The sequence below is a fragment of the Mycolicibacterium llatzerense genome (genome assembly GCF_000878195.1).
GTDB lineage: Bacteria > Actinomycetota > Actinomycetes > Mycobacteriales > Mycobacteriaceae > Mycobacterium > Mycobacterium llatzerense.
This window is the reverse complement of the sequence record NZ_JXST01000009.1, coordinates 1-57,075: the sequence shown is the minus strand read 5'-3', so window position 1 is coordinate 57,075 and position 57,075 is coordinate 1. Positions and strand designations below refer to the sequence as shown.

Below are 57,075 nucleotides of genomic sequence, written 5' to 3'. Positions count from 1 at the left end.
CGCCTGAAAGACATGGATTTGATCGGGCCACATCTGCAATTCGCACGTGGCGCCGGCACGGCGGAACCGGTCCGCCAATTCAACCGCGTCACCGCCGAGCAGTTCGGTAGTACTGGCTTGAATCAGCGTCGGCGGCAACGACATTCCGGGCGCCGGCCGCAGGTCGTGCGCACCGGCGGCGCCGTCAAGGTAGTGCGCGACCGCGGCCCGCGCGACGGACATGGACAGGATGCCCTCGTCGACGGCCCCGTCATGGACTTCGGCGATCGACAGGCTGAGATCGGCCATCGGCGAGAACAGCATCAGCGCCGCCGGCTCAGGAAGTCCTGCGCGGGCGTTGGCGATGACGAGGTCGGCCGCCAGGTAGCCGCCCGCCGAGTCGCCCGCGATCACGATCTGGTCAGACCGGTAACCACAGCGCAGCAACCAACGATAGGCGGCGTCGAGGTCGTGCGGTGCGGCCGGAAAGGGATGCTCGGGTGCCAGCCGATACGCGAGCCCGAACACCGGTGCGCGCAGCGCGGTCGAAAGCCGTGACGTCACACCGCGATACGCACGTGGCGACCCGGCGACGAAGCCGCCGCCGTGCACATACAGCACGACGATGTCGTCTCGGCTCGTTTTCGGGCCCCGGACCCATTCGCCGCGAACGTCGCCGTTATCCACCAGTTCGATCCGGGTACCGCCCAGAGTGGGAGCGGTGGCCCGCAGGCCGCGCTCCAAGAGCTGCCGCACAACCGGAACCGTGCCTGCATTCACCGGCGTTGCGGCGCCCACCCGCCGGATCGTCAGCGCCGACAACTCTCGCAGCGCTCGGGCACGAACCGAACCACGCCGAGGCTCCGGCATGCGATGTTGTGGCCTACACATGGTCAGAGCCCAAGTGTTTTGGCAATGATGTCGCGCTGAATCTCGCTGGTGCCGCCCACGATCGTGCCCACGACGGTGGCGCGCAACATCTCCTCCATGCCGTATTCGGAGGCGTAGCCGTAGCCGCCCATCATCTGAACACCCTCCAGTGCAGCATGCTTGGCCAGCTCGGTGGTCTTCAACTTGACCATGGACGCTTCACGCGGCAGCAGCCTGTCGGGATGTTCGTCAACACGTTGCGCTACGTCATAGACGAATAGCCGTGCCGCTTCCAATTCCATTGCCAAATCAGCCAATCGGTGCGACAACGCCTGAAACGACCCGACCGGTTTACCGAACTGGGTGCGTTGTTTGACGTAGGCCAGGGTGTCATCGAAGGCGCGCTGGGCCAGACCCAGGAACATCGCGCCGATGATGATCCGCTCGATGTTGAGTCCGGCGACCAACTGGCCCCAACCCTGACCCTCAACACCGACCAGCCGGTCTTCGGGCACGAAGCAGTCGGTGAGGTAGATGTCGTTGACCTCCCGGCCACCCATCGTCTCGATCTGCCGGATCTCCATGCCCGGGCTGCCCGTCGGCACCGAGAACATCGAGATGCCTTCGTGTTTGGCGCCACTGTGCGAGGTGCGCGCAACCACAACTACGTAATCGGCGAGGTGCACGTTGGAGCACCACGTCTTCTGTCCATTGAGCACGTAGCCACCGTCGACCTTGTCGGCGCGGCAGGTCAGCGACGCCACGTCCGAGCCCGATCCCGGTTCACTCATCGCGATCGAGGTGACCGCCCCAGCCGTCACCCCACCGAGCACCTCTCGCTTGAGGGATTCGCTCGCGAATTTCAGGTACGTGTGCGACACAATCAGCGTCACCGGATAACTCGACAACGGCGCCCGGCCCCGCGACATTGCCTCCACGAACAGACACGCGTCGAAAAGGCTGCCGCCGGAACCGCCGTACTCCTCGGGGATCGAGAGTCCCAGCCAGCCCAGCGCAGCCATGTCGCTGGCGATCTTATTGCTGTGCAGCTCTTTTCCGCCCTCGGTGAGCGCCAGCCGCTGCTCGCGGGTGTCGCAGTGCTTCTGGCAAAAATCCCGCACAGTCCGCACCAGGTCGTGCTGCTCTTCGGTGAGTTGCAGGCTCATTTCATCTCTTTCTTTCCAGGTCGTCGACCAACTCGCGCGCCGTGGCATCCGGGGTGAGCAGGTGGTCGATCACGGCGGACACTTCATCGGCTGCCCAATCCGCATGAGCCACGGTCGAATTACTCGGCTCCACGCACTTGGCCGTCCATCGGCGCGCAACCGCCTTCTATAGGAAGCGTATGTTTCCTATAGAATTGACTGATGTCAAGCCAGGCGACCAGACCGTCGTTCACGTCCCGTCATGGTGACTGCGAAAATCGGCCGGTGAGCTCACCGACCGAGGACTTGTGGCGCGGCCAGTCATCTGCCGCCCGCGCCGCCGAACGACGTGAACGGCTACTCGCGGCGGGGACGGAGTTGCTGGGCACCCTCGGTGCACCGGAGACGACGGTGCGGGGCGTATGTCGTGATGCCGGCGTGGGGCTGCGCTACTTCTACGAGAGCTTCCGTGACGTGGACGCGTTGCTGGTCGAGGCGTACGACCGCGTTGCGGATGCCCTGACCGCGAGGGTTCTCGAAGAGGTGATGACAGCCCCCGCCGATCCACAAGCTCGGGCACGGGTGGCCTTCGGAGCGGCACTCGCCTTCATCACCGAAGACCCTCGGCGCGGGCGCATCCTGTTCCGCGAAACCGTGGCCAATGACGCACTGCGTGAGCACGGTGCCCAGACCGTGCCGCGGTTCGTCTCCCTCGTCGCCACCGCACTGACCGATGAATCCGAGCGCGGAACGGCGGTTGACGACAACCGCCGCGCGCTGCAGATCAGTGCGCTCTCGGGTGCATTGGTGAAGCTGTTTCTCGACTGGCTGTCGGGCCAGCTGAGTATCTCGCAGGACCAGCTCGTCAACTACTGCACTGAAGTGATGTGGTCGATCATCGGCAACTGATGATGTTCTTGCCGACCGCGACACGGGCGTCAGGGGTTGATGATCGGCATCAGGTAGGTGCGCGCAAATGCGCTGAGTTCTTCGTCGGTTTCCAGCGGGATCAGGCCGGTGCGGGTCAAGATCGACGAATGGACGATCCGGCAGACGATCTCGGCGCGTGCCTGGATGTCCGGTGTCTCGGGTAGCAGTCCGTCGCGGATCGCTTGCGCGAACACCGCTTCGGTCACCGCGATCGCCATGGCGAAAGTCGGCGCACCGTCCGTGGTCAGTCGCGGCAGGACTCGCTCGGGCTCCAGCGTCAGCATTCGCGTGGCGAGGGGGTGGTTGCGCCACCGCGTGATGACCGTGACGAAGATGTCGGCCACCAGGTCGGCCAGGTTGTCGTGACGCGCGGGGATTACGGCCAGCTCGGCGAGGACGCGCGCGACCTCCCGGTCATACACCGCCGCGACCACGTCGTCGCGTGAACCGACGCGGCGGTACACGGTGACGCGGTCGACCCCGGCCTGCCGGGCAATGTCCTCGATGGTCGTCTTCTTGACACCGACCTTCTCGAACTGCACGAGCGCGGCATCGAGGATGCGGGCCCGTACAGAGTCGTCGGTCTCCGGCGCATCTGTCGAGGTGACGAGTGCCGAGGTCATGCCGCAACGGTAGCAAGAACCAGACCGGTGCAACATATCGAAGAAATTTGTAGCTGCAACATTGCAATCAATCTTGTTGCATCGTACAGTTCGATCATGGCTGAATCGGCCGGCGCGACGAGGCGCCGCTACCGCACGGAAGAGCACGCGATCAACGCGCGCGACGTCCACTTCGACTTCGGCTCGGTGCCGATGCACTACATCCCCAATGAGGTTTTTGCCACCCACATCGTCAACGTCATGCACTTGGTGCTCCCCGAGGGCGAGCGCGCGATGGCCAAGTGTTTGGCCGAGGCGATGCCCTACATCGACGACGAGCGGCTGCGTGAAGAAGTAGCCGGTTTCGTCGGACAGGAGTCGATGCACGCCAGCAGCCATGCCGGCGCTCGCGAGCATCTGCAGTCGATAGGCCTTGACGTCGACTCGATGGTGCGGACTTTCTCGTGGTTCGTCGATCGGATCCTCGGCGATCACGGGCTGTCCGGGCGCGCCAAGGAGGAATGGCTCAAGGAGCGGCTCGGCTTGTTCGCCGGGATGGAGCACTACACCGCCGTCATCGGCGAGTGGATGCTGGAGAACGACAAGTTGGCAGAGCTCGGCATGGACCCGACGATGCTGGATCTGGTCAAGTGGCACGGCGCCGAAGAGGTCGAGCATCGCAGCGTGGTCTACGACGCCTACATGTATGTCGATGGCAGTTACGCACGTAAAGCACGGACTGCCGTTGTCGCGAGCGCCACCCTGCTGACCACGTTCTTGCTGTCGTCGGTGTACCTGTACGCGAAGGACCCTGAGCCGGACAAGGGCCGCATGTGGCCGGTGCAGTTCGTGAGCGCGACGGTGCGCGGGATCGTGCCCAACTTCGCAACCTTCTTCACCGAGCTCCCGCGCTACCTGCGGCCGGGTTTTCACCCGTCGCAACTCGGCCCGATGGACTCGGCACTGCGCTACCTCGCGCATTCGCCGGCCGCGCGTGCGACCGGTCACTGATGGAAAGCCCCACGGTGACCGAGGAATTCACGCCGCCCGCGCCCTTGCGCATGTTCGGTGCCGTGATGGATGTGTACAAGCAGGTGTTCGTCGGCCCGACCGCTCCCCTGTTCTCTCGCCCGAACCCCTTACAGCGCAATGGATTCGAGCTCGACGTCCGAATCGAGGCGGTGCAGGTCGAGGCACAGGACGTGGTGAGCCTGACACTGCGATCGGCCGACGACGCGCAACTGCCGGCGTGGACGCCTGGCGCACATCTGGACGTGTTCCTGCCTTCGGGCAAGCAGCGGCAGTACTCGCTGTGCGGCAACCCGAACGATCGCTCCCGGTACCGGATCGCCGTGCGCCGCCTTCCCGATGGCGGCGGCGGATCACTCGAGGTGCACGGCGCGCTTTCGGTGGGCGACGTGATTCGGGTGCGCGGCCCCCGCAACGCGTTCACCTTTGTCGAGGCCCCGTCCTACTTCTTCGTCGCAGGCGGCATCGGCATCACGCCCATCCTGCCGATGGTCAAGGCGGCCGACGCTGCGGGCGTGCCGTGGAAGATGGTCTATCTCGGCCGATCACGGACGACGATGCCGTTTCTGGACGAGCTGCAGGCCCTGACCGGCGGTGAACTCGATATCAGGCCAGACGACGAGTTCGGCGCTCCCGATATCAGCGTGCTGATCGGCAGAGCCGAAGCCGGTTCCGCGATGTACGTGTGCGGCCCGCCGCCGGTGCTCGATGCCGCGCAGCGCACCGCATTCACCGCCAACCCGACCGGATCCCTACACACCGAGCGGTTCTCGGCGCGGCCGGTCATCGACGGTAGGGAGTTCGACATCACGCTGGCCCGCACCGGCGCGACCGTCCGAGTCGGCGCCGAGGAGACGGCACTGGCCGCCATCCGGCGCGAGCTACCCGGTGCCGCCTACTCCTGCCAGCAAGGGTTCTGCGGCACGTGCAAGGTGAAAGTCCTTGCGGGTCAAGTGGACCACCGCGACCGGACGTTGCCCGACACCGAACGGGATGCCTACATGCTGAGCTGCGTCTCGCGCGCGTCCGGCGACTCCCTCGTACTCGACCTCTGACCTAAGGACCAACAGTGGCCACGCTGACGAATGCCCGCACCAGACAAAAGGTTTCGATGTTCGACGTCCGCAATCCGGCGACCGGAACGACGGTGGGCACGTATCCGGTGCACACCATCGCAGACGTGGACGCTGCCGTACGCCGTGCGCACCGGGCCGCCGACTGGTGGGGCGCACTGGGATTCGCGGAACGGGCCAAGTACCTCGACGCATGGCGCGCCGAGATCACCCGGGGCCGGGCCGACCTGGCCCAGGTCATGCACGACGAAATGGGCAAGCCGATCTCGGACGCCAAGCTCGAGATCGCAATGGCGCTCGAACACCTCAAGTGGGCGGCCCGCAACGCGGAGAAAGTGCTCGGCCGCAGGCCGGTGCCCTCCAGCCTGCTGACGATCAACCAGGCGGCATGGGTGGAGCACCGCCCGTTCGGCGTTGTCGGCGTCATCGGTCCGTGGAACTACCCGGTGTTCACCCCGCTCAGTTCGGTCGCGTTCGCGCTCGCCGCCGGCAACACTGCGGTGTTCAAGCCGAGCGAATACTCTCCAGGGGTCGGACTGTGGCTGGCCGCCGCATTCGCGAGAGTGTCGCCCCAACAATCGGTACTGCAGGTGGTGACAGGGCTCGGCGAGACGGGCGCAGCGCTCTGTCGCAGCAACGTCGGCAAGATCGGCTTCACCGGTTCCACCGACACCGGCAAACGGGTCATGGCGGCATGCGCGGAACGGCTGACCCCGGTGCTGATGGAATGCGGCGGCAAGGACGCCCTGATCGTCGACGCCGACGCTGACCTCGACGCCGCAGCGGATGCCGCGGTGTGGGGCGGGATGTCCAACGCGGGTCAAACGTGCCTCGGCGTCGAGCGCGTCTACGTCCACGAAGCCGTCTATGCGGAGTTCGTGGACAAACTCGTCCGGCTGGCCGGGGGGCTTCGGGCCGGCGGCGACGCCAAGATCGGCCCGATCACCATGCCCAAGCAGATCGACGTGATCCGGCGCCACATCGAGGATGCGATAGCGCGTGGCGCGACGGCACTGCTCGGCGGAATCGACGCGATCGACGGTCAGTTCATACAGCCCACCATCCTGGTCGACGTGCCCGAGGACGCCCTCGCTGTCACTGAGGAAACCTTCGGGCCCACGCTGACCGTCGCCAAGGTCGCCAACATGGACGAGGCGATCAAACACGTCAACTCCGGGCCCTACGGGCTGGGCGGCACCGTGTTCTCCCGCCGCAACGGGCACCAGATCGCGGACCGGATCCGCGCTGGCGGAACCTCGATCAACGCGTTCGTCGCCCACGCCACGATCCCGACCCTGCCGCTCGGCGGCGTCGGCGGATCCGGCTTCGGCCGCGTGCACGGCCCCGACGGCCTCAAAGAATTCACCTACGCCAAAGCGACGACGCAGCAGCGCTTCCCCTCGCCTCTGGCACTGACCACATTCGCTCGCAGCACCACGATCGACGCCGTTGTCGACCGACTGGTTTCCGTGCTGCACGGAAGGAGCCGATAGCCATGGCAGCACAAGCCGAACACAGACACATCGCCATCGTCGGCGCAGGCTTCGGCGGCATCGGGCTCGCGATCAAGCTGCGCGAAGCGGGATTCGACGATCTGGTCATCCTGGAACGCGCGACTGATCTCGGTGGCACCTGGCAGGCGAACACCTACCCCGGCTGCGCCTGCGACGTGCCCTCACACCTCTACAGCTATTCGTTCGCACCCAACCCGAACTGGTCACGCACGTACGGCCAGCAGAAAGAGATCCTCGAGTACATCCGATCCGTCGCGACGAAACACGATGTGGTGCGCCATATTCGCTTCGGCGCGGAATTGCTCGGCGCGCGTTGGGACGACGCGGACTCGCTGTGGCACATCGACACCGGTGCCGGCGCGCTCACCGCGGATTTCCTGGTCTCCGCCACGGGCGCGTTCGCCGAGGCCAAATACCCGTCGCTGCCGGGACTGGATACGTTCGCGGGCAAGGCCTTTCATTCACTGCACTGGGACCACGAGCACGACCTGACCGGCGAGCGGGTTGCCGTGATCGGCACCGGCGCCTCGGCCGTACAGTTCGTACCGGAGATCCAGCCGAACGTCGCCGCACTCACCGTGTTCCAGCGCTCGGCTCCCTGGATCGTCCCGCGCATGGACCGAACCACAGCAGGCTTGGAACGCGCCCTGCTGCGCAATCTCCCGTTGACGGGCAAGGTGATTCGCGGAGCCTGGTACTCGGTGATCGAGGCGCTCGGGCTCGTCGGGTTTGTCGACACCAGGTTCCGCTACCCCTACGAGGCGCTCGGCCGATTCCAGTTGTTGCGGCAGGTCTCCGACCCGGAGCTGCGCAAGAAGCTGACACCGGACTACATGCTGGGCTGTAAGCGCGCGATCTTCGCCGATGCGTACCTGCCCGCCCTGGCCAAGGACAACGTCGAGGTCGTCACCGACGGCATCGCCGAGGTTCGACCGCACTCGATCGTGACCCGCGCCGGCGTCGAGATCCCGGTGGACACCATCATCTACGGCACCGGTTTCGAACCGATCCCCGCGGCATATGACCGCATCATCGGCCCCGGGGGCGTCTCGATCGGCGACCTGCAACGCAAACAGCGCCAGACCTATCTGGGCGCCACCGTTGCCGGTTTCCCGAACTTCTTCTGCACCCTCGGCCCGTTCGGTGCGGCGGGTAACCAGTCGGCGATCTTCATGATCGAGTCACAGATCACCTACATCGTGGATGCGCTGACGACGATGCGCAGGGCGGGCGCACACCGCGTCGAAGTACGTCAGGAGGCACAGGACGCCTTCCTCGACGAGATGGAACGCCGCAGCACCTCGACGGTGTGGCTGACCGGCGGCTGCCAGAGCTACTACACCACCCCAGATGGCCACAACTCGGGGCTCTACCCCAACTGGAGCTTCGAATACCGCAGCCGGACAAGCAAATTCGACGTGGACGCGTACGAGGTGACAGCGTAATGGATATCGGTCAGATCAACCCGCTCAGCTGGGTATCGGGGACGACCTACGACGTCAGAGGCAAGACCGTGTTGATCACCGGCGCGGGTCAGGGCATCGGCTGGGAACTCGCGAAGCTGTTGTACCGCCGCGGTGCGGGGGTTGCCATCGTCGATGTCGACGAGAGCAGCGCGGAGGCCGCCGCCCGCCAGCTCGGGCCCTCTGCACTGGGGCTCGGGGCCGATGTCCGCGACCGCGAGCTCATGGAAAAGGTCGCCACGCGAGTCGTCGAACACTTCGGCCGCCTCGACGTCGTCGTCGCCAACGCCGGCGTGACGCCCGAGCCGGCGACATTGCGCACCATGGACGCTCATGATTTCGACCGCGTCATGGACATCAACCTCACCGGAGTGTTCAACACGCTGCGCCCGGCACTCGACCACGTGATCGCGGCCAAAGGACACGTCGTCGTCGTCTCCTCGTGCGCGGCATTCGCACCGGGCATGGGCGGCGCGACATACATGATGAGCAAAGCCGCAGTCGAACAGCTCGGACGCGCCCTGCGGGTCGAACTCGCCGCGGTCGGTGCGAGCGCCGGCATCGCCTACTTCGGGGTCGTCGAGACCGCGATGACGCACGACATGCTCGACAAAGACGATCTGGGTGTCGAACTCGGCAGCCTGTTGCCATGGCCCCTGAACGTGCGCATCACCGCAGCACAGGCCGCGAAGGTGATCGCCGACGGGATCGGGCGCCGGGCTGCCCGCACCATCGCGCCCAGCGGCTGGGAGCCGTATGCGTTGCTGCGCGGCGCGATCAACGTGGGGCTCGACAGCTGGCTCGCGGGAAATGCGAAGGTGCAGGCGCTGATCCGTGCGGTCGAGGAGCGGGCCGGCCAAATCTGACGACCATCCGACAACCGAACCGAGGAGCGTTGCGCATGTTCAATGAAGAACTGTTTCAGGAAGCTCTCGCCAAACCACGGCTGCGGCAGCCGCTGCCCGAGTTCCTGGCCGGCAACCGATCAGGCGGCAAAGTACCCGTCCTGGGCGAGGACGAACTGACGGCCATGACCCAGCGGTGGTTCGACGACTTCGAGCGAAAGGTCGCGCACTACAAGAACTTCGGGATCGACGTCGCCTGGCTGATCGAATGGGCCAAGAAGTACTGGTGGAGCTGGCTGATGCGGGACATGTCGCTCAACGACGAGCTGTACACCCAGGACCTCCGCTACAAGGACCCCACCACCTTCGGCCGGACGCTCGTGGGGCTGGACGAGTTCGTGAAGTACAACTTCGCATTCTTCGATGCCATACCCGATTGGCGCTACGACCCGCTGCCGGGCCAGGTCTACATCGATATCACGCCCGAAGGCGAGACCCGAATCGTCATCCGGTACATCGGAAGTGGGCACTTCGACGGGTCGCTGCGGTTCTATCCGTACGACGACACCGCGCCGACGGTCCACGGCATCGGAACCTTTGTTCAGTGCACCGCCGTCGACCGCTATCACTTCAACTCCGATGGGCTGATGTACGAGGGCGAGACGCTGTTCGATCTCCTCGACGCGCTGCAGTCAGCCGGCGTGGTACCCGCCGACGACAGTTGGCAGTTCAAGACACTCATGCAGGCATCACGGGTGCCGGCCATCGTCCAGAAGCTACGCCGCAGCGTTCCGATACTCGGTCGCTAAGCTCCGGCGACGGATGTTCTGCTGAACCAGTGCAGGAAGCGGGCCCGCCGCGTCTGGTGCTCATCTCCGGTCACCTCGGTCCAACACCCCGCGTCATAGCTCGTGGTCTTCGGAGCGCCGAGTCGAACGATCTCCAGCGATCCATCGTCGTGTTTGATGTAGCGGTCGGCGAAGCGGGAAAACTCGTCAATTGCCCCGCCGTCGCATGTTACGCGTACGGTCATGGTTGAAATCCAATCTATAAAAGATGTAGTTCTCGCAGATCATGCCGACTGCGAGTGAATTAGCTTGCGGCTGATCAGGTTTGGCGCCCCGGAACGTCGGATTATCGTCTGCCATAACCGCATCGGACGTGATGCGGTACCGATTTGGTGCGCCCGACATCACTGCGGGAGGGTGGTGGCGTCATTGCGACGCTCCGATCTTGACCGCGAATCGGCCAGATTCTTCAACTCGGCGACGAAACGGCTTCGAACAGCCGTATGCGAAATACCGCCGATCTCCTCACCCTACGCCCGGGTGGATCGACTTTAATTCACGGAAGGCTGCCGACACCTGCAATCGACGCAGACTCGGTGGCGTCAGCAATCGCGGTATGAGCATTGACCTTGGCGTACGGAACCAATACCAGCACGTAGATGGCGATCGCCGCCGGCGGCGCCAGCAGAGGTAACCACGGGATATCGATGTTCACTTCTAGGGCCGCCAACCCAGCCAGCGTGAAGCCGATCATTGAGACCACCGTCGGCAGGGTCATGGTGACCACATTGGTTCCGGCGGCATGCCGCATCAGCAGGTAGGTGGCCGCCGAAAGTCCCGACAGCGCCGCGACCACCGGAGCTGCGTCGGACAGGGCCAACGCCACCACGGTGAGCAGCACGGCGGCCGTGGCAGCCACCCGAAACAGCAGTCCGGCTCCCACGGCCGCCAGCGCCGCCATCGAAACTACCGCCGCCGGGCCGTGTGTCCCGACAGCTGCCGCAGCGACCATCAGGACGCCGAACCCGGTCGAAACGATCCGGGCACCCGGCTGGCTCCACCCGGCCTGCGCGGTAGTCGTCATCGCATCACCGTCTCGTTGTCCGTCGACGAACCGGCATCAGCCGCAGCGCCTGATCCAGCGTGACAACCGACGGCCACGGCACCACGTCCACTCCGACGATCCCCATGTCGCGATACATCGCGTGCCGCTGCAAGGCCCACATGCGGGCCAGGGTCGAGTCCTGCTCGGCGTCGAAGGGCGGCCCTTCGAGAACGTCGACGGCCACCACGGTGTGCCTGCGTCCACGCAACTCCGTCAGCGCCAGCGTGAACGGGGTATCCAGCAAGGTCGAGAAGGCGAACACGATCGCGCCTGACGGCACGGCCGCGCGCGGCGCCAATGTGCCTGTCGTGGTTTCATATTCACGTCCCACGGACAACGCGGCGTCGAGCACCCGATAGAACTGGCGCTGGCCGATGTCGGCGGCGATCCAGCGCGGGCGCGGGCTGCCGAGCGCGACAATGCCGGCGCGGTCACCGTTTCGCAGGGCGCTCTGCACCACCTGGGCGGCGCCGAGCACGACCCGCTCCATCGCGGCACTCGCCGGGCCGGGGGGCTGCATGCTGGTGTCGATGAGAACGACCACATCGGCGGCACGGTGGGTCAGCCGTTCGGTGACATGCAGCCGGCCCCGGCGAGCACTGACCGGCCAGTTGATGGTGCGCAGCTGGTCGCCGGGAAGGTAGGCGCGGACGTCGGCGTACTCGACGCCCGGACCGACGTGCCGCGTGAGATGGGTGCCGAGCCGGTCAGGCAATTCGATACGCGGTATCGGCGTCGATTGCGGCGGGGCAATGGGAAAGGCAAAGACCTCGCCGACATCCACGGTGCCTGTCCCTGCCAACAGCCCACCGCCGGCTACGACGTCGACCGTGGCCCGGATCGGGTACCGGCCCCATCGTGCGGCCGACACCGCAACCTTCTTCAGCTGCGCGGAACTGCCCTCGAGAACCTCGATATCCATTCCGGATTCGACCGACACCGTGACCTCGGACGCGACGCTCGGCGCTGCCGTCGTCACCGACACCGACAGCTGCGTCTCGTCGTCCTCGAAGCATCGCGTCAGGGCCGGCTGCCCCTGGACAAGCACCTTGGCGGCCGGACGCTGCCAACTGATCGAGCACAGCACGCCCAGCAGCGGCGCCGCGAAGGCGATCAGCTGCCAGCGGGGGCCGAGTACCGCCGCGGCGAGGGCCACACCCGCGCATGTCGCGATGGCCAATGTCAGCGGTGAGGCACGCCAACGCAATTCGACCTCGCGCGGCTCGGTCGCGTTCGTCACGCCGGCCCGCCACGAGTCCGCGGCACGGGCAGGCGCTGCAACAACTGCTCCACGATGTCGCTGCCGTGGACACTGCGCACCCACATCTCGGGTTTCAAGCTGATCCGGTGCGAAATCACCGGAATGGCGAGAGATTTGACGTCTTCGGGAATCACGTAGTCCCGGCCGAACAGCAGGGCACGTGCACGCGCGAGTTGAACGAGGTCGAGTTCGGCCCGCGGGCTGGCGCCCACGACCACCTGAGGGTGATTGCGGCTGGCGGCCGCCAGCGACACCACGTAGTGCAGGACGTCGTCATGCACCGTCACCTGCTCGACCGACTCACGCATGGCGAGCAGGTCGTGCGCGTCGACGATCTGTTTCACTATCGGTTGGGCCGACCCGCGTTCCAGACGCCGGCGCAGCATCACCGTTTCGTCCGCACCCGACAGGTATTTCAGTTCGATCCTGACCGCGAACCGGTCGAGCTGCGCCTCCGGTAGCGGGTACGTGCCCTCGTATTCGATGGGATTGTCCGTGGCGAGAACGATGAAGGGTGTTGGCAGAAGGTGGGTTTCGCCGTCGATGCTCACCTGGCTTTCCGCCATCGCCTCCAGCAGCGCAGCCTGAGTCTTCGGCGGCGTGCGGTTGATCTCGTCGCCCAGCAGCAGGTTGGTGAAGATCGGCCCGCGACGGAACTCGAACCGGCCGGACTGCATGTCGTAGATGGTAGAGCCGAGCAGATCGGCGGGCAGCAGGTCCGGGGTGAATTGCACGCGAGTGAAGCTCAGTCCCAGCGCCCGGGCAAAAGACTTCGCGATCAACGTCTTTCCGAGTCCGGGGAGATCCTCGATGAGCACGTGGCCACCCGCCAGCACTGAGGTCAAGATGAGGGTGAGCGCCGCGCGCTTCCCCACCACCACTCGTTCGATCTCGTCGAGCACCGCCTCGGCATGGGCCGTCGTCAACTCGGCCGGCATCGTCATAGCCGCTCCAATCGGTGCAGGATTTCGTCGAGCGTGGCCCGGCCAGGGCCCGGCTCCCCACGAGAAGAACGGAGGACGTTCTGCGGATCCACCCACGGCCACAAATGATCCCCGAAGACCATCCGGCCGGTGGCTTGCATCGCGGCCGGGTCCTTGGCCTGCTGTGCGCCGGTGGCCATGAAGAATTCGCGGGCCAGGGTGGGCCGCAAGTGGTGGTCCCAGTCCCCGCGCGTGGATTCCGACCACTGGATCAGCGTGTGGGTGCGAACCATCCAGTCCCGCAACGATTCCTCCGCGTCGTTCGCGACGGGTTCAGCCGGCGCCGCTCCACGGTCGGCCAGGCGGCGGCGGACGGCCAGCAATACGAGCGCCGCGGCAATGGCTGAAACCCACCCCACGACTCGGCGATCGCCGAGCAGCAGCGTGATCAGCTCCGCTCCCACCGCCAGTGAAATCCCTACGATCGCAAGCCGCTTCATGTCAGGCTCCGCAACTCGGCCAGCACCCGACGAAGCGCCTCCGCAGCGATGTCGCGATGCCGTTCGGACATGACATGCGGGCTGAAACGTGCCTCGGCGAACAATGCCACGAGTTCGGTTGCGCTGCCGGCATGCAATGCGTGGTGTTCGACAGCACGGGCCAGCACTTCGGAGGGCGTATCGGAATCCTGTGGTTCGGCGCCGGGGGCGTCCGCGAGGGCGCGCTCCATCGCCGCATAGCAGGCGATGATCGACTCACGCGGCCCTCGGCTGCGATCGCCGATCTCGGCAAGGCCGAATTCCGCCGCGCGCGTGAGCGATTCCGGTGTGGATGCGACGAAAGGCGGTTCGTAGGCGTGATCGATCAGCAGCTCAGGTTCGTTGGTTTGCCGTCTTCTGCGGACGATGACGGCCGCACCCCAGAGCAGCAGCATCACCACCGTGGTGGCGAGCAGGTAGCCGAAGACACTGTGCTCGGGTTGCGGAGGCGGCACCGGCATCGGAGCCGGTGGCGGCACTGCGGTGGGCGGTGCGCCGCCCGGCGCCTTGCTCGGCGGGCCTTCCGAGATCGGGAGGTCCGGCAGCTGCAGCAGCTGCAGGTGGGACAGCAGGACGACGAGCGCCAGCCACACCAGGAGGGCGCCGAGCCCGATCAGCAGTACCCGGCGCACCGGCTTCCACCCGAGCTTGCCTTCGAACGAGCCTGGCAGCGCGAAGGGGGCCGACGCCCTGGCCAGCCGTGGGCGCCGTAGCGACGAGATGACGCCGATCCCGACAATGACGACCGAGACGATGAGCAGCGTGTCCACGCCAACCACACTCGCGGCGCTGTGCGTCGGCTCGTCTGGGTGTGGGTGCCCAACACCCGGCAGATATCCGCGCAGCGCGATGGCGACAACGAACAGCAGTACGAGGACCGCGACCACGCGCCCCAACGCTTTGTCGATACCGCTCATCGGTACACCGCTCGGTTGTTGGCCTTGCCTCCATGGTGACACGCAACGGCGGATCCCGGGGCCAATACGTCGGAGGCAGGCGCCACCGTAGCCAGCGCGCCGGCAGAATTGAAGAAGGCCCCCGGAGAGTTCTCCGGGGGCCTTCTCGCTAGTAGCGGGGACAGGATTCGAACCTGCGACCTCTGGGTTATGAGCCCAGCGAGCTACCGAGCTGCTCCACCCCGCGTTGGTGAATACAACGTTACCCAACGCTGCCGAATGAACCAAATCGTATGGTCAGACAGGGTTTTTGGGACCGCATGCCGGATGACCGGTAGATCCAAAACTGCCCAACTCCCGAAGGAATTGGGCAGTTTTGTGACTTTCGCGCGGTGACTCGACTACTTCGCCTCGCGGTACTTCGCCATGGCGTCGTCCAGCTTCTGCAGCGCCGCGCCGAACTGGGCGAAATTGCCGCTCTGCTGGGCCGCACGCATGCCGTCGAGCGCCGCATTGACATCTTGCAGGGCAGCGGCTTTCGCGGGCGACAGCGTCACCGAAACACCCGGCGGCAGCACCGCTGCCGGCGCCGGCGGCTGCGGTCCCATAGCGGGCGGCTGGACGGCACCAGGCACGGCCACAGCAGGCGGCGTACCGGCCGGCACGTCAGTCGGGGCGGGACCGGTGGCCGTCGCACCCGCACCGGGCCCGAAGATGCCGTTGAGGGCGTCCCGCACCGTCGGGCCGTAACCGATCTTGTCGTTGTACAGCATCGCCACCCGGATCAACCGTGGGTACGACGACGCCGCATCACTGGCCCCCGGCGAGGCGTAAACCGGTGCGACATAAAGCAACCCACCCTGCCCCACGGGCAGCGTCAGGAGGTTGCCCCAGCGGATCCGGTTCTGGTTGTCCCGACCGATGACACCAAGATCCTGACTGACCGCGGTGTCCGTGCTGATCGCGTTGAACGCCAGCTTGGGGCCGTTCACCTGGCCCGGAATGGTCAGCACGGTGATCTTGCCGTACGTGGCCGGGTCGGAGCTGGCGCTGATGTACGCAGCCAAGAAGTCCCGCCGGAACCGGTTCATCGCCGTGGTCAGCTGGAATGACGATGAATCACCGCCGGTCGCAAGGTCTTTCGCGACGATGTAGTACGGCGGCTGGAAACTGCTGGCCGTCGGGTTCGGGTCAAGCGGCACGTCCCAGAAGTCCGACGTCGAGAAGAAGGTCACCGGATCGTTGACGTGGTACTTGGCCAGCAGCATGCGCTGGACCTTGAACAGGTCCTCGGGGTAGCGCAGATGTTCGGCCAGCTCGTGGGAGATCGCCGACTTCGGCTTCACCGTGTCCGGGAAGACCTTCATCCACGCCTGCAGCACCGGGTCGTGCTCGTCCTGCTCGTACAGCGTGACGGTGCCGTCGTAGGCGTCGACGGTGGCCTTCACCGAGTTGCGGATGTAGGACACCTGCTTGTCGGGCAACATCCGGTTGACCGCAACCTCATTGGAGTCGGCCGTCGCACTCGACAGCGACGTCAGCTCCGAGTACGGGTAGTTGTCCAGAGTGGTGTAGCCGTCGACGATCCAGACCATGCGCTTGTTGACGATCGCCGGGTACACCGTCGAATCGGTGGTCAGCCACGGCGCCACCGCCTCGACCCGGTGGGCCGGGTCGCGGTTGAACAGAATCTTGCTGTTCGGTCCGATCACGTTGGAGAACAAGAAGTTTCGCTCGGCGAACTTCGCGGCGAAGACCGACCGCGTCAGCCAGTTGCCGATATCGACACCGCCGGACCCGCCGTAGGTGTAGTTCTTGGTCTCGGTGTTGGTCTCGTAGTCGTACTCTCGGTCAGCGCCGTTCTTGCCGACGATCGCGTAATCCGACGCGGCACTTGCGATCACCGGACCGAAGTACACCCGGGGCTGATCCAGCGGCGCCGGACCGGGCGACACCGCGGCGCCATTGGCACCGACCACGCTGGCCAGGAACTCGGGGTAACCGCCGTTCTGGTTGGGGTCGTTGGCAATTCCGCGCACCGTGTTGGCCGGCGACGCGATGAACCCGTTGCCGTGGGTGTAGACGGAGTGCTTGTTGATCCAGTCGCGCTGGTTGTCGATCAGCCGGTCCGGGTTCAATTCCCGTGCCGCCACGACGAAGTCACGCAGCTTGCCGTCGGGCCCGTTGTAACGGTCGATGGACAGCTGGTCCGGGAAGCTGTAGAAGTTCTTGCCCTGCTGGAACTGGGTGAAGGCCGGTCCGACGATGGTCGGGTCGAGCAGCCGGATGTTCGACGTCGTGGCCCGGTCAGCGGCGACCTGCTCGGCAGTGGCGGGCGCGTTACCGCTGTAGTCGCGATACGTCACCGAATCACCGGTCAACCCGTACGCATCCCGGGTCGCCGTGATGCTGCGACTGATGTAGTCGCGTTCCTTTGCCGCCGCGTTGGGCTTGACGCTGAACTGCTCGACCAGCATGGGCCAGCCGGCGCCGATGATCACCGAGCTCAGGAGCAGCAGCACCAGACCGATCGCCGGAATCCGCAAGTCCCGCAACACGAGCGCCGAGAACACCGCCACGGCGCAGATCACCGCGATCGCCAGCAGGATGAGCTTCGCCGGTAGCACCGCGTTGATGTCCGTGTAGCCGGCACCGGTGAACGGCTTGCCGGCGCGGGTGTGGCTGAGCAGCTCGTACCGGTCGAACCAGTAGGCAACGGCCTTGAGCAGCACCAGGATTCCCACCAGCGCCACCAACTGCATCCGCGCCGCGCGGCTGAGCGCACCCTGGCGACCCGACAACCGGATACCGCCGAACACGTAGTGGCCCAACAGGTTCCCGACCAGCATCAGGAAGACCCCGACGAACAGATAGCCGAGCACCAGTCGGTAGAACGGCAGATCGAACGCGTAGAAGCCCAAATCCTTGCCGAATTCGGGATCGTTGATGCCGAACGTGCCACCGTGCAGGAACAGCTGCACCCGCACCCAGTAGGTCTGCGCCACGAATCCGGCCAGCAATCCGATGAAGGCGGGAACACCGATGGCGAACAACCGCAGCCTCGACAGGACCGTCGCGCGGTAACGGGCGACCGGATCATTGGGCCCGGACGCGGGCACGAACACCGGCCGCGACCGGTACGCCAGTGCCATTCCACCGAACGTCACGGCGCCGATGAACACGCCGGCCACCAGGAAGACCACCAGCCGCGTCACCAGCACAGTGCTGAACACCGAACGGAAACCGATCTCGCCGAACCACAGCCAGTCCACGTAGGCGTCGACCAGCCGCGGGCCGACCATCAACAAACCGACGATCAGCAGCGCGATCCCGACCAGAATCCGGCTTCGTCGCGTCAGCTTCGGCATCCTCGCCGCAGGCCGCATCCCCACTCGTCAGCTCCAGTCTGTTGAAAGTCCGTTTGAAAATCGGTAAGGCCAGCTTGTGCCACGACTCTACGCATTCTGGGGTGGCCGCACGCTCAACAGCGGGGAGGTTCGCCACCAGCGGACACGGCATGCAGTGCGTCGACCGCTCCGGTCAAGTTCTCGACCTTGATCAACCCCAGCCCGTCGAGATGGGCCGAGACCGCTTCGGCGCAGTTCTCGGCGGGCACCATGAACACCGTCGCACCGGCCTCCCGCGCGGCCAGCATCTTGTGTGTGATGCCGCCGATCGGGCCCACCTTGCCGTCGTCGCCGATGGTGCCGGTGCCCGCAACGAACCTGCCACCGTTGAGATTTCCGTCGGTCAGCTTGTCCACGACGGCCAGGCTGAACATCAGGCCGGCCGACGGGCCACCGATGTTGGCCAGGTTGAAGTCGATGGCGAACGGCGCCCACGGCGCGTTGAGCACCGTGGTGCCGAGGTAGCCGTAGTCGCGGTCCTTGTTGGACCCCAGGGTGATGGTCGTGACGCCGATCCCGGCGTTCTTGCGCCGGTAGTCGAGCACGACGTGGTCGCCCGGCTTGGTTTTCTTCAGCAGTGACGTGAACTCTTCGACGTTGGCCACCGGAACGCCGTTGACCATGTCGATGGCATCGCCCGGGCGCAGCTGGCCGGCCGACGGCCCCGGATCGGCGACGGCCTGGACCGTCACCGCCTTCGGGTACTTCAGGTAGCTCAGCGCCGCGAACTCGGCGTCTTCCTCGGAGTTCTTGAAGTCGGCGTTGTTGGCCTTGTCCACCTGGTCCTTGGACTTGTCCGGCGGATACACCAGATCGCGCGGCACCAACTGCTCGCGGCCCGACATCCACAGCGCCAGCGCCTGCCCCAGCGTCAGCCCGTCGCTCTGCGACACCGTCGTCATGTTGAGATGCCCCGACGTCGGGTGCACCTTGACGTCGCCCTTGATGTCGACGACCTTCTTGCCGTCGACCTCACCGAGCGTATCGAACGTCGGGCCGGGACCCAGCGACACGAACGGCACGGTCACCACCGACACCAGCACGACGAACACGATGATCGGCACCAGAGCGACCACGAGCGTAGAAATCCGCCTGTTCACGCCGCCAACAGTAAAGCTCGCGGCTCGGTTCGCTGACAGCATGACCCGCGAAGCCACCGGCCGGCCGTGCTGGCAGTACGGTTGACGGTATGGCTGACCTGCCTTTCGGCTTCTCCAGCGGCGAAGACCCCGACCGCGACAAATCGAACAAAGAGCCTGGACCAGGCTCCTCCGGAAGCTCTTCCGGAGGTTCGTCCGGTGGTTCGTCGGACCCGTTCGGGTTCGGCGGTGCGTTCGGCGGTCCCGGCGGCGCCGGCATGCCCGACCTGGGCCAGATCTTCACGCAGCTCGGCGCGATGTTCAGCGGCGCGGGCGCGTCGATGAACAACCCGCAGGCGGGTCCGGTCAACTACGACCTGGCCCGCAAGCTGGCGTCCAACTCGATCGGGTTCGTCAAGCCGGTGCCCGAGCAGACCGCGACAGCCATCTCGGATGCGGTGCATCTGGCGGAGACGTGGCTCGACGGCGTCACTCCCCTGCCGGCCGGCACCACCCGCGCGATGGCCTGGACCCCGAGCGACTGGCTCGACAACACCCTGAACACCTGGAAGCGGCTGTGCGACCCGGTCGCCGAACAGTTGTCGAGCGTCTGGGTGTCGGCGCTCCCCGAAGAGGCCAAGGCCATGGCCGGCCCGCTGATGGCGATGATGTCGCAGATGGGCGGCATGGCATTCGGCTCGCAGCTGGGCCAGGCCCTGGGCACGCTGTCCAAAGAGGTGCTGACCTCCACGGACATCGGCCTGCCGTTGGGTCCGTCCGGCGTTGCGGCGCTGATGCCCGAGGCCGTCGAGGCGTTCGGCGATGGTCTCGAGCAGCCGCGAAGCGAGGTGCTGACTTTCCTCGCGGCCCGCGAAGCGGCACATCACCGGTTGTTCAGTCACGTGCCGTGGCTGGCCACGCAGCTGCTCAGCGCCGTCGAAGCCTTCGCCAAGGGCATGAAGATCGACATGAGCGGGTTCGAAGAGATGGCGTCCGGCCTGGACCCGGCGTCGCTGATGGGTGACCCAGGCGCCATGGAGAAGCTGCTGAGCCAGGGCATGTTCGAGCCGAAGGCCACCCCCGAGCAGGCCGCGGCCCTCGAACGCCTCGAGACGCTGCTGGCGCTCATCGAGGGCTGGGTGCAGACCGTCGTCACCGCGGCGCTCGGCGACCGCCTGCCGGGCACATCGGCGCTGAGCGAGACGCTGCGTCGTCGTCGCGCCACCGGCGGACCGGCTGAGCAGACGTTCGCGACCCTCGTCGGTCTGGAGCTGCGGCCGCGCAAGATGCGCGAGGCCGCCACCCTGTGGGAGAAGCTGACCGAGGCCGTCGGCGCCGACCAGCGCGACGCCGTCTGGCAGCACCCCGACCTGCTGCCCGGCGCAGCCGATCTCGATGAGCCCGCGGCCTTCATCGACCGCGCGCTCGGCGGCGACACCACGGGGCTCGACCAGGCGCTGGCAGACCTCGAAAAGGACCTGAAGCGGGACACGGACGAGGAGTAGCCGACCCGTAGCAGCGGCTTCGACGAGCCTGTGGATAACTAATTCGCCGAATCGGTGTGCCATTGGCACAGTTGGGCCATGATCGCGGCCCGTCAGACCTTGAACCCGGCCATGCCGGTGTTGCAACGTCCCGACGGCACGGTGCAGCTGGGGTGGGACCCACGGCGCGCCATCGGTATTCGGCCACCGGCCGGGCTGTCGGGCGGAGCTCTGGCCGACCTACTGCGCGGCATGCAGAGCGGCGTCGACGTCGAGAGCAGCCAGTCGCTCGCGATGGCGGCCGGGCTGACCGACGTCGACGGCTGGGCCGGGCTGCTCGGCGCACTGAGCACGGCAGGCTTGTTGCGGCCGGAGCCGGACTCTGACCGCCGACCGGTATCGGTGCGCGTACACGGCAGCGGTCCGCTGTCGGACCTGCTGGCCGGCGCCTTGACCTGTTCCGGCGCCCGGGTACGGACCAGTCGCTTCGGGCATGTGGCTCGTGAGGGCGCTGATCTGGTGGTGCTGTCGGATTTCCTGGTGGCCGACCGACGCCTGGTGCGCGACCTGCACCGCGCCGGAGTGCCGCATCTGCCGGTGCGGATCCGGGACGGCACCGGGTTGATCGGCCCGCTCGTGCTGCCAGGCGCGACCAGCTGCCTCAATTGCGCTGACCTCCACCGCAGTGACCGCGACGCGTCGTGGCCGGTGCTGGCCGCCCAACTCGAGGGCACCGTCGGCAGCGCGGACCGGGCCACCGTGCTCGCCACCGCGGCGGTGGCGCTCAATCAGGTAGACCAGGTGATCGACGCGATTCGCGGCGGCGGACGCCGCGCAGAACCGCCGCCCACGCTGGATGCCACCCTCGAATTCGACATCGGCTCGCGGACCACCGTGGTGCGCCGATGGTCCCGTCATCCCCTGTGTGACTGGTGCGACCGGAAGCCGTGACAACACGCGTTGCCATGTCGCCACCGCGCACTCAGCAACGTCGTGGATGATGTTGAACGTGGCTGATATCAAACGGGGCAGTGTGGCACGCAACGCGAAACTCGCCGGCCTGGCCGGCGGCATGGCGGGACGGGCCGCGCTCGGCTTCGGCAAGCGGCTGGCGGGCAAGCCCAAGGACGAGGTCACCGCCGAACTGATGGACAAGGCCGCACACCAGCTCTTCACCGTGCTCGGTGAGCTCAAGGGCGGTGCCATGAAGGTCGGGCAGGCCCTTTCGGTGATGGAAGCCGCCATTCCCGAGCAGTACGGCAAGCCGTACCGCGAGGCCCTCACCAAACTGCAGAAGGACGCCCCGCCGCTACCGGCGGCCAAGGTGCACCGGATGCTCGACGGCCAGCTGGGCACCAAGTGGCGCGACCGGTTCCAGTCCTTCGACGACACCCCCGTGGCCTCGGCCAGCATCGGGCAGGTCCACAAGGCCGTCTGGTCCGACGGCCGCGAGGTCGCGGTCAAGATCCAGTACCCCGGCGCCGACGAGGCGCTGCGCGCGGACCTGAAGACCATCCAGCGTCTGGTCAGTGTGTTCAAGCAGCTGGCACCCGGTGCCGATGTCCAGGGCGTCGTCGACGAGTTGATCGACCGCACCGAGATGGAGCTGGACTACCGACTGGAAGCCGACAACCAGCGGGCGTTCGCCAAGGCCTACCAGGGCCACCCGCACTTCAAGGTGCCGGGGATCGTCGCCAGCGCCCCGAAGGTCGTCATCGCGGAGTGGATGGACGGCATCCCGATGTCGGTCATCATCCGGGAAGGCACCGTCGAGCAGCGGGACCTGATGGGCACCCGACTGTCCGAGCTGACGTTCGACGCGCCGGCCCGCCTGCAGATCATGCACGGCGACACCCACCCCGGAAACTTCATGCTGCTGCCCGACGGCCGGATGGGCGTCATCGACTTCGGCGCGGTGGCGCCGCTGCCGGGTGGGCTGCCGACCGCGATCGGCGAAATGATCAGCCTGGCGCGGGACAAGAACTACGACAAGCTGTTTCCGGTCATGGAAGACGCGGGGTTCATCCAGAAGGGCGAGCAGGTCCCGATCGACGAGGTCGACGACATGCTGCGCCAGTACGTCGAACCGATCCAGACCGACGTCTTCCACTACACGCGGCGGTGGATCATGAGAATGGCCGCGGGCCAGCTCGACAACGGTGTGGCCCAGATCAAGATGGCCCGGCAGCTCGATCTGCCGCCGAACCTGGTCATCCCGCTGCGCGTGATCGCGTCAACCGTGGCGATCTGCTGTCAGCTGGACGCCCACGTCCCCGTGAAAGCCATTGCCACGGAACTGGTTCCGGGCTTCACGCCGTAGGTTTCTCTCGCGAGCAGACGTAAAACTGTCCTGAATCACCGGTTTTCGGACAGTTTTACGTCTGCTCGCGGCTGAACCTAAGCCGCGACGACGTCCTTGCGCGGACGGCCGCGCGGACGCTTGCGTGCGACGACGGCACCCCGCTCGAGGATCTCCCCACCCCAAACACCCCACGGCTCTTCACGTTCCAGTGCCTCGCTGAGGCACTGGCGCCGGATCGGGCAGTCGGCGCACAGCGCCTTGGCCTGTTCCAGCTGAGTGGGGCTGTCCGCGAACCACATATCGGGGTCGCCGACATGACATGGCACCGCCAGCCTTTGTCGGCAAGTCTGGCTAGTCATGTCCTCATCACCTACTTCCTGGTCTTCTTGCGTCTCATCTGTCTGATGGATCGGTGACCAGGTGGTGGTTTTGAGGTTGTGCCCCAAAAACAATGGCCACGGATCCGGTGGTTTCGGGTCCGTGGCCAGATGGCTTGTGTGGGCTCTACCTAAGTAGTGCCCCGCTTCACGGACGCGAAGGTCTTGCCGTTGCGCTTGCGCTGCGGGATGTCGGCGACATGCCCAGCCGTCGCGAGACGTGCCGCCGACATAGCGGCGGCTGCGGCGGCAGCGGGAACGGCGGGGACGTCAACGATCTGATGCCAGCTGACGCCGACGCGCGATACCGCCTCATAGGCAGCATCGGTCAACGGCGCACGGAGGCCAGCGACAGCGAGGACAGCGCCTCGGGACGCATCAAAATTGATCATCTGGGCCACCTCCTCAGCGGTCGATTGCGGATTCACAGGTCATGAATTCGCGGGATTTCGTTGCGGCTTCGAGGCTAGACGTTACCACCGAAATATGACAAGCGATTTTTTGACCAGCGGTTTTGGCACAATTTGCGTCATGTTTGGCGCAATTTAGGTGGGCTAACGGGACGCGTTCACCAATGCCAGGACATCCGGGCCGTATTGCTCAAGCTTGCGCGCCCCGATCCCGGGAATGGCCACCAGCGCAGCATTGTCGGCCGGCAGGGCCTCGGCGATCGCGATCAAGGTGTTGTCGGTGAACACCACATAGGCCGGCACCTTCATCTCCTGCGAGGTGCGCAAGCGCCACTCCTTGAGCCGGCCCAGCAGCTCCTCGTCGAGGTTCGACGGGCACGACTCGCAGCGCCGCAGCAAGATCGCGGTCGACGTCGTCAACGCCGAATTGCAGACCCGGCAGCGCGGCGCCGGCCCCCGTTTGCGTTGCGGCTGTTGGGGTTCGCGCCGGCTCTGCGGCGTCAGCCCGTTGAGGAACCGCGACGGCTTGCGGCTCTGCCTTCCGCCGGCAGCCCGGGCCAGTGCCCATGAAATGGTCAAATGCACTCTGGCCCTGGTGATTCCGACGTAGAAGAGACGCCGCTCCTCTTCGACGGGTTCGCTGTCCGCGCCGTGGGACAACGCGTGCGAGATGGGCAACGTGCCGTCGACCAGACCGACCAGGAACACCGCATCCCACTCGAGACCCTTGGCCGCGTGCAGCGATGCCAGCGTCACACCCTGCACCACCGGTGGGTGCCGGGAATCGGCGCGCTGACGCAGCTCGACGAGCAGCCCCTGCAGGTCCAGGTTGGCGCGTACCGCGACTTCCTGTTCGACCAATTCGACCAAGGCCAACAACGCATCCCAGCGTTCCCGGGCCTTGGTACCCGCCGGCGGCTCGGCCGTCAGGCCCAGCGGTTCCAGCAGATCCCGGACCAGCTGCGGCAGCTCGACACCGGCGACATCCCCCTGGTGTCCCGCGGCGCGCTGCAGCGCCAGCAGCGCCTGCCGGATCTCCTGGCGGCTGAAGAAGCCTTCACCACCGCGCACCTGGAACGCCACACCGGCCGCGGTGAGCGCCTCCTCATACACCTCGGACTGCGCGTTGATGCGGTACAGCACCGCGATTTCCGAAGGGGCAGTGCCGGATTGGATGAGCTTCTTGATGGCGGCGGCGACCGCGTTGGCCTCGGCGACCTCATCGGGGTGTTCCCGGAACACCGGTTTGGGACCGGGATCGCGCTGACCGATGAGTTGCAACCGGCTGGCCGCCATGCGGCCGGAAGCCGCTGAGATCACCTGATTGGCCAGCGACACCACCTGCGGCGTGCTGCGGTAGTCGCGCTCCAGCCGGATCAGCGCCGCATCGGGGAACCTTCTCGAAAAGTCGAGGAGGTACTGCGGAGTGGCGCCGGTGAACGAGTAGATGGTCTGGTTGGCGTCGCCGACCACGGTCAGGTCGTCCCGCTCCCCCACCCAGGCGTTGAGCACCCGCTGCTGCAGCGGGGTGACGTCCTGGTATTCGTCGACGACGAAGCAGCGGTAGCGGTCACGGAACTCGCCGGCGACGGCGGCGTCGTTCTCGATGGCGGCTGCGGTGTGCAGCAGCAGATCGTCGAAGTCCAGCAGCGCCGAGCCGTCGCGGCGGGCCTTGAGTCCCTCGTACCCCGCGTACACCGCGGCGACCTTGGCGGCGTCGAGCGGGATGTCCCGCTCGATCGCGGCGACCTGCTGCGGGTACTGCTCGGGACTGATCAAGGACGACTTGGCCCATTCGATCTCGCCGGCCAGGTCGCGCACGTCGTCGGTGCTGGCCTGGATACCCGCCCGGTTCGCCGCCTGCGCCACGACCGCGAACTTGCTGTCGAGCAATTCCCAGCCGGTATCGCCGACCACTCGCGGCCAGAAATACCGCAGTTGCCGCAGCGCCGCGGCGTGGAATGTCATGGCCTGCACGGCCCCGGAGCCGGCGGCGCCGTCGATCTCCTGCTCCAGGCTGCGCAAGCGGCTGCGCATCTCACCCGCAGCGCGCTGGGTGAACGTCACGGCCAGCACCTGACTCGGCGCGACGTGGCCGGAGGCCACCAGATACGCGATGCGGCGGGTGATGGTCCGCGTCTTGCCGGTGCCGGCACCGGCCAGCACACAGACCGGGCCGCGGGGTGCGAGGACAGCCTCGCGCTGTTCGTCGTCGAGGTCCTCGAGGAGCGTGGACGGCGGGGCCTCGGCTGGCATGGCCTACATCATGGCAGCTGGGGGTGACACGTCGGCGAGCCGACCGTGTGACGCAGTCGGCACCGCTGAGCGGCATGGCGCGGCGATCGGATACGTTGAGTCGCGTTATGAGTGCACTGATCATGTACAGCACGACCTGGTGCGGCTACTGCAAGCGGCTCAAGACCGCGCTGAAGGCCGAAGGCATCCCGTACACCGAGATCGACATCGAGCAGGACATGGACGCAGCCAAGTTCGTGATGTCGGTCAACGGCGGCAACCAGACGGTGCCGACGGTGAAGTTCCCGGACGGCAGCGCGCTGACCAACCCCAGCATCAAGGACGTCAAAGCCAAGCTGAACTAGCGATTTGTGCACGATTTTCCGCGCCAGCCGCGGATTTTCGTGCACAAATCACAGGGCTGCCCAGGATTCGATGATCTCCCGGGCGATCGAGATCGAGCCGGGCAGCAGCAGCCGGGTATCCGATGCGCTGTTCCAGTCGCCGTGCTCGAGCGCCTCGCGCACCTCGGCCCGGGTGAACCAGTCGGCCTCGGCGATCTCGCCGTCATTGAACGCGAACGGCTGCTCCGGATCGCCGATCGCGTGGAAGCCGACCATCAACGAGCGCGGGAACGGCCAGGGCTGACTGCCCAGGTACTTGACATCGGTGACGGCGAGGCCGACCTCCTCGGCGATCTCGCGGACCACGCAGGACTCGAACGACTCACCGGCTTCCACGAACCCGGCCAGCAGTGAGAACAGCCGCTCCGGCCAATTCGTCTGCCGGGCCAGTACGGCGCGGTCGTGGCCGTCGTGCACCAGGCAGATGATCGCCGGGTCGATACGTGGGAATTCCTCGTGGCCACCGATGCTGTTGACGCGCGCCCAGCCGCCCTTGATCGCCTTGGTGGGTGCGCCGTCGATGGCGCTGAAACGGGCGCTGTCGTGCCAGTTCAGCAGTGCCGTCGCGGTCGAGACGAGCTGGGCGCTGATGTCGTCGAAGACGGTTCCGGCCCGGCGCAGGTCGAGCACCTCGACCGGTTGACCGGACGGCTCCGCCGGTTCTTCGAGTGCGGCGCGCACGCCCCACACGTGCCGGCCGTCGGGCATCCGGCCCAGGAACACCGCGTGCTCGTCGGGCTTGTCCCCGAGTTCCGCCGCACGCCCCAGCACCACCTGGCCGCCGGAGATCAGCACCTGGTTGCGCCGGTCGACGCGCAGCAGCAGCGCGTCTTTCCAGCCGGCGATGGCGGCGTCGACATCGGTGCGCAGCGTGTCGGCCCGGTCCGCACCGACCCGAGACAGCAGCGGGACATTACGCAGGGTGAAATCGCTCATCGCCGCGCCTACCGTTCGCCTTCGGCGTTGCGGATGTAGAGCAGGCGGTCCCCGGCGGCGAGGGCGTCGACCTCGGGGGCATCGACCCTGAGCAACTTCCCGCCACGCACCACGCCGAGCACGATGTCCGACAGGTGCCGCGGCGAGCCGCCGAGTTCCTTGGCCTCGACCTCACGCTCGGAGATCGCGAAGCCCGCGTCAGGGGTGAGCAGGTCTTCGACCATCTCGACCACGCTCGGGGTCTGGGTCGCGATGCCCAGCAGCCGGCCGGCGGTCTCCGAGGACACGACGGTCGAGTCGGCGCCGGACTGCCGCAGCAGATGCTGATTCTCGGCCTCGCGGGCCGACGCGATGATCTTGGCTTTGGGCGCCACCTCGCGGGCCGTCAGCGTGACCAGCACCGCGGTGGCGTCCTTGTCCGTCGCGACCACGATGGATTTGGCGTGCTGTGCCCCAGCCAGGCGCAGCACCTCCGATTTGGTGGCGTCGCCGACCACGGTGACCAGTCCGGCGGCGCGGGCCCGGTCCAGTGCCGCCGGGTTCTCGTCGACGACGACGATGTCTCCGGGTGCGACCTCGTCGCCGACCATGGCCTGGACCGCGGTGCGGCCCTTGGTTCCATAACCGACGACGATGGTGTGATTGCGCACGCTGCTCCTCCATCGCTGAATCTTCAAGGCTTGACGCGACTGCGTGGTCAGCGTCTCGACGGTCGTACCGATCAGCACGATCAGGAACGCGATCCGCATCGGGGTGATCACCAGGACGTTGACCAGGCGTGCGCTCGGGGTGAACGGCGTGATGTCGCCGTAGCCGGTGGTCGACAACGACACCGTCGCGTAGTAGATGCAGTCCAGGAGCGACATCTCGTTGTCCTGGACATCGCGGTAGCCGTCGCGATCGATGTACACGACGAGTACCGCCGCGCCGAGTACCACCAGCGCATAGATGACGCGGCGCGCGATCCGGCGGGCCGGGCTGACGAACGGCTCCGGGATTTGCAGTACGTCAACCAGATCCGCGTTCTGTCGGCTGGTGAGGTTCTGCTCCATGGCGGCCATGCGCCGCGACAATCTAACGCGAGCCACGACGAGCCAATATCTGGCAGAGGCTCACCACGGGACGGCTCAGCACAGCACTATGTAACCATGACCGTCCCCAGCACTTCGGATAACACCGCCCACAGCCAGGCCCCCGCATACCGAATGGGCGCGCTGCTCGTCGGAATGGGCACTCTGCATTTCGTCGCACCCAAACCGTTCGACGGCATCGTTCCGGAAGAACTGCCGGGGACTGCCCGGTTCTACACCTACGCGTCGGGCGTCGCCGAAGTCGCCACCGGTGCAGCGCTGCTCATTCCACGTACCCGCAAGCTCGGTGCGCTGGCCGCGGTCGCGCTGTTCATCGGGGTGTTCCCCGCGAACGTGAACATGGTCCGGCTGTGGTGGCCGAAGGGCTGGCCGGCCCGCATCGCCGCCCTGGGCCGGTTGCCGCTGCAGGTGCCGATGGTGACCCAGGCGCTCAAGGTCTACCGCAACTCACCCGACGCGCACTAGCGCCGCCAGTTCGTCGGCGCCGGGCAGGTCGGTGGGTGCCACCGTCTGCCCGGCCCGCACGTAATGGAAGACCGCCCGCACCGAATCGACGGGTACGCCCCGGATCGACGACCAGGCCAGCCGGTACACCGCCAGCTGAATCGCCTTGTTGCGCATGGTTTCCGGGGTGGTCGGCGGATCGCCGGTCTTCCAGTCCAGCACGGTGTAGCCCCCATCGGCGTCGGCGAACACCGCGTCGATGCGGCCCCGGATCACGCGATCGCCGATCACCATGTCGAACGGCACCTCGATGTCGATCGGGGTGCGGGCCGCCCAATCCGACAGCGCGAACGCGGCCTGCAGGTCGGCCAGTTCGTCGGCGACGGCCTGCCCCAGCTCGGCGTCGACCGCACCGGGTAGGTCGTCGAGGTCGAACAGCCGCTCGGCGGAGAAGTACCGCTGCACCCAGTCGTGAAACGCGGTGCCCAGCAGTGCCTGCGGGTCCGGGCGCGACGGTAGCCGGCGCTGCAGCCGTTGCAGCGCGCCGGACCGGTCGCTGCCCAGATCGACCAGCGTGCTGACCGACAGCTGGGGCGGCAGCTCGACCGGACCGCGCTCCTGGATCCGCGCGCGTTCGGCCAGCAGGGCATCGACATCGGCGGACCATCCGTGGCGGTCGTCGAAGTTCTCATCGGCCGTGGCGGTGAGCGCCTGCGCGACCAGGGCCGCGCCCCGGTCGACGTCACCGCGGCGGGCACCAGCCGGGTCGATTGGCCATGCACATTCGACGACGTTGTCGCGCAACGGATTCACAGCGCTCTCGGGCGGTGCGGGTGCCCACTGCTCGATCTCGCCGCAGGGGTCGCCATCATTGCCCGCGCGTTCGATGATGTCGCGCATCTCGATCAGGAAGTCGGATGGCCCCGCCGGCTTCGCGGCCGTCGTCCCCCAGTGGTACCCGGAGAGCAGCAGGGTGTCCTCGGCGCGGGTGAGAGCCACGTAGAGCAGGCGGCGTTCCTCATCCGTGCGCCGCTGATCGAGCAGGGCCTTGTGCGCGGCGATCTTGTCCGCCAACACCTTGCGGTCGTTGACGTCGGACGTGTCGAGCACCGGCACCCCGTGTTCGGACAACTCGGCGCGGTCACCGCGCAGCAACGGCGGCAGGTCGCCCGCGTCGGTCAGCCAGGTGCGCTGCGACGCGGTGGACGGGAACACCCGGGCAACCAGGTGCGGAACCGCGACGATCTGCCACTCCAGCCCCTTGGCAGCGTGCACCGTCAGGATCTGCACGCGGTCCGAAGCCACCGTCACCTGTGCCGGCGCCAGCCCGTTCTCGACCTCGGCGGCCGCTGTCAGATACGCCAGCAGTCCGGCGATGGGCGCGGATGCGTCGGCGTCGGTGACCGGCCGCGCGGCGTAGCCCGCGACCACATCGGCGAACGCATCGAGATGCTCGGTACCCCGCCAGCCCTCGGAAACCCCACTGGCCGCGCGGGTTTCGGCGTCGATGCCCAGGACCCGACGCGTTTCGGCGACCAGGTCGGGCAGCGGCTGATGCAGGTGCGCGCGCAGCTGGCTCAGCTCGGCGGCCAGGGCCAGCAGCCGACGGTGTCCTTCGGGCGAGTAGCGGTCGGCAGGACCTGGGTCGCTGATCGCATCGGCCAGGCAGGCGTGGTCGGCGTCGGGAGCGACGTGGGCGACGGCCTGCTCGGCGGCCGAACCGGACGTCCGCGCGGCGTCGGGCACATCCAGTTCCGAGGCGCGGCGCCACAGCGCGGCCAGGTCGGCGGCACCGAACCGCCACCGCGCGCTCGTCAGTACCCGCATCGCGGCGACCCCGGCGGTCGGCTCGGCGACCAGACGTAGCATCGCGACCACGTCGGCGACCTCCGGGATGGCCAACAGCCCGGCCAGACCGACCACCTCGACGGGGATCCCACGTGCGTTCAGCGCCTCGGCGATGGGCGCGGCGTCGGCGTTGCGGCGCACCAGGACCGCGGCCGTCGGCACCGGGTCACCCGCGGCGGCGGCACCGTGGTACCGGCGAGCCAGGTGATCGGCGACCCAATCACGCTCGGCGACAACGTCATCCAACAACGCACACTGGATGGTTCCCGGCTCGGCACCGGGCCGCGGCAGCAGTTCGCGCACGCTCACGCTGCGGCGGCGGGCCTCGGCGGACACCTCGTTGGCCAGTTTCAGCGCCCGCGGTGGGTTGCGCCAGCTGGTCCGCAATTCCAGGGCCGGGGCCGGCGAGCCGTCCGAGAGCCGGAAGTCGGTGGTGAACCGGGGCAGGTTGGTGGCCGACGCGCCGCGCCAGCCGTAGATCGATTGGATCGGGTCCCCCACCGCCGTCAGCGCCAGGCTGTCGTCGACGCCGCCACCGAACAGCGACGACAGCGCCACCCGCTGGGCATGCCCGGTGTCCTGATATTCGTCCAGCAGGACCACGCGATACCGCTCCCGCAGCTGCGCGCCGACCTGCGGGAAACCCTCGGCCAAGCGCGCCGCCGCGGACATCTGCGTACCGAAGTCCATCACCTGCGCATCCCGCATCCGCTGGTGCACCGCGTCGATGAGCGGCACCAGCTCGGTCCGCTCGGTCTGGGTGTCCAGCAGATTCAACAGCCACTGCGTGGGCCCACCGCGCTGGCCCGGTCCCGCCGGGAGCGTGAGGATGAGCCGTTCCAGCTCGTGATGGGTGTCGCGCACGGCGTCGGTGTCGACGAGATGCTCGGACAGCTGACCGGCCAGGCGCAGCACCATCTGGGTGATCGCGGCCGGGGACTTGTCGGTGTGCAGCTGCCCCGGAAAATCGGACACCACCCGAAAAGCCAACTGCCACATCTCGGTTTCTGTGACCAGCCGGGTGGCCGGCTCGATGGGCAGCAGCAGCCCGTACTCGCGGAGCAGGGTGCCCGCGAAGGCGTGATAGGTGCTGACGGTGGCGTGCTCGTCGGCCAACGAAACGCCGGGCAACAGGCCCGAACCGGCGAGGCGGGCCAGCCGGGTACGCACGCGGCGCAACAACTGTCCGGCCGCCTTGCGGGTGAAGGTCAGCCCCAGCACCTGCGACGGGGTCGCATAGCCGTTGGCCACCAGCCAGACCACCCGTGCGGCCATCGTCTCGGTTTTCCCGGCGCCGGCGCCGGCGATCACCACCAGCGGTCCCGGCGGGGCGGCGATGACCGCGGCCTGCTCGTCGGTGGGGGTGAACAGCCCGAGCGTCTCGGCAAGGTCGGCGGGGCTGTACGTCACGGGCATCCACCCTTCGTACCTTGCGCCGGGCACATGGCCCGCACCGGGCAGGTGGCGCAGCCGGCGCCGACGCGCGCGACGAACTGCGGCCCGGCCGTGGCCGCCGCGGCGTCGGTGACCCGCTGCCGCCACTGCGCCTGCGCCGTCTCCCCCATCGGATCCTGCTCACGTTCGGTGGCGCCCGCCTTCGCGGGTTTGGCCGGATACACCAACCGGCCGCCGCCCGGCTGATCACCCTGCGGCACAATGCCTTCCGCGATGGCCAGCTGGTACAGCGCGAGCTGGGCATGCTGCTGGGCATCGGCCTTGGTGGCCGGGCTCTTACCGGTCTTCACATCGACCACCACGAGGCGTCCGTCGCGGTCGCGTTCGAGCCGGTCGATGCGCCCCTTCACCTGCACCTGCGGACCCGCATCGACGATCACCCCGGCTACCTCGAGCTCGGTGCCGACCTCGGTGAGCTCACTGCGGCTCTCCTGCCGCCACGTCGTGAAGGTGTCCAGCATGGCGCGGTACCGCTCGAGCTCGTTGTCGGCGTACCAGTTCGAGTCGAAAGGCAGCTGCTGCCAGACCTTTTCGAGCTCGCCCCGCAGCTGGGCCTCGCTACGACCGGAGTCGGCGACCAGGGCGTGCACCAGGGAGCCCAGCGCCGAACGCAGATCGCGGCCGTCGCTGCCGCCGTGCCGCTCCAGCATCCAGCGCAGCGGGCAGTCGGTCAGGGTCTGCACGGTCGACGGCGACACCGTGACGACGTGGTCGTCACCGGACCACAGTGGCTCGGCAGTGGACAGCTCCGTGCTGGCGTACCACTGCGCCGGGTCGGCGCCCGGCACCCCGGCCTCGGCCAGCCGCGCCAATTGTGCTGCCGCACAGAGCCGGTCGGACTCCTCGACCGCGCCGTCGGGGGCGCAGACCACCGACCGCAGCCGGCCGACCAGTGCCGATGGGGACAGCACGGCGGGCGCGTGCACCGGGAGCTCGTCGGTGTCGGGATCGGTACCGCCGGCCAGCGCCGCCAGCTCTTCGAAGAAGGTCGACGGCAGCAGCGCTTCATCACCATTGTCGCTGTCGACGGCCGTCACCAGCACCCGCTTGCGGGCCCGGCCCAGCGCAGCCACCAGCAGCCGCCGTTCCTCGGCCAGCAGCGGCGCGGTGGCCGACATGCCACGAACGTCACCCACACCGTCGACGATGTCGAGCAGCTGCTGGGTCCCGAGCACACCCCCACGCGGAACGGTGTTGGGCCACAACCCTTCCTGCAGGCCCGCGATGACCACGAAATCCCATTCCCGCCCCAGCGCGGCATGCGCACTGACTACGGCCACCTCGTCGGCCTCGGCGCGCTCCGGCGTCGAACCCGACCAGGACAGGGCGCGGACGTGGTCGATCAAACCGGTGAGGGAGGCCGCCGCGGTGCGGGCCACGTACTGGTCGACGGTGTCGAACAGCGCGGTGACGGCGTCCAGGTCGACGCCCGCGGCGACCCCGGCCGCACCCGGGCGCCCGGCCACCGCCTGCCACCGGCGCGACAATCCGCTGGTGTGCCAGGCCTGCCACAGCACGAACCGCGGGTCCTGGCCGGCCGTCGCCGCCCGGCGCGCCGCGTCGAGGACGGCGCGGACCCGGCGCACCGGCCGGGCCAGCTGATCCGGCAACGGGCGTTCGATGCCGGCGGTCAGCGCCTCGGTCAGCAGCTCGCCGAACTCACGGCCACCACCGTCGGCGCGGCGCAGGACGCGCCGCAACTGGCGCAGGGACACCGGGTCGACCCGGCCGATGGGCCCCGTCAGCAAGGCCAGTGCCCGGTCGCCGGTCAGCTGGTCGGCGACGCAGTCCAGCACGGAGAGCAGCGCGCCCACCGCCGGATGCAGTGCCGGCGGCGTGGTGTCGGCCTGCTGCTGCACCGGCACCCCGGCAGCGGTCAGCGCCCGGGCCAGCGCCGTCCCGGCCCGCGGCACCGAGCGCACGATGACGGCCATCTGCGCCCAGGGCACTCCGTCGACCAGGTGCGCGCGGCGCAGTGCGTCCGCGATCAGTGCGGATTCGGCGTGCGGCGAACCCGCCACGCGCACCGTCAGCGAGCCGAGGTCGTCCGTCGTCGCCGACGTCAGGGTCCGTGACGCGTCCACGCCGGGCAGCCGCCGTGCCACGGCCGAAACCGCGCCGGCCACCGCGGGCGCACACCGATGCGACTCGGTCAGAACCACCTGCGGCTGGTCCTCGGGGCCGTACAGCAGTGTCGGCTCGGCGCCGCGGTACCCGAACACCGTCTGGCTCGGATCCCCGGCGATGACGGTCAGCTGGGCGCCGGCCGCCAGCACCCGCACCAGCAGCGCGGCCTGCGGGTCGAGGTGCTGCGCGTCGTCGACCAGCAGCAGCTTGATGCGGGAGCGTTCGGCGTCCAGCAGCGCGGGATCGACGGCGAAGGCCTCGAGCGCGGCGCCGACCAGTTCAGCCGCGCCCAGCGCGGGCACCGTCGCCTGCGGGGCGGCCATGCCGACGGCGCTGCGCAGCAGCATCACCTGCTCGTAGACCTGCGCGAACCGGGCCGCGGCCACCCACTCCGGGCGTCCGGCCTTGCGGCCGATCCGGCGCAGGTCCGCGGGGTCGACGCCACGTTCGGTGCAGCGGGCCAACAGGTCCCGCAATTCGGTCGCGAACCCGGCGGTGGCCAATGCCGGTCGCAGGTGCAGCGGCCAGTCCACGCCGGCCTCGTCGCCGTCCTCGAGATCACCAGCGAGGAGCTCGCGGATGATGCCGTCCTGCTCGGCGCTGGTGATCAGGCGCGGCGGTGGGTCGCCGGCGCGCTGCGCGGCCTGCCGCAACACGGCGAACGCGTAGGAATGCAGGGTGCGGACCAGTGGCTCCCGGGTGACCTGGCCGGAATCGCCGAGCAGTGCCGAGGTGATGGCGCCGCGGACCCGGCTGCCGAGGCGCGCCGAACCCGTGAGCAGCAGCACCGACTCCGGATCGGTCCCGGCCGCGATATGCGTTGCGGCAGTGCGGATCAGCAGTTCGGTCTTGCCGGTTCCGGGGCCGCCCAGCACCCGCACCACACCACGTTGCCCGGGCTCGGTCAGGGCATTAACCGAGCCGGGCGCGGTGAGTGCGGAGTGCGGGGCGGCCATGCACGGAATGCAACCACGGAGGTACGACAAGTTGCGTCGAAGACAGTGTCCGGCGACAGTCGGGCCCAGCGTCTGGCAGCATCATTGCGGTGAGCTTGCAGGTGTACCGCTACGGACCGGCGCGGCCGGCACAGATTCTGGCCCTGCACGGCCTGACCGGCCACGGAAAGCGGTGGCAGACCCTGGCGGACGGGTATCTGCCCGAATATGCCGTGCTGGCACCGGATCTCCTGGGACATGGTCATTCGTCGTGGGCGGCGCCGTGGAACATCGACGAGAACGTGGCGGCCCTGGCCGCTCTGCTCCACGACGAGGCCGACGGTCCGGTGGTCGTGGTGGCCCATTCGTTCGGCGGCGCGATAGCACTCAATCTCGCTGCCGCCCACCCCAATCTGGTGTCGGGCCTGGTACTGCTGGACCCCGCGACCGGGCTGGACGGCAGCTGGATGAGCGAGATCGCCGACGCCATGCTCGGGTCCCCCGACTACCCGGACCGGCAGGAGGCGCACGCCGAGAAGGTGAACGGATCGTGGGGCGAGGTCTCCGCGAAGTACCCCGGGGAACTCGAACGCGACCTGGACGAACACCTGGTCGCCCTGCCCGGCGGACGCGTCGGCTGGCGGATCAGCCTGCCCGCCATGATGTCGTACTGGAGCGAGCTGGCCCGCCCGATTGTGTTGCCTCAGCAGGGCACCCCGACGACGCTGGTGCTGGCCAAGCAGACCCACCCGGCTTACGTGACCGGTGAGCTGGTGTCCGGGTTGCAGGCGCGGCTGGGCGCCGACTTCGAGCTGGCCGAATTCGACTGCGACCACATGGTGCCGCACGCCATGCCCGCCGAAACCGCCGATGTGATCCGGCGACACCTGGTCTGACCATGGCCGCGGTCACGGAGGAACAGGTGGAGATAGTGCGCGACCTCGTCGCCTCGATACCGTCCGGCCGGGTGTCGACCTACGGCGACATCGCTGATGCCGCAGGGCTTTCCAGCCCGCGGATCGTCGGCTGGATCATGCGGACCGATTCCTCGGACCTGCCCTGGCACCGAGTGATCAGCGCGGCGGGCCGGCCGGCAGCGCATCTGGCGACGCGGCAACTCGAAAGACTGCGCGCCGAAGGCGTGCTGGCCGTCGACGGCCGGGTTCGGTTGCGGGAGTATCGGCACGAGTTCTGATGCTTGAGACGCCTGACCTCGAGCCGTCCCAGGTCTGGCTCACCCGACGGTGATGGCGTCCAACCGTTCCTTGATGAACTCCGAGGAGACCACCGGAGCCAGCCCGGACACCGTTCCGATGGGCGGCCCCAACGGCGTGATGAGCGCATCGTGGTTGGCTTCGTAGAAGTAGATCAGCGACACCAGGTCTTCTTCCGGAGCGTGCGGTTGCGGCGGCAGCACGCGATGCCGGCCGGACGGCCAGCGTCGTCCACTCCAATACTCCAGCAGGTCACCGATATTCACCGTCAGCGCGCCGGGTTGCCAGGGGGCGTCCTCCCAGCCCTCGGCGTCGGAATACACCTGCAGCCCGCCGGCGCCCGGCTCCCGGTCGAGCACCGTGACGGTGCCGAAATCGGTGTGCGGGCCGATGCGGAACTGTCCAGGCTCGGGTTCACCCACCACGCTCACCGGTGGGTAGTGGTTGATGTTCATCGTCCACGTCGGCCGATCTGCCAGCGCGGCAAAAGGATTCGCCGGCAACCCCAGCGCGTGCGCAAACAGGGCCAGCAGATCGTCGGACAGCCGGCGCATCTGGGCGGTGTATTCATCCACCAACGTCTGCAATGCGGGCACTTCTGCGGGCCATACGTTGGGGGCGAACCAGATTCGATCCACCTCCGGATCCCCGGTCGATGTCTCCGCGCCCAGACTGAAGCTCTCTTTGAGATCCGGTGGCGTCTCGGTGCCCTCGGCGTAACCGTTGGCCTCGGCACCCGGGCCGATCCAGCCGTGTCCGCCGACCGGCACCGAGTACTGCCGCTTCACCTCCTCGGACAACGCGAAGAATTCCCGGCTGGCCGCGCGAACCGCAGCCGCCAATCCCTGGTCCACCCCGTGACCGGTGACCACGATGAAACCGGCTCGCTGCAAACCTTCGTCGACTTCGGCGGCCAACGCGTCAGCCTCGGCTCCGCCGGCATACCAGCGGGAAATGTCCACTGTCGCAATGACACTCATTCGCCGATATCCTCCGCCCACAATTCGGGGCGGGCGCTGATGAACTCTGCCATCATCGCCACGCACCGCTCGTCGTCCAAAACCGTGACCGCCACACCATGTTCGGCCAGCCAATCATGACCTCCGCGGAACGTGCGGGCCTCCCCGATCACCACCGCGCCGATGCCGAATTGCCGCACCAGTCCGCTGCAATACCAGCACGGCGAGAGCGTCGTCACCATGATGGTCGAGCGGTAGCCGCGCTGACGTCCGGCCGCACGGAATGCGTCGGTCTCGGCGTGCACCGAGGGATCATCGTTCTGCACCCGACGGTTGTGGCCGGCACCCAGGAGTTCGCCATTGGCTCGAAACAACGCCGCACCGATCGGAATACCACCCTCGGCCAGCCCAGTTCGCGCTTCAGCGACCGCGACGTCGAGCATCTGTTCGGGGGTCATATGACGGCGCGTTCCGCGGCGATTTTCGATCGACACAGCACCAGGTAGGCGGCACCGGAGATGAGGAAGCCGACGAAGAAGGTGATGTCGCCGAGTTTCGGCACCGCCTGGGCGATATAGCCGACGAACTTCTCCTGGTTGGAGAACAACAACACCGACAGTCCCAGCCCCAGCGCGAAGGACAACAGCCCGGGCCAGTTCGAGTACGAGCGGTCGTAGAGATACCCGGCGATCTGTTGCCCGCGGCGCAGATACTGATCGGCGAAGACCACACCCAGCCAGGGGCCGATCCAGTAGGCGATCACCAGCAGGAACGCTTCATAGCTGTGCGCGGCATCGGGCAACGCCCACCAGGCGATCAGGAAACCGGCCACGCCGAAGAAGACGGTCACCAGAGCCCGCGCAATGTGTGGCGGCAACGTGATCCCGATGGTCACGAAAGCCATTGCCCCAGAATAGACATTGAGCGCATTGGCGGCGATCGCACCGACCGCGATGGCCATCAGTGTCGCCTTGGCCAGCAAGGGCGCAAGCTCGGCGGTGAACGACCCGGTCGGATTGCCCAGGCTCGCCACTCCGACAGTCGTCGATGCCGCCCCGACGATCTCCAGGGCCACACACGACACGAACAACCCGGTGGAGGCGAAGAACCCCGTCGCGAAAGTGGACACCGCCGACGGCAGATAGCGGGTGTAGTCCGCGGCGTACGGGGTCCAGCCGGCCGCGTAACCGAACGCGGTACCGACGGTGAGCAGGAAGCCCCCGAGTCCGCCAACCCCGCCCGACGGCGCCGGCGCACCCAGATCCGCGTGCGCGAAAATTCCCACCGATGCCGCGCCGAAGACGATGACGAGCGCCGGGAACGACCAGCGCTCGAACGCCTGCACCAGATTGTGGCCGAAGAACGCGAACGCGGTCTGCAACACCACGATGATGATCAGGCCGATCAGTGGCCCGAAGCCGAACAGGGTGGACAGGGCAAACGCACCGCTGACACTGTTGGTGGCAAACCAGCCGACGCCCGCGGTGATCGACATCAACGTCGCGGGCAGTGCGTTTCCCTTGAACCCGAACGCCATTCGTCCCAGTACCATCTGTGGCACGCCGTGCAGCGGTCCACGCGCGGACAGGAAATAGTGCGCGATGGCACCCAGGCCGGTACCGATGATGATCCCGGCGACCGCCTGCCAGAAGCTCATGCCGAACGCGAGGACGGCCAGCATGCCGACGAACACCGTCGCGAATTCCATGTTGGGTGACGTCCACGTCCAGAACAGCTGACTCGGCTTGCCGTGCCGGTCCGCCTCGGCGATGAACTCGTTGCCGCCGGGTTCGACCGCAACGATCCTGTCTTGGTAGGTCCCGTCGGTGGTGGGTTCAACAGCCGTCATGCGAGGTAACTTTCTCACCGAACGGGGCACGCTGCCATTCGAATGGCGGCGAGCAGGCTAGAGAACCAGTCGCACCAAGGCTGCGGTACGGGCCAGACCGGGGAAGGCCGCCGCCGTCGACCGCGGGTGCAGGGCATGGACCGCGAGCCGGAAGATCAAGGCGCGCAACAGCATCTGTGGCCACTCGGGCAGCGACGCCCAGCGTTCGATGAGACCGTCGTCGGCCTCGCCCCACGACAGCGCGTCGACAACGACCACGCCCGCGGCCCACGATGCCGGCCGCCAGTACGGCGTGATGTCGGTGATGCCGGGCGCGGCGGTGCCGGCGAACAGCACCGTGCCGTAGAGGTCGCCGTGCACCAGCTGGCTCGGGTTGCGCGTCGGCTTGCGCAGGGACGCAAGCTGATTGATCAGTTCGACCGACCGGCGGCCATCCGAGGTACCCGGCACCGCCTGGGCACCTGGCGGCAACGACTGCAGCGGCCGGTCTTCCCAGGCGGCGCGGTCGGCGGCGATGAACACGTCGACGTCGCTCCACGGCACGGCGGGCGGTTGCGTCAGGAAGCGCGGACGCTCGAGCTTGGCGGTCGCCTCGTGCAACCGCACCGCGGCCGAGACGATCTCGTCGTGACGCGGTTCAGGGGTGCCGGTGACAAACGTGTCGGCGCGCCAGCCGGCGACGACGTAGCGCCCGTCCGTCGCGCGCACGGGACGGGCCAGCCGGACGCCGTCGACGAACAGCGTCTCGCGCACTTTCGCCGACCAGGAGGCCCGGGCATTGTCGGCGACCATGGACAGCACCACCTCGCCGCAGCGCCAGCCGCCCTCCCAGCTCGAGCCGAGTGGGACCGGCCGGAGACCGGTCAGGCCGAACGCCGTAAGCACATGTTCGGGGGGACGGTCGACGGTCACCCGATCAGACTAAGGTGTGCCCGGCCGGACGCAGCCTTCTCCCGTCGCTTCGCTCGCCCCGCGTGTCCATCCCGTCGCTTCGCTCGCCCCAATGTGTCAGTACATGACCATGTCGGGTTCGAGTTGCCTGGCCCACGCCACGATTCCGCCCTGCAGGTGCAGCGCGTCGGCGAATCCGGCCTGCTTCAGGGCGAGCAGGGCCTCTGCCGACCGGATCCCGGTCTTGCAGTACAGCACCGCAATTCGGTCCTGCGGCACCCGGGCCAACCCGGCCCCGGAGTCGAGGGTCGACTTGGGAATCAGTTCGGCGCCCTCGATGTGGTTGATGGCCCACTCCACGGGTTCCCGCACGTCGATCAGCGCGACGGGCTTGCCGGAGTCGAGCAGCTGCCGCAGCTCTGCCGGGGTGACGGACGAATCGGCCGCCGCTTCGGCTGCTTCGTCGGAGACCACGCCGCAGAACGCGTCGTAGTCGATGAGCTCGGTGATCTTCGGCGTCGCCGGATCCTTGCGAATCCCGATGGTGCGGTACGTCATGTCCAGCGCGTCGTAGATCATCAGCCGGCCCAACAGCGACTCGCCGATGCCGGTGATGAGCTTGATGGCCTCGGTACCCATCACCGAGGCGACGGAGGCGCAGAGAATTCCCAGCACCCCGCCCTCGGCGCACGACGGCACCGTGCCCGGGGCCGGGGGCTCCGGGTAGAGGTCGCGGTAATTGAGCCCGCGGCCGTCGGGGGCGTCCTCCCAGAACACCGACACCTGGCCGGAGAACCGGTAGATCGAGCCCCAGACGTAGGGCTTGTGGGCCAGCACCGCGGCGTCGTTGACGAGGTAGCGGGTGGCGAAGTTGTCGGTGCCGTCGAGGATCAGGTCGTACTGCTCGAACAGCGGCACCGCGTTGTCGGTGTCGAGCCGGAACTCGTGGAGATTGACGGTGACCAGCGGGTTGATCTCGAGGATCGACTCGCGGGCGCTCTGGGCCTTGGGCCGGCCGACGTCGGATTGGCCGTGGATGATCTGGCGCTGCAGATTCGATTCGTCGACGACGTCGAACTCGACGATGCCGATGGTGCCGACGCCGGCCGCCGCAAGATAGAGCAGTGTCGGGGAACCCAGTCCCCCGGCACCGATCACGAGCACCCGGGCGTTCTTCAGCCGCTTCTGCCCGTCGACCCCGAGGTCCGGGATGATCAGGTGGCGGCTGTACCGTGCCACCTCGTCACGGGTGAGTTCGGCCGCCGGCTGCACCAGCGGCGGCAACGGGGTCGCCATGCCTTCAACAGTAGTGAGCCGCTTCGCCGTACATTTCTGGGCCGCTCGACGGCCGCTCGCGGGGGTCAGGGAATGGGGTACGGCCAGGAGTTGACGTGGCAGGTCTTGCCGTCCGCCTTGACGGACTCCGGGTCGAACTTGGCGTCGTCGTTGTTGTTGGTCGAGAAGGTCTGCTGCATCATGATCGGCGCCAGCCCGCCGTTGTCGCCGCACGGCTCGTGCATCCGGAAGCCGAGGGCGTGCCCGACCTCGTGGTTGATCAGGTACTGGCGGTAGGAGCCGATGTCGCCCTGGAACGGCACGGCACCGCGCACCCAGCGCGCCTCGTTGATGAACACGCGGGACTGGGCCTTGCCGCCGTCGGCCGGGAAGTACGCCGGGTTGAAGCACGACGACTCCAGCGGGATGTCGTAGCCGCAGCCCTCACGCACCGTCATCGGCGAGGTCAGGGACACCCGGAAGTCGGGGTTCTCCGGCGACGACGCGTCGAGTCGCGTGAAGGCGAACTTCCCGTCGTGCGTCCAGCTCTTCGGGTTGGCGAGGGTTTCGGCGACCATCCGGGCAAACGCCTCGTCACCGCCGAAGCTGGTGGTGTCGACGCCGTCCTCCACCTCGACGGTGTAGGTCACCGACTTGGTGGCGCCCTGACCGATCTTGGGGGTGGTGCCCGGCACGACATGCCAGGCCTTGGCGCCGGCCTCGGTGAACGGTCCGCCGTCCGGGAGGATGCCGGTGGGCAGGTTGACGTCGAACTGGGTCAGGCCCTTGGGCGGTGCGCCGACGATCGCGGTGCTCGCCGAATTGATGGTGGGCTGACCGACCAGCGGTACGTGCGGGTGCGCCGGCGTGATCGGCTTGGGACCGGAGATGCCCTGGTAGACCACCATTCCGGTGACGATGGCCAGCGCCGGCAGAGCGTATGCGCGCCACCCGTACGTGGACACGAAACGACCCAGCCAGGACTGCTTGCGCCACTGCTGCCGATCGTCCCGATTGGATCGGAGCCGCCCTGAGTCCTCGGCCACCGGATCTCGCTGCGCGCGCAAAGGCTCACGCCACTCATTGCGCACCACAGGGACGCGACCGGTGCCTCGGCCCGGGTCGTAGGTCACGGAACCAGGATGGCATAGAGCTGGGCGAACGCCGGACATGGCACGCCACCGGGCGTTCAAGTGCGGCAGACACAATCGCCGAACCGCTGGTAGCACGCGAATGCCGCGAACTAACGGTAGTAGTGTCGTGGCGATAAACTGCCGGGTCGGTCAACCTGAACAACAGGTTGGGCGGCCATGAACACCAGGGTCCGGACCGGTCCCTGAACAGTTGGTCACGGACATGTGTGCCGGACAATGCCAGATTGAGGACGTGATGAGCGAGGTTGCCAACACCTCTGACGCCAGAGGCACGCAAGCCGGAACTGACGGCGCGCAGGGCGGCCCGACCACGAATCGGCGGGGCAACCGACTGCCCCGGGACGAGCGACGCGGCCAGCTGCTGATCGCGGCCAGCGACGTCTTCGTGGACCGCGGCTACCACGCCGCCGGCATGGATGAGATCGCCGAGCGCGCCGGTGTGAGCAAACCCGTCCTGTACCAACACTTTTCGTCGAAGCTCGAGCTGTACCTGGCGGTGCTGCAGCGGCACGTCGACAACCTGCTGCAGGGTGTCCGCGGGGCGTTGAGCACCACCACCGACAACCGGCTGCGCCTGCGTGCCGCCGTCGAGGCGTTCTTCGACTTCATCGAGCACGACAGCCAGGGCTACCGGCTGATCTTCGAGAACGACTACGTCACCGAGCCGCAGGTGTCGGCACAGGTCAAGGTGGCCACCGACTCGTGCACCGATGCGGTGTTCGACCTGGTCAGCAGCGACTCGGGCCTGGAAGCGCACCGCGCTCGGATGATCGCCGTCGGCCTGGTCGCGATCAGCGTCGACTGCGCCCGCTACTGGCTGAACAACGACCGCCCGATCTCGAAGGATGCGGCCGTCGACGGCACGGTGCAGTTCGCCTGGGGCGGGCTGTCACACGTTCCACTCACCCGCTGACGCGGCTCGAACCAAACAAAACTGCCCCTCTCCGAACGGAGAGGGGCAGTTTTTTGCTTGCGGCAGTAGTCAGTCCTTGCCGGTGACGCCGAAGCCGACCCGGCGGACGTCGGCCGCACCGATCTCGACGTAGGCGATCCTGGCGGTCTGCACCAGGAACCGGCGACCCTTCTCGTCAGTCAGCGCCAGGACGCCCGACTCCTTGGCGAGCGCGTCGGTGACCAACGCCTCCACTTCCTCCGGAGTCTGCGCGCTGTTGAGGAACAGTTCGCGCGGGCTGTCGGTGACCCCGATCTTGACCTCCACGCTGACCCCTTTCATTCGTTTCAAGACTTCATTCGAGCTGCAATAGAACTCTCCTCAGGAGGCTAGTGGACGACGGTGGCCGCGGTACCCGCGGGCACGTTCGCGCTAGGCGAACCATGTACGTGGGTGCCGGTGGCGGACCGGCGGGACGCGCCGTCGAGGTCACGACGTCGTCACAGTTGCCGCCTGGAAATCCCCGCCCGCCGACACCACTTTGCGAGGTCGCGACGGGTCGTCTCGGCGCGGTGGACCCAACCGAGTCCCGACCGTTATCCGATGGCCAGCGAGCCAACCTCATCCGTAACTTTCACACCACTAGCATCGACGAGGTAAGTGAAACTCGACCGGGGAAAGTCGCCATGAGCAGGACATATTCGCGATATTCAGCACCGTCGGGGGCGTCCACCGACGGCTACGGGGACACCCCCAGCTACCAGGGTTACGACCGCGGCCACAGCTACGGCAGCGCCAACTACGGCTACGGCTCCAGCACCGGGTACGGCTCGTACAGTTCGGCCACCGATCTGGCCGACCGCCCCACCGGCGAGTACACCAGCACCTACGGCGACACCGACCGGTTCACGGCGGCCGACGCCGATTACGCCGGCAGTGATGCCGACGCGGCGTACGACGATTACGACGACGACGAGATCTACGAGTACGACGACGCCATCGATCGGCGCTGGGTGTGGGTGGCCGGCGTCGCCGGCGCCATCCTGCTGGTCGCGGTCATCTGCACCGTCGTGATCCTCGGCGGCGGCGACAGCGGCCCGGTCACCGCGCCGATCACCCCGCCCAGCACCAGCCAGTCCGCCGCGCCGTCGGCCGCAGCAGCGCCGTCAGCGGCTCCGCGCCCCCGGGTGACCGCCGCGCCGCCATCGGCGTCACTGGCGCCCGAGACCGTCACGACCGTCACCCCGACCGCACCGGCCCCGACGGCCGAGGCCGTCCCGCCGGTCGATCCGGCGGCCGTACCCGCGGCGCCCGTCCCGAACACGGTGACGTACCGGATCACCGGCAACAAATCGCTGTTGGACCTGGTCACGGTCATCTACACAGACGGACAGGGCGCGCTGCAGACGGACGTCAATGTGTCCCTGCCGTGGGCCAAGACGATCACCCTGAACCCGGGCGTCTCGCTGAGCTCGGTGACCGCCACCAGCGTCACCGGTCAGCTGAACTGCTCGATCAGCGATGGGTCGGGCGCAGCGGTCGCCGCGCAGAACAACAACACGTTGATCACCACCTGCACGAAGTAGTCACCACGGCACCACAGAACCGGGTGCGTGAGCTCAGCCGAGGCCGAGTTCGCGTACCCGGTTTTTGTGTGTCTCCTGCAGGCGCTCGAAGAACTCGGTCATCTGGGTCAGGCCCTCGCCACTGGACAGCACCAGGTCGACGAGCTCGTCGTGCTCGGCCATCACGAACTGCGCCTGGGTGATCGCCTCCCCCAGCAGCCGCCGCGACCACAGCGCCAGCCGGTGCCGCTGCCGGTCGCTGGCGCCGACCGCGGCCCGCACCTCGGCCACCACGAACTGGGAGTGGCCGGTTTCCGACAGCACCGCACGAACCACGTCGGCTGCCTCTGCGGGCAGCGACCCGGCGATCTCCAGGTAGAAATCCGCCGCCAGGGCGTCGCCGACGTAGGTCTTGACCAACGCCTCCAGCCAGGTGCTCGGAGTCGTCAGCCGATGGTAATTCTCCAGTGCCGGAGCGTATTTCGTCATCGCAGGGACGACGTCGACGCCACGACGCAGCAAGGCCTCGCGCAACACGTCGAAGTGGCCCATCTCGGCAGCGGCCATCCGCGCCAGGTTGATGCGGCCGGCCAGGTTCGGCGCCATCCGCGCCTCCTCGGTCAACCGGTAGAACGCGGCGACCTCCCCGTAGGCCAACAACGCGAACAACTCGTTGATACCGGGATGATCACCGGACACCGCCGGCTGCACCGGAGTTGCCGTCTGCTCGGGCTGCGCCTGGGACGTCGAAGGCATGGCCCCAACTCTAGACCGCGACTCGCGTCACAGCCGACCGGCGACGCGACCAGCTACAATAGTCTCGGCTGTAGCCGTTTCCGTAGAGCGAGACAGGCTGCGACCAAGGAAATGTGCGTGCACGTGTTGGCCCGCCTCCATCCGCGACCTACGCGGTAGGCGGTTCTCCAGCTCGCCGGAAACCCGGCTGAATTCGGCAGAATCGCCCCGAGGGCCCCAAGTGTTTGTCGTCAGACTCGTGCGCGCGTGGAACAACAGCGAGCACTGACTCCGATGACACTGGAAGGCATCCACGCCACCTCATGACCGCTTTAACTGCAACGATCACAGAAGAAAAAACCTTCGCTGACCTCGGTGTTCGGGACGAAATCGTCCAGGCATTGACCGAGGACGGCAAGCACCACCCGTTCGCCATCCAGGAGCTGACCCTCCCCTTGGCACTGGCCGGCGACGACCTCATCGGCCAGGCCCGCACCGGTATGGGCAAGACCCTGGCGTTCGGCGTGCCGCTGCTGCACCGCGTCGCCTCCGATCCGTCGCTGCCGCTGACCGGCACCCCCCGCGCCCTCGTCGTGGTCCCCACCCGTGAGCTCTGCATCCAGGTGTACGGCGATCTGACGATGGCCGGCAAACACCTCAGGGCCGGCGAGTCCGGGGAACGCAAACTCCGCGTCGAAGCCATCTACGGTGGCCGTCCCTACGAGCCGCAGATCGAAGCCCTGCGCCAAGGCGTCGACGTCATCGTCGGCACCCCGGGCCGGCTCCTGGATTTGGCCCAGCAGGGCCACCTGCAGCTGGGCGGCCTGAGCGTCCTGGTCCTCGACGAGGCCGACGAGATGCTGGACCTGGGCTTCCTGCCCGACATCGAGCGCATCCTGCGCCTGACCCCGGATTCCCGGCAGGCGATGTTGTTCTCGGCCACCATGCCGGACCCGATCATCACGCTGGCCCGCACCTTCATGAACCAGCCGACGCACATCCGGGCCGAGGCCCCGCACTCGGCGGCCACCCACGACTCCACCAAGCAGTACGTCTACCGCGCCCACGCGCTGGACAAGGTGGAGATGGTCAGTCGCATCCTGCAGGCCAACGGCCGCGGCGCGACCATGATCTTCACCCGCACCAAGCGCACCGCCCAGAAGGTGTCCGACGAGCTCGCCGAGCGCGGCTTCAAGGTCGGCGCCGTCCACGGTGACCTGGGCCAGATCGCCCGCGAGAAGGCCCTCAAGTCGTTCCGCAACGGAGAAATCGACGTCCTGGTAGCCACCGACGTCGCAGCCCGCGGCATCGACATCGACGACATCACGCACGTCATCAACTACCAGATCCCCGAGGACGAAATGTCCTACGTGCACCGCATCGGCCGCACCGGTCGCGCCGGCAAGACCGGTATCGCGGTCACGCTGGTGGACTGGGACGAGCTGACCCGGTGGACGATGATCGACAAGGCCCTCAACCTGGACTGCCCGGACCCGGCCGAGACCTACTCCCGGTCGCCGCACCTGTACGAAGAGCTGGACATCCCGACCGACGTCACCGGCTCGGTCGGTACGTCCCGGGTGAAATCGGAGAAGAAGGCCCCTCGCTCTTCGGCCGACCCCGAGCTCAAGCGCGAGTCCAGCACCGACAAGGACCGCCCGGCCCGTGGCCGCAGCCGGGCCCGCCGCCGCACCCGCGCCGGCGAGTCGGCCACCGGCCATGTCGAGGCATCCGGAGCCGCCGAAGGCGAGACCGCCGAAGGCAGTGCACCGGAAGGCGACAGCCCCGCCGAGTCGACCCACTCGGGTCGCCGCCGCCGGCGTCGTCGTCCGAGCAAGGCCACAGCTGGGGCGGCCACTGAAGCCCCGGCCGTCGCAGCGCCTGCAGCCGAGTAGCCGCAGGCCGCCCGAGCCCTATGGTCAAACCGGAACGACGTACCAAAGCTGATCTGATCGCCGCCGCGGCCATCGCGGTGGTGGTCGCCGTCGGCGCAGCGGTGATCTGGTGGAACAGCGACGCGCGGGCCACCGTCAGCCGGCCCGCCGAACGCCCCATCCCGGCGTTGCATGCCGCGAAGACGGTGCCCACAGCGCTGCATGAACTGTGGACCGCGGCCAGCGGCAAGACCACTCGTCCGGCGGTCGTCGGCGGCGTCGTGGTGACCGGCAATGGCGATGAGATGCAGGGTCGCGACCCGGTCACCGGCAACACCCTGTGGAGCTACTCGCGCGACCTCGAGCTGTGCGGCGTCACCACCGTCTACCAATTCGCGGTGGCGGTGTATCCCGACGGGCGCGGCTGCGGACAGGCCAGCGCCATCGATGCGAGCACCGGGCGACGCGGCCCGGCCCGCAGCAGCCTGGCCGATGCCGAGGTCAAGCTGTCCACCGACGACACGACGATCCTGTCGTACGGCGACAGCCGGCTCGAGCAGTGGCGCTCCGACCTGGTGCGGATGATCAGCTACGGCTACCTCGACGCAGTCGTCAAACCCGGCGTGCCGGCCTCTCCCCTGTGCCGACTGACGTCCGCCGCGGCCAGCCCGTCGTCGGTGGCCGTCATGGAGGCCTGCCCCAAGCAGAACGACCTGCGGCTGACGCTGCTCAAGGCAGCCAAGGAAGAGGACCAGCCGGACGTCAAGCGCGTGGCACTGCCCGGCGTCAGCGTGGACTCCGACGCGCAGGTGATCGCGGTGTCAGAGACCAAGGCGGCAATCTACGTGCCGACGCCGCAGCCGTGCGTGAACATCATCGACGAAACCGGCAACACCATCGCCAGCACCTTGCTGCCGCATCCCCCGACGCCGGTGACCGCGACGACTCGCGTCGGTGACGTCGTCACCTGGTACACGGGCGATTCGGTGCTGGTCTTCGATGCCAACGGGCTGCGCTACCGGTACACCGTCAGCGCGCAGGGCGGGCAGGCACCGATCGGCCCGGCCACCATGCTGGCCGGGCATCTGCTGGTTCCGGTGACCAGCGGCTACGACACCTTCGACGCGCTGAGCGGCGCCGGCCAGACGCACATCGCGCTGGCCCGGCAACCGGTCAACACCGCGGTCATTCCCGCCATGGCGGGCCCGACGCTGCTGGAGCAGCGGGGCAGCCAGTTGGTCGCGTTGGGTCAGTGACCCGACCGATCACACGTCAGGGGTGAAGACGGGCAGCGCCTTGTTCTTCTTCCAGTGTTTCAGCAGAGCCGACGCCAGCTCGCGATAAGCGATGGCGCCCTTGTTCTTTCGGCCCGCGAGCACCGACGAACCGGAGGCACTGGCCTCGGCGAACCGCACCGTCCGCGGGATCGGCGGGGCGAGCACCACGAGGCTGTAGCGGTCGGCCACGTCGAGCAGGACATCCCGGCTGTGCGTGGTGCGGGCGTCGTACAGCGTCGGGAGCGCGCCCAGCAGCCGCAGGTCGGGGTTGGTGATCTGCTGCACGTCGGTGACGGTCCGCAGGAACTGGCCGACACCGCGGTGGGCCAGCGTCTCGCACTGCAGCGGCACGACGACGTCGTTGGCGGCCGTCAGACCGTTCAGGGTCAGCACACCCAGCGACGGCGGGCAGTCGATGATGACCACGTCGAACTGGTCGGCGATCTTCGCCAGCGCGCGTTTGAGCGCGTACTCCCGGCCCGCCCGCATCAGCAGCATGGCCTCGGCGCCGGCCAGGTCGATGTTGGCCGGCAGCAGCGTCATGCCTTCGGCGGTCGAGACCAGCGCAGTGTCGGGTTCCACGTCACCGAGCAGCACCTCGTGCACCGACACGGGCAGCTTGTCCGGATCCTGGCCGAGGGAGAAGGTCAGACAGCCCTGCGGATCGAGGTCGACAAGCAGAACCCGCTGGCCTTCCTCGGTCAGCGCTGCACCCAGAGAAGCCACTGTTGTCGTTTTTGCGACGCCACCCTTTTGGTTGGCGACCGCAAGTACCCGCGTCACGGTGCCCATCCTGACACGCGGCCATGTGGCGCCGCTCACCGTGGGGCAGAATCTCGGACGTGAGTACCGCAGCCGACCCGTCAAAACACCGGCTGCTCCTGCTTCGCCACGGGCAGACCGAATGGTCGCGCAGCGGCCGGCACACCGGACGCACCGACCTGGAACTGACCGAGGAAGGCCGGCAGCAGGCCCGCAGCGCCGCCTCGGCACTGGCCGAACTGAAGCTCGACGATCCGCTGGTGATCAGCAGCCCGCGCCAACGCGCCGTCGTCACCGCCGAACTCGCCGGGCTGGACGTCGCCGAGACCACCGAACTACTGGCCGAGTGGGACTACGGCGATTACGAGGGCCTCACCACCCCGCAGATTCGCGAGCAGGTCCCCGACTGGCTGGTGTGGACGCACGGCTGCCCCGGCGGCGAGAGCCTGGCCGACGTCAGCGCCCGCGCCGACCGGGCCGTGGCACTGGCCCTGGAGCACCTGGCGACGCGCGACGTCGTGTTCGTCGGGCACGGTCACTTCTCGCGCGCGGTGATGACCCGCTGGATGGAGCTTCCGATCACCGACGGCATCCGGATCTCCATGGCGGCGGCCTCGATCTCGGTGTGCGGCTTCGAGCATGGCGTGCGCCAGCTCGTCGCGCTCGGTCTGACCGGCCACCCCAACCCGTGCCTGCCCGAGTGAACCCGGTCTTTGTACTGGCAGGCCCCGATGGGGTCATGCTGGCCGAAGGGCCTGCCGAGGCGTTCTCAGATCTGGACGACGCACGGCGGGCGCTGGCCGACGACGACGTGCCGATTCTTGTGGGCGCCTTGCCCTTTGACCTGGGCTCCCCAGCCGCGTTGATGGCGCCGGCCGCCGTCACCTATGCCGATGCCCTGCCCTTCACCGACGACCGACTGCCGGCAGTCCGGATCGCGGCCAGCCTGCCGTCCCCCGATGAGCACCGGGCCCGGGTGGCCGCCGCGGTGCAGGCCCTGCGCGATCCGTCGACAGGCCTGCACAAGGTGGTGCTGGCCCGGGCGCTGCAATTGGTCGCCGAGGACGCGCTGGATCCGTATGCAGTGCTGGCCCGCCTCGCCGAAGATCGCAGCGCCACAGCATTTTTCACCGATCTCAGCGCGGCCGGTCCGCCATACTCCGGCACCGCGTTGCTCGGCGCGAGCCCGGAACTGTTGGTGGCCCGCCGCGGCGACATGGTCACGTGCAAGCCGTTCGCCGGGTCGGCGCCGCGGTCCGCCGACCCGGAGACGGACGCCGCCAACGGCGCCGCGCTCGCGGCGTCGGCCAAGAACCGGCATGAGCATCAGCTGGTGGTCGACATCATGCGCGAGGCGCTCGAACCGCTGTGCAGTGAACTCGACATCGCCGCCGAGCCACAGGTCAGCGCCACCACGGCCGTCTGGCATCTGAGCACACCCATCGTGGGACGTCTGCGCGAACCCTCCACCACCGCACTGGATTTGGCCATCGCGCTGCACCCGACACCGGCGGTCGGCGGGGTCCCCACCGCGGCGGCGGCCCGGCTGATCGCCGAGTTGGAGGGCGACCGCGGGTTCTACGCCGGCGCGGTCGGCTGGTGCGACAGTGTCGGAGACGGCCGGTGGGTGGTGTCGATCCGGTGCGGCCAGCTGGCCGCGGATCGGCTGTCCATCGATGCCCGCGCCGGCGGCGGTATCGTCGCCGAGTCCGACCCCGATGACGAAGTCACCGAGACCACAACAAAATTCAGGACGATGCTGACCGCACTACAAGTGGAACAATGACGGAGTACGACAAATGACAACGATCATCCGCCCAGTCCAACCGGGCGACGAAGTCGAGATCACCGCGATGATCCACGAACTGGCCGCCTTCGAGAAGGCCGCCGACCAGTGCACGGTGACCGAAGCCCAGATTCGGACCGCGTTGTTCGGCGGCGCCGAGTCGGGCCAGGCCGCCGTTTCGGGGCATTTCGTCGAGGTCGACGGCCGGCCGGCGGCGTTCGCCCTGTGGTTCCTGAACTTCTCCACGTGGGACGGCGTCTCCGGCATCTACCTCGAGGACCTGTTCGTGCGCCCCGACTTCCGGCGCCGCGGCCTGGCCCGCAAGCTGCTGTCGACGTTGGCGGCCGAATGCGTCGAGCGCGGGTACACACGGCTGCAGTGGGCGGTGCTGAACTGGAATGTCAACGCCATCGCGCTGTATGACGAGGTCGGCGGCACACCGCAGTCCGAGTGGACGACCTACCGGGTGTCCGGCCCGGAGCTGACCGCATTGGCCCAGGGCTGACCTTTCAAACACCAGGGTCACACCCGCCCCAACGGTGTTAATCTGCGCCCGGGTCAACCGGAGGGACGGCAATGCGATTCCAGCGTCGGCAACTGCTGTCCAAGGTGAGCATCCAGTCCAAGCTCGTGGTGATGCTGGTGCTGTGCACCATCGTGGCAGCGACCGTCGTCGGTGTCATCGGGTTCTGGGCCGGCCGCGCCTCGCTGCGGGACTCGGTCTTGAACCGGCTCACCGAACTTCGGCAGTCCCAGTCCCGCGAGCTCAAGGATCAGCTGACTGATCTGAGGAACTCGATGATCATCTACGCGCGCGGCGCCCACACCCAAGCCGCACTGGCGGACTTCACCGCGGGCTTCGACGCACTGGCCGACAAGCCCATCAGCCCGGCCCAGTCCCAGGCGATCACCGACTACTACACCAACACCTTTCTCAACCAGGTGCAGCAGTCCAGCGGCGCCAAGCTGAACGTCGATCAACTGCTCCCGCGGGAGAACCCCCAGCGGTATCTGCAGGCGAACTACACCGCCGTCCGGAAGAACGACGACACGGCGATCAAGGTCGACGACGCCCGCGACGGCAGCACCTGGTCGGCGGCCAATGCCCGGTATCAGGACTTCTTCCGGGAGATCGTGGGCCGCTTCGAATTTCAGGACGCCATCCTGCTCGACAACCGCGGCAACATGGTCTACACCGCGTACAAGGACGTCGACCTGGGCACGAACATCCTGACCGGACCGTACAGCGGCTCCAAACTCCGTGGCGCATACGAGAAAGCGATGTCCGCCAACGCCGTCGACTACGTCGGCATCACCGATTTCGAGGTGTACCAGCCGGCGGAGAACGAACCCACCGCCTGGATGGTCACGCCGATCGTGACCGCGGGGCGCGCGATGGGCGTGCTGGCCCTGCAGTTCCCCGTCTCGAAGATCAACCGCCTGATGACGTTCGACAAGCGCTGGAACGAATCTGGCCTGGGCAATACCGGCGAGGTCTTCCTGGTCGGACCCGACGATCTGATGCGTTCGGACTCCCGGATGTTCCTGCAGGATCCGCAGGCCTACAAGCGCGACGTCGTCGCGGCGGGCACGCCGGCCGACGTCGCCGCTCGGGCCATCCAATTGGGCGGCACCACCCTGGTGCAGCCCGTGCCGCCGGACACCAACCGGCAGGCCCTGCGCGGTGAATCGGGAACCCGACTGGCCACCGACTATCTGGGCCACGAGGTGCTACTGGCCTACGCGCCCATCGTGATTCCCGACGCCGAACTGCACTGGACCATCATCGGCAAGATCGACACCTCGGAGGCCTTCCAGCGGGAGACCGCATTCACCAGGACCATGGTGCTGACGACCGTCGGGATCATCTTCGCCGTCTGCATCGCGGCGATGTTCCTGGCCCAGCTTTTCGTCCGGCCGCTCCGCCGGCTCGAAGCCGGCGCGCAGCGGATCAGCGCGGGCGACTACGACGTCACCGTCCCCGTCGAGACGCGAGACGAAATCGGCGAGCTGACAGAGGCTTTCAACGAGATGAGCCGAAGCCTGACCGTCAAGGAAGAGCTCCTCGTCGAGCAGCGCAAGGAGAACGCGAAGCTCTTGGCGCTGCTGATGCCCGAACCGGTCGCCGAGCGCTACCAGCAGGGCGAGGAGATCGTCGCCGAGGAGCACCAGAACGTCACGGTGATCTTCACCGAGATCCTGGGGCTGGACCGGCTGCAGGCGCAGCTGACGTCACAGGGGTCGCTCTCGGTGGTCAACGAGATCGAGCGCCAATTCGACGCGGCCGCAGACAGTCTCGGCATCGAGCGCGGCCGCCCGATCCGCAACGGCTACCTGGGCAGCTGCGGTCTCAACGTACCGAGACTGGACAACGTCCGGCGGACCGTCGACTTCGCCCTGGAATGCGAACGGATCATCGACCGGTTCAACAGTGAAACCGGCAACCACCTGAGCCTGCGGGCCGGCATCGACACGGGCACCGTCAGCAGTGGCCTCGGCGGTCAGCACTCGGTGGTCTACGACATGTGGGGTGCGGCGGTCAACGTCGCGTACCAGGTCAAGAGCGGTTCACCGCAACCGGGAATCGACGTCACCGACCGGGTGTATCAGGCGCTGCAAGCCACCATGACCTTCACGTCCGTCGGCACAATATCGGTTGACGGACAGGACGAGCCGATCTGGCGACTGGTGGAACCGCGGTGATCGCCGACGTGTTCACCTCGGCCTGGTTCTACTGGGCCGTGGGCATCGCAATCGGATTGCCGATCGGGCTGGTCGCGCTCACCGAATGGCAGCACGCACTGCGCCGCAGGCAAAGCTTCCTGCTCCGGCCGGTGACCGTATTGCGCAACTACCTGCTGCCGATCGGCGCACTGCTGCTGCTGCTGACCGAGGCCCGGCAGGTCCCGGCTGGATCCACCTCGGTGCGCACCGTCGCAACGCTTTTCGCGTTCGTCGTGCTGGTCCTGCTGCTGTCCGGGGTGAACGCCGCACTGTTCCAGGGCGCCCCGGCCGGGACCTGGCGCAAGCGGGTGCCGACGATCTTCGTCGACGTCGCCCGGTTCGTGCTCATCGCGGTCGGGCTCGCGGTGATCTTCTCGTACATCTGGGGCGCGAACGTCCGTGGCCTGTTCACCGCGCTGGGGATCACCTCGATCGTCATCGGCCTGACGCTGCAGAACTCGGTGGGCCAGATCATCTCGGGCCTGCTGATGTTGTTCGAGCAGCCGTTCCAGATCGGCGACTGGCTGGATACCACCGCCGCACGGGGCCGGGTGGTCGAAGTCAACTGGCGCGCAGTACATCTGGAGACCGGCTCCGGGTTGCGGATCACGCCGAACTCGGTCCTGGCCGGGGCGTCGTTCACCAATCTGAGCCGGCCGGCCAGCGCACATTCGATCACCGTGACCACGATCTTCTCGCTCGACGACCCACCGAACCAGGTGTGCGCGATGCTGACCCGGCTGGCCGGCGACCTACCGATGCGGCGCCGGGAAGGCACCGCGTCAGCAACGCCCGCGGGAGGACTCGAGTATCAGACCACCATTCCGCTGCACTCCCCCGCCGACGACGGCGATGCGAAAACACTTTTCCTGCAATGGGTCTGGTACGCCTCCCGGCGGATGAGCCTGCACCTGGACGAAGCCGAAGATGAGTTCTCGACGCCCGAACGGCTCGCGGAGGCCGTCAGCCGGGTCATCGCGCCGACGTTGCAGCTGAACGCCGAGCAGCAGACCGAGCTGGCCCCGGCCGCAACGTTGGAACGCTACGCAATCGGCGAGACGATCCAGCGCGCCGGCGAGGTGCCGGAGGGCATGAGATTCATCGTGTCCGGTCGCATCCAGCTGACCACCGGCACCGCGGACGACCCGGGCGCGGTGATCGGAATCCTCGACGAGGGCGGCTATCTCGGTCAGAGCACTCTGACCCGCCAGCCGGTCATCGGCAGCGCGCAGGCGCTCGACGAAGTGACCCTGGTGCACGTCGAGCGGGACTGCATCGAGACGGTGGTGCAGCGAAATCCGGTGCTGCTACAGGAATTCGGCCGTGTCATCGAAGACCGCCGGGCCCACGCCCAGCGCGCGCTGAGCGCCGACTGAAACCTTCAGTCCTGCTTCGAGATCCAGTGCACGGTCGACGGGCTGAACAACAACCCGAGCGTGACGATCGCCACCAGCCCGACGACGATGGCGTACTGCAACTGGCCGGACTGGAAGACGTACCACGCGACTCCCAGCAGCAGCAGATTGGCGAACACGCCGATGCCACGGCCCCAGCGTCGCCCGGTGATCAGCGCCCAGCCGCCGGCAAGCACACCACCGCAGATGCACACCAGCCACAGCGCGTTGCCGTATCCGCTGACGATGTGCTGATCGGCGCCGGCCAGCCCGCGCACCACGTACACCGCTGCCCCGATCAAACCGAGCACACCTTCGGCGGCCACCAGGAACCCGGCCCGGCGGACGGCCGGCGGATGGATGGTCGGATCACTCACCGCGACAACCGATCTGCCAGGTACCGCACCGCCAGTTCGTAGCCGATGGGCCCGGCGCCGGCGATCACGGTCTCGGCCACCGCCGACACGTAGGAGTGGTGCCGGAAGGCCTCGCGCTTGTGGATGTTGCTCAAATGCACTTCGGCAACCGGCAATTCGGCCGCGGTGAGCGCGTCCGCGATGGCCACCGACGTGTGGCTGTAGGCCGCCGGGTTGATCACGATGCCGACGCAGTCGGTGCGCGCCGCCTGAATCGCGTCGACCAGTTCACCTTCGTGATTGCTCTGCACCGCACGCACGGAGAAGCCGAGCTGTGCCGCCAGGTCGGTGACGGCCTGCTCGATCTGCGCCAGGGTGGTCGAGCCGTAGATTTCCGGCTGGCGAGTCCCCAACAGATTCAGGTTGGGCCCGTTGACGAGGAGCAGGCGGCGATCGGTCACCTACCCACGGTACCGGCTGCGAACAGGCAGAATTGCTCGGTGCCGACCAACAGTCAACCGTGTCGCTGCGATACCGGGATGGAGTACGCCGCCTGCTGCGGCCCGCTGCACCGCGGCGAGCGGCCCGCCACCACCGCAGTCGCTCTGATGCGTTCCCGGTTCACCGCGTTCGCCCTCGGCGACGTCGATTACCTGCTGACGACGTGGCACCCGAGCACCCGCCCGACAGACCTCGATCTCGACGCCGAGGTGCTCTGGCGCCGGCTACAGATCGTCGACACCGAGGCCGGTGGCGAACACGACCCGACCGGCGTGGTGCAGTTCCGCGCCCAGTACGTGCACGACGGCGGCCGGCACATCCTGCACGAGCGCAGCCGCTTCACCCGCGACCGCGACGGCCGATGGCTGTAC

At 67.5% G+C, this 57,075-nt stretch carries 53 protein-coding genes and 1 tRNA gene (1 of these 54 only partly in view); 24 read left to right on the top strand and 30 right to left on the bottom strand.

Annotation, left to right across the window (positions count from 1 at the left end; translation table 11 throughout):
- A protein-coding gene (locus tag TL10_RS08325; RefSeq protein WP_157850362.1) for an alpha/beta hydrolase crosses the window boundary here: on the bottom strand, window positions 1-735 show its 5' portion. The gene continues 96 nt to the left of window position 1, outside the view; 735 of the gene's 831 nt are visible here — the first part of the coding sequence; its start codon is at window positions 733-735; its stop codon lies beyond the left edge, outside the window.
- A gap of 137 nt (window positions 736-872) precedes the next feature.
- On the bottom strand, window positions 873-2,015 hold the full coding sequence (locus TL10_RS08320; RefSeq protein WP_043985276.1) for an acyl-CoA dehydrogenase family protein: 1,143 nt from the start codon (window positions 2,013-2,015) through the stop codon (window positions 873-875).
- Window positions 2,016-2,279: 264 nt separating this feature from the next.
- Between TL10_RS08320 and TL10_RS08315 the strand changes: the two genes are divergently transcribed.
- Complete coding sequence (locus TL10_RS08315; protein ID WP_043985275.1) at window positions 2,280-2,903, top strand: TetR/AcrR family transcriptional regulator; 624 nt, start codon at window positions 2,280-2,282, stop codon at window positions 2,901-2,903.
- A gap of 29 nt (window positions 2,904-2,932) precedes the next feature.
- Here the strand turns inward: TL10_RS08315 and TL10_RS08310 are convergent, their stop codons facing one another.
- Complete coding sequence (locus TL10_RS08310) at window positions 2,933-3,547, bottom strand: TetR/AcrR family transcriptional regulator (protein ID WP_043392526.1); 615 nt, start codon at window positions 3,545-3,547, stop codon at window positions 2,933-2,935.
- 96 nt (window positions 3,548-3,643) lie between these two features.
- Here TL10_RS08310 and TL10_RS08305 point away from each other — a divergent pair, with 96 nt between their 5' ends.
- From TL10_RS08305 to TL10_RS08280, 6 genes are read left to right on the top strand one after another with little or no spacing between them, the layout of a single operon-like run.
- Window positions 3,644-4,537, top strand: a complete 894-nt coding sequence (locus TL10_RS08305) for a metal-dependent hydrolase (RefSeq protein WP_043985274.1) — start codon at window positions 3,644-3,646, stop codon at window positions 4,535-4,537.
- Entirely contained in the window at window positions 4,537-5,610 is a 1,074-nt protein-coding gene (locus TL10_RS08300; protein WP_052506344.1) for a PDR/VanB family oxidoreductase, read from the top strand. Before TL10_RS08305 ends, TL10_RS08300 begins: the two co-directional genes overlap by 1 nt.
- 56 nt (window positions 5,611-5,666) lie before the next feature.
- Window positions 5,667-7,121 carry an aldehyde dehydrogenase family protein gene (locus TL10_RS08295; RefSeq protein WP_043985335.1) on the top strand — a complete coding sequence of 485 codons (1,455 nt, stop codon included), beginning with the start codon at window positions 5,667-5,669 and terminating at the stop codon, window positions 7,119-7,121.
- A gap of 2 nt (window positions 7,122-7,123) precedes the next feature.
- A complete protein-coding gene (locus tag TL10_RS08290; RefSeq protein ID WP_043985273.1) occupies window positions 7,124-8,587 on the top strand; it encodes a flavin-containing monooxygenase in 1,464 nt (487 codons plus the stop codon).
- Window positions 8,587-9,471, top strand: coding sequence for an SDR family oxidoreductase (locus TL10_RS08285; protein ID WP_043985272.1), 885 nt, complete (start codon window positions 8,587-8,589; stop codon window positions 9,469-9,471). The genes TL10_RS08290 and TL10_RS08285 overlap by 1 nt, the downstream gene beginning before the upstream one ends.
- A gap of 35 nt (window positions 9,472-9,506) precedes the next feature.
- The gene (locus TL10_RS08280) at window positions 9,507-10,259 is read left to right on the top strand and encodes a nuclear transport factor 2 family protein (protein ID WP_043392519.1); all 753 of its coding nucleotides are present in this window, start codon (window positions 9,507-9,509) and stop codon (window positions 10,257-10,259) included.
- Here the strand turns inward: TL10_RS08280 and TL10_RS08275 are convergent.
- The 9 genes from TL10_RS08275 to TL10_RS08235 all read right to left on the bottom strand — a co-directional run bounded on the left by TL10_RS08275 (window position 10,256) and on the right by TL10_RS08235 (window position 19,469).
- The gene (locus tag TL10_RS08275) at window positions 10,256-10,483 is read right to left on the bottom strand and encodes a hypothetical protein (RefSeq protein ID WP_043985271.1); all 228 of its coding nucleotides are present in this window, start codon (window positions 10,481-10,483) and stop codon (window positions 10,256-10,258) included. The two genes, TL10_RS08280 and TL10_RS08275, sit on opposite strands and share 4 nt — an antisense overlap.
- Before the next feature lie 311 nt (window positions 10,484-10,794).
- Window positions 10,795-11,322, bottom strand: coding sequence for a hypothetical protein (locus tag TL10_RS08270; RefSeq protein ID WP_043985269.1), 528 nt, complete (start codon window positions 11,320-11,322; stop codon window positions 10,795-10,797).
- Between the two features lie 4 nt (window positions 11,323-11,326).
- Window positions 11,327-12,583 carry a DUF58 domain-containing protein gene (locus TL10_RS08265; RefSeq protein ID WP_043985268.1) on the bottom strand — a complete coding sequence of 419 codons (1,257 nt, stop codon included), beginning with the start codon at window positions 12,581-12,583 and terminating at the stop codon, window positions 11,327-11,329.
- Window positions 12,580-13,548 (bottom strand): AAA family ATPase, encoded by a 969-nt coding sequence (locus TL10_RS08260; RefSeq protein ID WP_043392515.1) that lies wholly within the window; start codon window positions 13,546-13,548, stop codon window positions 12,580-12,582. The genes TL10_RS08265 and TL10_RS08260 overlap by 4 nt, the downstream gene beginning before the upstream one ends.
- Complete coding sequence (locus TL10_RS08255) at window positions 13,545-14,027, bottom strand: hypothetical protein (RefSeq protein WP_043985267.1); 483 nt, start codon at window positions 14,025-14,027, stop codon at window positions 13,545-13,547. Before TL10_RS08255 ends, TL10_RS08260 begins: the two co-directional genes overlap by 4 nt.
- Complete coding sequence (locus TL10_RS08250) at window positions 14,024-14,983, bottom strand: DUF4129 domain-containing protein (RefSeq protein WP_043985266.1); 960 nt, start codon at window positions 14,981-14,983, stop codon at window positions 14,024-14,026. The genes TL10_RS08255 and TL10_RS08250 overlap by 4 nt, the downstream gene beginning before the upstream one ends.
- A 152-nt stretch (window positions 14,984-15,135) precedes the next feature.
- Window positions 15,136-15,209: transfer RNA gene (locus TL10_RS08245), tRNA-Met, on the bottom strand.
- Window positions 15,210-15,363: 154 nt separating this feature from the next.
- Window positions 15,364-18,354, bottom strand: coding sequence for a UPF0182 family protein (locus TL10_RS08240; RefSeq protein WP_043392509.1), 2,991 nt, complete (start codon window positions 18,352-18,354; stop codon window positions 15,364-15,366).
- A gap of 89 nt (window positions 18,355-18,443) precedes the next feature.
- The gene (locus TL10_RS08235; protein ID WP_043392507.1) at window positions 18,444-19,469 is read right to left on the bottom strand and encodes a YlbL family protein; all 1,026 of its coding nucleotides are present in this window, start codon (window positions 19,467-19,469) and stop codon (window positions 18,444-18,446) included.
- 89 nt (window positions 19,470-19,558) lie between these two features.
- On the opposite strand from TL10_RS08235, the gene TL10_RS08230 reads away from it, so the two are divergent.
- The 3 genes from TL10_RS08230 to TL10_RS08220 all read left to right on the top strand — a co-directional run bounded on the left by TL10_RS08230 (window position 19,559) and on the right by TL10_RS08220 (window position 23,252).
- Complete coding sequence (locus tag TL10_RS08230) at window positions 19,559-20,953, top strand: zinc-dependent metalloprotease (protein WP_043392504.1); 1,395 nt, start codon at window positions 19,559-19,561, stop codon at window positions 20,951-20,953.
- A gap of 78 nt (window positions 20,954-21,031) precedes the next feature.
- Window positions 21,032-21,883 (top strand): TOMM precursor leader peptide-binding protein, encoded by an 852-nt coding sequence (locus TL10_RS08225; RefSeq protein WP_043985265.1) that lies wholly within the window; start codon window positions 21,032-21,034, stop codon window positions 21,881-21,883.
- A 49-nt stretch (window positions 21,884-21,932) separates the two neighbouring features.
- Entirely contained in the window at window positions 21,933-23,252 is a 1,320-nt protein-coding gene (locus TL10_RS08220; protein WP_043392950.1) for a macrolide-binding ATPase MABP-1, read from the top strand.
- Between the two features lie 77 nt (window positions 23,253-23,329).
- Here the strand turns inward: TL10_RS08220 and TL10_RS08215 are convergent, their stop codons facing one another.
- The 3 genes from TL10_RS08215 to TL10_RS08205 form a co-directional block, all read right to left on the bottom strand.
- On the bottom strand, window positions 23,330-23,593 hold the full coding sequence (locus TL10_RS08215; RefSeq protein ID WP_043985334.1) for a WhiB family transcriptional regulator: 264 nt from the start codon (window positions 23,591-23,593) through the stop codon (window positions 23,330-23,332).
- Window positions 23,594-23,742: 149 nt separating this feature from the next.
- A complete protein-coding gene (locus tag TL10_RS08210) occupies window positions 23,743-24,003 on the bottom strand; it encodes a hypothetical protein (RefSeq protein ID WP_131630703.1) in 261 nt (86 codons plus the stop codon).
- A gap of 162 nt (window positions 24,004-24,165) precedes the next feature.
- Window positions 24,166-26,277, bottom strand: a complete 2,112-nt coding sequence (locus tag TL10_RS08205; RefSeq protein WP_043985263.1) for an ATP-dependent DNA helicase UvrD2 — start codon at window positions 26,275-26,277, stop codon at window positions 24,166-24,168.
- A gap of 107 nt (window positions 26,278-26,384) precedes the next feature.
- On the opposite strand from TL10_RS08205, the gene TL10_RS08200 reads away from it, so the two are divergent.
- The gene (locus tag TL10_RS08200) at window positions 26,385-26,621 is read left to right on the top strand and encodes a mycoredoxin (protein ID WP_043392495.1); all 237 of its coding nucleotides are present in this window, start codon (window positions 26,385-26,387) and stop codon (window positions 26,619-26,621) included.
- Between the two features lie 48 nt (window positions 26,622-26,669).
- Here the strand turns inward: TL10_RS08200 and nudC are convergent, their stop codons facing one another.
- Together nudC and TL10_RS08190 are read right to left on the bottom strand one after the other, a co-directional pair.
- Window positions 26,670-27,596 (bottom strand): NAD(+) diphosphatase, encoded by a 927-nt coding sequence (gene nudC / locus TL10_RS08195; protein ID WP_043985262.1) that lies wholly within the window; start codon window positions 27,594-27,596, stop codon window positions 26,670-26,672.
- 8 nt (window positions 27,597-27,604) lie between these two features.
- Window positions 27,605-28,684: a potassium channel family protein gene (locus tag TL10_RS08190; protein WP_043985261.1), complete on the bottom strand. Its 1,080-nt coding sequence runs from the start codon at window positions 28,682-28,684 to the stop codon at window positions 27,605-27,607.
- Between the two features lie 60 nt (window positions 28,685-28,744).
- On the opposite strand from TL10_RS08190, the gene TL10_RS08185 reads away from it, so the two are divergent.
- Window positions 28,745-29,152, top strand: coding sequence for a DoxX family protein (locus TL10_RS08185; RefSeq protein ID WP_043392488.1), 408 nt, complete (start codon window positions 28,745-28,747; stop codon window positions 29,150-29,152).
- Here the strand turns inward: TL10_RS08185 and TL10_RS08180 are convergent.
- Both TL10_RS08180 and TL10_RS08175 read right to left on the bottom strand, forming a co-directional pair.
- Window positions 29,135-32,395: an ATP-dependent helicase gene (locus tag TL10_RS08180; RefSeq protein WP_043985333.1), complete on the bottom strand. Its 3,261-nt coding sequence runs from the start codon at window positions 32,393-32,395 to the stop codon at window positions 29,135-29,137. The two genes, TL10_RS08185 and TL10_RS08180, sit on opposite strands and share 18 nt — an antisense overlap.
- A complete protein-coding gene (locus TL10_RS08175) occupies window positions 32,386-35,517 on the bottom strand; it encodes an ATP-dependent helicase (RefSeq protein ID WP_043985260.1) in 3,132 nt (1,043 codons plus the stop codon). Before TL10_RS08175 ends, TL10_RS08180 begins: the two co-directional genes overlap by 10 nt.
- Window positions 35,518-35,606: 89 nt before the next feature.
- Here TL10_RS08175 and TL10_RS08170 point away from each other — a divergent pair, with 89 nt between their 5' ends.
- Window positions 35,607-36,392, top strand: coding sequence for an alpha/beta fold hydrolase (locus TL10_RS08170; RefSeq protein ID WP_390892792.1), 786 nt, complete (start codon window positions 35,607-35,609; stop codon window positions 36,390-36,392).
- 2 nt (window positions 36,393-36,394) lie between these two features.
- Window positions 36,395-36,691 (top strand): MGMT family protein, encoded by a 297-nt coding sequence (locus tag TL10_RS08165; RefSeq protein ID WP_043985259.1) that lies wholly within the window; start codon window positions 36,395-36,397, stop codon window positions 36,689-36,691.
- Window positions 36,692-36,730: 39 nt separating this feature from the next.
- On the opposite strand, the gene TL10_RS08160 is transcribed toward TL10_RS08165, so the two are convergent.
- The 6 genes from TL10_RS08160 to TL10_RS08135 all read right to left on the bottom strand — a co-directional run bounded on the left by TL10_RS08160 (window position 36,731) and on the right by TL10_RS08135 (window position 42,817).
- Complete coding sequence (locus tag TL10_RS08160; protein ID WP_043985258.1) at window positions 36,731-37,690, bottom strand: isopenicillin N synthase family dioxygenase; 960 nt, start codon at window positions 37,688-37,690, stop codon at window positions 36,731-36,733.
- The gene (locus tag TL10_RS08155) at window positions 37,687-38,127 is read right to left on the bottom strand and encodes a nucleoside deaminase (protein WP_043985257.1); all 441 of its coding nucleotides are present in this window, start codon (window positions 38,125-38,127) and stop codon (window positions 37,687-37,689) included. The genes TL10_RS08160 and TL10_RS08155 overlap by 4 nt, the downstream gene beginning before the upstream one ends.
- Window positions 38,124-39,518: a purine-cytosine permease family protein gene (locus TL10_RS08150; protein WP_043392478.1), complete on the bottom strand. Its 1,395-nt coding sequence runs from the start codon at window positions 39,516-39,518 to the stop codon at window positions 38,124-38,126. The genes TL10_RS08155 and TL10_RS08150 overlap by 4 nt, the downstream gene beginning before the upstream one ends.
- A 57-nt stretch (window positions 39,519-39,575) precedes the next feature.
- Window positions 39,576-40,430, bottom strand: a complete 855-nt coding sequence (locus TL10_RS08145; protein ID WP_043392475.1) for a TIGR02569 family protein — start codon at window positions 40,428-40,430, stop codon at window positions 39,576-39,578.
- 96 nt (window positions 40,431-40,526) lie between these two features.
- Window positions 40,527-41,705, bottom strand: coding sequence for an adenylyltransferase/sulfurtransferase MoeZ (moeZ, locus tag TL10_RS08140; protein WP_043392472.1), 1,179 nt, complete (start codon window positions 41,703-41,705; stop codon window positions 40,527-40,529).
- A 65-nt stretch (window positions 41,706-41,770) separates the two neighbouring features.
- Entirely contained in the window at window positions 41,771-42,817 is a 1,047-nt protein-coding gene (locus TL10_RS08135; RefSeq protein WP_043392469.1) for a DUF3152 domain-containing protein, read from the bottom strand.
- A gap of 256 nt (window positions 42,818-43,073) precedes the next feature.
- Between TL10_RS08135 and fasR the strand changes: the two genes are divergently transcribed.
- Window positions 43,074-43,751, top strand: a complete 678-nt coding sequence (fasR, locus tag TL10_RS08130; RefSeq protein WP_043392938.1) for an HTH-type transcriptional activator FasR — start codon at window positions 43,074-43,076, stop codon at window positions 43,749-43,751.
- 69 nt (window positions 43,752-43,820) lie between these two features.
- Here fasR and TL10_RS08125 read toward each other — a convergent pair whose 3' ends face one another.
- Window positions 43,821-44,057, bottom strand: coding sequence for a DUF3107 domain-containing protein (locus tag TL10_RS08125; RefSeq protein WP_043392935.1), 237 nt, complete (start codon window positions 44,055-44,057; stop codon window positions 43,821-43,823).
- Between the two features lie 359 nt (window positions 44,058-44,416).
- On the opposite strand from TL10_RS08125, the gene TL10_RS08120 reads away from it, so the two are divergent.
- Window positions 44,417-45,316 (top strand): hypothetical protein, encoded by a 900-nt coding sequence (locus tag TL10_RS08120; protein WP_043392467.1) that lies wholly within the window; start codon window positions 44,417-44,419, stop codon window positions 45,314-45,316.
- 33 nt (window positions 45,317-45,349) lie between these two features.
- On the opposite strand, the gene TL10_RS08115 is transcribed toward TL10_RS08120, so the two are convergent.
- A complete protein-coding gene (locus tag TL10_RS08115; protein WP_043392464.1) occupies window positions 45,350-46,051 on the bottom strand; it encodes a ferritin-like fold-containing protein in 702 nt (233 codons plus the stop codon).
- A 302-nt stretch (window positions 46,052-46,353) separates the two neighbouring features.
- Between TL10_RS08115 and TL10_RS08110 the strand changes: the two genes are divergently transcribed.
- On the top strand, window positions 46,354-47,925 hold the full coding sequence (locus TL10_RS08110; RefSeq protein WP_043392463.1) for a DEAD/DEAH box helicase: 1,572 nt from the start codon (window positions 46,354-46,356) through the stop codon (window positions 47,923-47,925).
- A 20-nt stretch (window positions 47,926-47,945) separates the two neighbouring features.
- Window positions 47,946-49,160 carry an Rv3212 family protein gene (locus TL10_RS08105; RefSeq protein ID WP_043392461.1) on the top strand — a complete coding sequence of 405 codons (1,215 nt, stop codon included), beginning with the start codon at window positions 47,946-47,948 and terminating at the stop codon, window positions 49,158-49,160.
- A gap of 9 nt (window positions 49,161-49,169) precedes the next feature.
- Here TL10_RS08105 and TL10_RS08100 read toward each other — a convergent pair whose 3' ends face one another.
- On the bottom strand, window positions 49,170-49,973 hold the full coding sequence (locus TL10_RS08100) for a ParA family protein (RefSeq protein WP_043392459.1): 804 nt from the start codon (window positions 49,971-49,973) through the stop codon (window positions 49,170-49,172).
- A gap of 14 nt (window positions 49,974-49,987) precedes the next feature.
- Between TL10_RS08100 and TL10_RS08095 the strand changes: the two genes are divergently transcribed.
- The 5 genes from TL10_RS08095 to TL10_RS08075 all read left to right on the top strand — a co-directional run bounded on the left by TL10_RS08095 (window position 49,988) and on the right by TL10_RS08075 (window position 55,829).
- The gene (locus tag TL10_RS08095; protein WP_043985255.1) at window positions 49,988-50,647 is read left to right on the top strand and encodes an acid phosphatase; all 660 of its coding nucleotides are present in this window, start codon (window positions 49,988-49,990) and stop codon (window positions 50,645-50,647) included.
- Window positions 50,648-50,682: 35 nt separating this feature from the next.
- Window positions 50,683-51,729, top strand: a complete 1,047-nt coding sequence (locus tag TL10_RS08090; protein WP_043985332.1) for an isochorismate synthase — start codon at window positions 50,683-50,685, stop codon at window positions 51,727-51,729.
- 13 nt (window positions 51,730-51,742) lie between these two features.
- Window positions 51,743-52,234 carry a GNAT family N-acetyltransferase gene (locus TL10_RS08085; protein WP_043392456.1) on the top strand — a complete coding sequence of 164 codons (492 nt, stop codon included), beginning with the start codon at window positions 51,743-51,745 and terminating at the stop codon, window positions 52,232-52,234.
- A gap of 71 nt (window positions 52,235-52,305) precedes the next feature.
- Window positions 52,306-54,432, top strand: coding sequence for an adenylate/guanylate cyclase domain-containing protein (locus TL10_RS08080; RefSeq protein ID WP_043392454.1), 2,127 nt, complete (start codon window positions 52,306-52,308; stop codon window positions 54,430-54,432).
- Window positions 54,432-55,829, top strand: coding sequence for a mechanosensitive ion channel family protein (locus tag TL10_RS08075; protein WP_043392933.1), 1,398 nt, complete (start codon window positions 54,432-54,434; stop codon window positions 55,827-55,829). Before TL10_RS08080 ends, TL10_RS08075 begins: the two co-directional genes overlap by 1 nt.
- 5 nt (window positions 55,830-55,834) lie before the next feature.
- On the opposite strand, the gene TL10_RS08070 is transcribed toward TL10_RS08075, so the two are convergent.
- A complete protein-coding gene (locus TL10_RS08070; RefSeq protein ID WP_043985253.1) occupies window positions 55,835-56,224 on the bottom strand; it encodes a hypothetical protein in 390 nt (129 codons plus the stop codon).
- The gene (gene aroQ, locus TL10_RS08065; RefSeq protein ID WP_043392452.1) at window positions 56,221-56,664 is read right to left on the bottom strand and encodes a type II 3-dehydroquinate dehydratase; all 444 of its coding nucleotides are present in this window, start codon (window positions 56,662-56,664) and stop codon (window positions 56,221-56,223) included. The genes TL10_RS08070 and aroQ overlap by 4 nt, the downstream gene beginning before the upstream one ends.
- A 78-nt stretch (window positions 56,665-56,742) precedes the next feature.
- Here aroQ and TL10_RS08060 point away from each other — a divergent pair.
- A partial coding sequence (locus TL10_RS08060) for a YchJ family protein (RefSeq protein ID WP_043985331.1) occupies window positions 56,743-57,075 on the top strand: 333 nt, incomplete at its 3' end.

Coding starts and splice junctions, on each gene's coding strand:
- TL10_RS08320 (WP_043985276.1), bottom strand. CDS start 2,015: ATGAGCCTGCAACTCACCGAAGAGCAGCACGACCTGGTGCGGACTGTG.
- TL10_RS08310 (WP_043392526.1), bottom strand. CDS start 3,547: ATGACCTCGGCACTCGTCACCTCGACAGATGCGCCGGAGACCGACGAC.
- TL10_RS08305 (WP_043985274.1), top strand. CDS start 3,644: ATGGCTGAATCGGCCGGCGCGACGAGGCGCCGCTACCGCACGGAAGAG.
- TL10_RS08300 (WP_052506344.1), top strand. CDS start 4,537: ATGGAAAGCCCCACGGTGACCGAGGAATTCACGCCGCCCGCGCCCTTG.
- TL10_RS08295 (WP_043985335.1), top strand. CDS start 5,667: ATGTTCGACGTCCGCAATCCGGCGACCGGAACGACGGTGGGCACGTAT.
- TL10_RS08290 (WP_043985273.1), top strand. CDS start 7,124: ATGGCAGCACAAGCCGAACACAGACACATCGCCATCGTCGGCGCAGGC.
- TL10_RS08285 (WP_043985272.1), top strand. CDS start 8,587: ATGGATATCGGTCAGATCAACCCGCTCAGCTGGGTATCGGGGACGACC.
- TL10_RS08280 (WP_043392519.1), top strand. CDS start 9,507: ATGTTCAATGAAGAACTGTTTCAGGAAGCTCTCGCCAAACCACGGCTG.
- TL10_RS08275 (WP_043985271.1), bottom strand. CDS start 10,483: ATGACCGTACGCGTAACATGCGACGGCGGGGCAATTGACGAGTTTTCC.
- TL10_RS08270 (WP_043985269.1), bottom strand. CDS start 11,322: ATGACGACTACCGCGCAGGCCGGGTGGAGCCAGCCGGGTGCCCGGATC.
- TL10_RS08260 (WP_043392515.1), bottom strand. CDS start 13,548: ATGACGATGCCGGCCGAGTTGACGACGGCCCATGCCGAGGCGGTGCTC.
- TL10_RS08255 (WP_043985267.1), bottom strand. CDS start 14,027: ATGAAGCGGCTTGCGATCGTAGGGATTTCACTGGCGGTGGGAGCGGAG.
- TL10_RS08250 (WP_043985266.1), bottom strand. CDS start 14,983: ATGAGCGGTATCGACAAAGCGTTGGGGCGCGTGGTCGCGGTCCTCGTA.
- TL10_RS08230 (WP_043392504.1), top strand. CDS start 19,559: ATGGCTGACCTGCCTTTCGGCTTCTCCAGCGGCGAAGACCCCGACCGC.
- TL10_RS08225 (WP_043985265.1), top strand. CDS start 21,032: ATGATCGCGGCCCGTCAGACCTTGAACCCGGCCATGCCGGTGTTGCAA.
- TL10_RS08220 (WP_043392950.1), top strand. CDS start 21,933: ATGTTGAACGTGGCTGATATCAAACGGGGCAGTGTGGCACGCAACGCG.
- TL10_RS08215 (WP_043985334.1), bottom strand. CDS start 23,593: ATGACTAGCCAGACTTGCCGACAAAGGCTGGCGGTGCCATGTCATGTC.
- TL10_RS08210 (WP_131630703.1), bottom strand. CDS start 24,003: ATGATCAATTTTGATGCGTCCCGAGGCGCTGTCCTCGCTGTCGCTGGC.
- TL10_RS08205 (WP_043985263.1), bottom strand. CDS start 26,277: ATGCCAGCCGAGGCCCCGCCGTCCACGCTCCTCGAGGACCTCGACGAC.
- TL10_RS08200 (WP_043392495.1), top strand. CDS start 26,385: ATGAGTGCACTGATCATGTACAGCACGACCTGGTGCGGCTACTGCAAG.
- nudC (WP_043985262.1), bottom strand. CDS start 27,596: ATGAGCGATTTCACCCTGCGTAATGTCCCGCTGCTGTCTCGGGTCGGT.
- TL10_RS08185 (WP_043392488.1), top strand. CDS start 28,745: ATGACCGTCCCCAGCACTTCGGATAACACCGCCCACAGCCAGGCCCCC.
- TL10_RS08180 (WP_043985333.1), bottom strand. CDS start 32,395: ATGCCCGTGACGTACAGCCCCGCCGACCTTGCCGAGACGCTCGGGCTG.
- TL10_RS08175 (WP_043985260.1), bottom strand. CDS start 35,517: ATGGCCGCCCCGCACTCCGCACTCACCGCGCCCGGCTCGGTTAATGCC.
- TL10_RS08165 (WP_043985259.1), top strand. CDS start 36,395: ATGGCCGCGGTCACGGAGGAACAGGTGGAGATAGTGCGCGACCTCGTC.
- TL10_RS08160 (WP_043985258.1), bottom strand. CDS start 37,690: ATGAGTGTCATTGCGACAGTGGACATTTCCCGCTGGTATGCCGGCGGA.
- TL10_RS08155 (WP_043985257.1), bottom strand. CDS start 38,127: ATGACCCCCGAACAGATGCTCGACGTCGCGGTCGCTGAAGCGCGAACT.
- TL10_RS08150 (WP_043392478.1), bottom strand. CDS start 39,518: ATGACGGCTGTTGAACCCACCACCGACGGGACCTACCAAGACAGGATC.
- moeZ (WP_043392472.1), bottom strand. CDS start 41,705: ATGGCGACCCCGTTGCCGCCGCTGGTGCAGCCGGCGGCCGAACTCACC.
- fasR (WP_043392938.1), top strand. CDS start 43,074: ATGAGCGAGGTTGCCAACACCTCTGACGCCAGAGGCACGCAAGCCGGA.
- TL10_RS08120 (WP_043392467.1), top strand. CDS start 44,417: ATGAGCAGGACATATTCGCGATATTCAGCACCGTCGGGGGCGTCCACC.
- TL10_RS08115 (WP_043392464.1), bottom strand. CDS start 46,051: ATGCCTTCGACGTCCCAGGCGCAGCCCGAGCAGACGGCAACTCCGGTG.
- TL10_RS08110 (WP_043392463.1), top strand. CDS start 46,354: ATGACCGCTTTAACTGCAACGATCACAGAAGAAAAAACCTTCGCTGAC.
- TL10_RS08105 (WP_043392461.1), top strand. CDS start 47,946: ATGGTCAAACCGGAACGACGTACCAAAGCTGATCTGATCGCCGCCGCG.
- TL10_RS08100 (WP_043392459.1), bottom strand. CDS start 49,973: ATGGGCACCGTGACGCGGGTACTTGCGGTCGCCAACCAAAAGGGTGGC.
- TL10_RS08095 (WP_043985255.1), top strand. CDS start 49,988: ATGTGGCGCCGCTCACCGTGGGGCAGAATCTCGGACGTGAGTACCGCA.
- TL10_RS08090 (WP_043985332.1), top strand. CDS start 50,683: ATGCTGGCCGAAGGGCCTGCCGAGGCGTTCTCAGATCTGGACGACGCA.
- TL10_RS08085 (WP_043392456.1), top strand. CDS start 51,743: ATGACAACGATCATCCGCCCAGTCCAACCGGGCGACGAAGTCGAGATC.
- TL10_RS08080 (WP_043392454.1), top strand. CDS start 52,306: ATGCGATTCCAGCGTCGGCAACTGCTGTCCAAGGTGAGCATCCAGTCC.